This window comes from Stenotrophomonas sp. YJH_SMC_6 (genome assembly GCF_059371335.1).
In genome coordinates this window covers 1-56,569 of the sequence record NZ_JCAFUM010000003.1, presented here as the reverse complement: position 1 = coordinate 56,569, position 56,569 = coordinate 1, and the positions used below count along the sequence as shown (strand labels likewise).

53 protein-coding genes (1 of these 53 cut by a window edge) are annotated in these 56,569 nt (G+C 66.9%); 24 read left to right on the top strand and 29 right to left on the bottom strand.

Features of this window, described 5'->3' with window-relative positions; all coding sequences use genetic code 11:
• On the bottom strand, positions 1 to 417 hold the beginning of the coding sequence (locus AC5P9N_RS03720; protein WP_005413873.1) for a formimidoylglutamate deiminase. The gene continues 954 nt to the left of window position 1, outside the view; only the first 417 of its 1,371 coding nucleotides appear in the window; it begins with the start codon at positions 415 to 417; its stop codon lies off the left edge, out of view.
• Between the two features lie 67 nt (positions 418 to 484).
• Here AC5P9N_RS03720 and hutI point away from each other — a divergent pair, with 67 nt between their 5' ends.
• The 6 genes from hutI (at position 485) to AC5P9N_RS03690 (ending at position 9,652) form a co-directional block, all read left to right on the top strand.
• Positions 485 to 1,708: an imidazolonepropionase gene (gene hutI, locus AC5P9N_RS03715; RefSeq protein WP_099484045.1), complete on the top strand. Its 1,224-nt coding sequence runs from the start codon at positions 485 to 487 to the stop codon at positions 1,706 to 1,708.
• Entirely contained in the window at positions 1,705 to 3,246 is a 1,542-nt protein-coding gene (gene hutH / locus AC5P9N_RS03710; RefSeq protein ID WP_099484030.1) for a histidine ammonia-lyase, read from the top strand. Before hutI ends, hutH begins: the two co-directional genes overlap by 4 nt.
• Positions 3,243 to 4,097 carry an N-formylglutamate deformylase gene (hutG, locus tag AC5P9N_RS03705; protein ID WP_495223812.1) on the top strand — a complete coding sequence of 285 codons (855 nt, stop codon included), beginning with the start codon at positions 3,243 to 3,245 and terminating at the stop codon, positions 4,095 to 4,097. Before hutH ends, hutG begins: the two co-directional genes overlap by 4 nt.
• A complete protein-coding gene (gene hutU, locus AC5P9N_RS03700; RefSeq protein WP_099484028.1) occupies positions 4,094 to 5,761 on the top strand; it encodes a urocanate hydratase in 1,668 nt (555 codons plus the stop codon). The genes hutG and hutU overlap by 4 nt, the downstream gene beginning before the upstream one ends.
• Before the next feature lie 149 nt (positions 5,762 to 5,910).
• Positions 5,911 to 7,347 (top strand): serine hydrolase domain-containing protein, encoded by a 1,437-nt coding sequence (locus AC5P9N_RS03695; protein WP_099484027.1) that lies wholly within the window; start codon positions 5,911 to 5,913, stop codon positions 7,345 to 7,347.
• 193 nt (positions 7,348 to 7,540) lie between these two features.
• Entirely contained in the window at positions 7,541 to 9,652 is a 2,112-nt protein-coding gene (locus tag AC5P9N_RS03690) for a TonB-dependent receptor family protein (RefSeq protein WP_099484026.1), read from the top strand.
• 46 nt (positions 9,653 to 9,698) lie between these two features.
• Here AC5P9N_RS03690 and AC5P9N_RS03685 read toward each other — a convergent pair whose 3' ends face one another.
• From AC5P9N_RS03685 to AC5P9N_RS03670, 4 genes are read right to left on the bottom strand one after another with little or no spacing between them, the layout of a single operon-like run.
• Entirely contained in the window at positions 9,699 to 10,208 is a 510-nt protein-coding gene (locus tag AC5P9N_RS03685) for a hypothetical protein (protein WP_049397605.1), read from the bottom strand.
• A 13-nt stretch (positions 10,209 to 10,221) separates the two neighbouring features.
• Positions 10,222 to 11,094: a hypothetical protein gene (locus tag AC5P9N_RS03680; RefSeq protein WP_099595469.1), complete on the bottom strand. Its 873-nt coding sequence runs from the start codon at positions 11,092 to 11,094 to the stop codon at positions 10,222 to 10,224.
• Entirely contained in the window at positions 11,094 to 11,939 is an 846-nt protein-coding gene (locus AC5P9N_RS03675) for an energy transducer TonB (protein WP_099484307.1), read from the bottom strand. The genes AC5P9N_RS03680 and AC5P9N_RS03675 overlap by 1 nt, the downstream gene beginning before the upstream one ends.
• Before the next feature lie 51 nt (positions 11,940 to 11,990).
• The gene (locus tag AC5P9N_RS03670; protein ID WP_154329548.1) at positions 11,991 to 12,143 is read right to left on the bottom strand and encodes a hypothetical protein; all 153 of its coding nucleotides are present in this window, start codon (positions 12,141 to 12,143) and stop codon (positions 11,991 to 11,993) included.
• Positions 12,144 to 12,418: 275 nt separating this feature from the next.
• Between AC5P9N_RS03670 and AC5P9N_RS03665 the strand changes: the two genes are divergently transcribed.
• Complete coding sequence (locus AC5P9N_RS03665) at positions 12,419 to 12,730, top strand: hypothetical protein (protein ID WP_241898939.1); 312 nt, start codon at positions 12,419 to 12,421, stop codon at positions 12,728 to 12,730.
• 34 nt (positions 12,731 to 12,764) lie between these two features.
• Here the strand turns inward: AC5P9N_RS03665 and AC5P9N_RS03660 are convergent, their stop codons facing one another.
• A complete protein-coding gene (locus AC5P9N_RS03660; RefSeq protein WP_065183680.1) occupies positions 12,765 to 13,340 on the bottom strand; it encodes a TetR/AcrR family transcriptional regulator in 576 nt (191 codons plus the stop codon).
• Positions 13,341 to 13,409: 69 nt separating this feature from the next.
• On the opposite strand from AC5P9N_RS03660, the gene AC5P9N_RS03655 reads away from it, so the two are divergent.
• Complete coding sequence (locus AC5P9N_RS03655; RefSeq protein WP_049397600.1) at positions 13,410 to 13,955, top strand: thioesterase family protein; 546 nt, start codon at positions 13,410 to 13,412, stop codon at positions 13,953 to 13,955.
• Between the two features lie 6 nt (positions 13,956 to 13,961).
• On the opposite strand, the gene AC5P9N_RS03650 is transcribed toward AC5P9N_RS03655, so the two are convergent.
• On the bottom strand, positions 13,962 to 15,095 hold the full coding sequence (locus tag AC5P9N_RS03650; RefSeq protein WP_005413885.1) for an agmatine deiminase family protein: 1,134 nt from the start codon (positions 15,093 to 15,095) through the stop codon (positions 13,962 to 13,964).
• Between the two features lie 104 nt (positions 15,096 to 15,199).
• Here AC5P9N_RS03650 and AC5P9N_RS03645 point away from each other — a divergent pair, with 104 nt between their 5' ends.
• Positions 15,200 to 16,084 (top strand): LysR family transcriptional regulator, encoded by an 885-nt coding sequence (locus tag AC5P9N_RS03645; RefSeq protein WP_005413886.1) that lies wholly within the window; start codon positions 15,200 to 15,202, stop codon positions 16,082 to 16,084.
• On the opposite strand, the gene AC5P9N_RS03640 is transcribed toward AC5P9N_RS03645, so the two are convergent.
• Positions 16,059 to 16,847, bottom strand: a complete 789-nt coding sequence (locus AC5P9N_RS03640; RefSeq protein ID WP_049397598.1) for an SGNH/GDSL hydrolase family protein — start codon at positions 16,845 to 16,847, stop codon at positions 16,059 to 16,061. The two genes, AC5P9N_RS03645 and AC5P9N_RS03640, sit on opposite strands and share 26 nt — an antisense overlap.
• Positions 16,848 to 16,896: 49 nt before the next feature.
• Complete coding sequence (locus AC5P9N_RS03635; RefSeq protein ID WP_049397597.1) at positions 16,897 to 17,862, bottom strand: DUF2268 domain-containing putative Zn-dependent protease; 966 nt, start codon at positions 17,860 to 17,862, stop codon at positions 16,897 to 16,899.
• 138 nt (positions 17,863 to 18,000) lie between these two features.
• Here AC5P9N_RS03635 and AC5P9N_RS03630 point away from each other — a divergent pair, with 138 nt between their 5' ends.
• Entirely contained in the window at positions 18,001 to 18,984 is a 984-nt protein-coding gene (locus AC5P9N_RS03630; RefSeq protein ID WP_043034683.1) for a hypothetical protein, read from the top strand.
• Between the two features lie 10 nt (positions 18,985 to 18,994).
• Here AC5P9N_RS03630 and AC5P9N_RS03625 read toward each other — a convergent pair whose 3' ends face one another.
• The 3 genes from AC5P9N_RS03625 to AC5P9N_RS03615 all read right to left on the bottom strand — a co-directional run bounded on the left by AC5P9N_RS03625 (position 18,995) and on the right by AC5P9N_RS03615 (position 22,465).
• Entirely contained in the window at positions 18,995 to 19,315 is a 321-nt protein-coding gene (locus tag AC5P9N_RS03625) for a hypothetical protein (RefSeq protein WP_005410210.1), read from the bottom strand.
• A gap of 190 nt (positions 19,316 to 19,505) precedes the next feature.
• Positions 19,506 to 21,968 (bottom strand): S9 family peptidase, encoded by a 2,463-nt coding sequence (locus tag AC5P9N_RS03620; RefSeq protein WP_012480743.1) that lies wholly within the window; start codon positions 21,966 to 21,968, stop codon positions 19,506 to 19,508.
• Between the two features lie 167 nt (positions 21,969 to 22,135).
• Positions 22,136 to 22,465, bottom strand: coding sequence for a hypothetical protein (locus AC5P9N_RS03615; RefSeq protein ID WP_005413891.1), 330 nt, complete (start codon positions 22,463 to 22,465; stop codon positions 22,136 to 22,138).
• Between the two features lie 239 nt (positions 22,466 to 22,704).
• Between AC5P9N_RS03615 and AC5P9N_RS03610 the strand changes: the two genes are divergently transcribed.
• Together AC5P9N_RS03610 and AC5P9N_RS03605 are read left to right on the top strand one after the other, a co-directional pair.
• Entirely contained in the window at positions 22,705 to 23,481 is a 777-nt protein-coding gene (locus AC5P9N_RS03610; RefSeq protein WP_021202746.1) for a HipA family kinase, read from the top strand.
• Complete coding sequence (locus AC5P9N_RS03605; RefSeq protein ID WP_043034606.1) at positions 23,459 to 23,860, top strand: DUF3037 domain-containing protein; 402 nt, start codon at positions 23,459 to 23,461, stop codon at positions 23,858 to 23,860. Before AC5P9N_RS03610 ends, AC5P9N_RS03605 begins: the two co-directional genes overlap by 23 nt.
• Before the next feature lie 151 nt (positions 23,861 to 24,011).
• Here AC5P9N_RS03605 and AC5P9N_RS03600 read toward each other — a convergent pair whose 3' ends face one another.
• The 8 genes from AC5P9N_RS03600 to ligA all read right to left on the bottom strand — a co-directional run bounded on the left by AC5P9N_RS03600 (position 24,012) and on the right by ligA (position 36,340).
• Entirely contained in the window at positions 24,012 to 24,494 is a 483-nt protein-coding gene (locus AC5P9N_RS03600; protein ID WP_024957222.1) for an REP-associated tyrosine transposase, read from the bottom strand.
• A gap of 314 nt (positions 24,495 to 24,808) precedes the next feature.
• Complete coding sequence (locus AC5P9N_RS03595) at positions 24,809 to 27,337, bottom strand: membrane-bound PQQ-dependent dehydrogenase, glucose/quinate/shikimate family (protein ID WP_060380199.1); 2,529 nt, start codon at positions 27,335 to 27,337, stop codon at positions 24,809 to 24,811.
• A gap of 131 nt (positions 27,338 to 27,468) precedes the next feature.
• Positions 27,469 to 30,183, bottom strand: a complete 2,715-nt coding sequence (gyrA, locus tag AC5P9N_RS03590) for a DNA gyrase subunit A (protein ID WP_012480752.1) — start codon at positions 30,181 to 30,183, stop codon at positions 27,469 to 27,471.
• A gap of 218 nt (positions 30,184 to 30,401) precedes the next feature.
• Positions 30,402 to 31,466 carry an S-methyl-5-thioribose-1-phosphate isomerase gene (gene mtnA / locus AC5P9N_RS03585; protein WP_005413901.1) on the bottom strand — a complete coding sequence of 355 codons (1,065 nt, stop codon included), beginning with the start codon at positions 31,464 to 31,466 and terminating at the stop codon, positions 30,402 to 30,404.
• 47 nt (positions 31,467 to 31,513) lie between these two features.
• Entirely contained in the window at positions 31,514 to 32,242 is a 729-nt protein-coding gene (locus AC5P9N_RS03580) for a DUF3011 domain-containing protein (protein ID WP_005410220.1), read from the bottom strand.
• 138 nt (positions 32,243 to 32,380) lie between these two features.
• Entirely contained in the window at positions 32,381 to 33,337 is a 957-nt protein-coding gene (epmA, locus tag AC5P9N_RS03575; RefSeq protein ID WP_099484304.1) for an EF-P lysine aminoacylase EpmA, read from the bottom strand.
• Positions 33,334 to 33,819, bottom strand: a complete 486-nt coding sequence (locus AC5P9N_RS03570; protein WP_010480482.1) for a GNAT family N-acetyltransferase — start codon at positions 33,817 to 33,819, stop codon at positions 33,334 to 33,336. Before AC5P9N_RS03570 ends, epmA begins: the two co-directional genes overlap by 4 nt.
• A gap of 49 nt (positions 33,820 to 33,868) precedes the next feature.
• Positions 33,869 to 36,340 carry an NAD-dependent DNA ligase LigA gene (ligA, locus tag AC5P9N_RS03565; RefSeq protein WP_180863455.1) on the bottom strand — a complete coding sequence of 824 codons (2,472 nt, stop codon included), beginning with the start codon at positions 36,338 to 36,340 and terminating at the stop codon, positions 33,869 to 33,871.
• Between the two features lie 248 nt (positions 36,341 to 36,588).
• Here ligA and AC5P9N_RS03560 point away from each other — a divergent pair, with 248 nt between their 5' ends.
• The gene (locus tag AC5P9N_RS03560) at positions 36,589 to 37,713 is read left to right on the top strand and encodes a pyridoxal phosphate-dependent aminotransferase (RefSeq protein ID WP_099484303.1); all 1,125 of its coding nucleotides are present in this window, start codon (positions 36,589 to 36,591) and stop codon (positions 37,711 to 37,713) included.
• A gap of 95 nt (positions 37,714 to 37,808) precedes the next feature.
• Here the strand turns inward: AC5P9N_RS03560 and zipA are convergent, their stop codons facing one another.
• From zipA to AC5P9N_RS03525, 7 genes are all read right to left on the bottom strand, one after another.
• Positions 37,809 to 38,549 carry a cell division protein ZipA gene (gene zipA, locus AC5P9N_RS03555; protein ID WP_005410225.1) on the bottom strand — a complete coding sequence of 247 codons (741 nt, stop codon included), beginning with the start codon at positions 38,547 to 38,549 and terminating at the stop codon, positions 37,809 to 37,811.
• Between the two features lie 46 nt (positions 38,550 to 38,595).
• Positions 38,596 to 42,099, bottom strand: coding sequence for a chromosome segregation protein SMC (gene smc / locus AC5P9N_RS03550; RefSeq protein ID WP_060380549.1), 3,504 nt, complete (start codon positions 42,097 to 42,099; stop codon positions 38,596 to 38,598).
• 258 nt (positions 42,100 to 42,357) lie between these two features.
• Entirely contained in the window at positions 42,358 to 42,807 is a 450-nt protein-coding gene (rplI, locus tag AC5P9N_RS03545; RefSeq protein WP_005410227.1) for a 50S ribosomal protein L9, read from the bottom strand.
• A 104-nt stretch (positions 42,808 to 42,911) separates the two neighbouring features.
• On the bottom strand, positions 42,912 to 43,142 hold the full coding sequence (gene rpsR, locus AC5P9N_RS03540) for a 30S ribosomal protein S18 (RefSeq protein WP_002804494.1): 231 nt from the start codon (positions 43,140 to 43,142) through the stop codon (positions 42,912 to 42,914).
• Between the two features lie 11 nt (positions 43,143 to 43,153).
• Positions 43,154 to 43,591 (bottom strand): 30S ribosomal protein S6, encoded by a 438-nt coding sequence (gene rpsF / locus AC5P9N_RS03535; protein ID WP_005410228.1) that lies wholly within the window; start codon positions 43,589 to 43,591, stop codon positions 43,154 to 43,156.
• Between the two features lie 233 nt (positions 43,592 to 43,824).
• Positions 43,825 to 44,367: a CbrC family protein gene (locus AC5P9N_RS03530; RefSeq protein WP_049460352.1), complete on the bottom strand. Its 543-nt coding sequence runs from the start codon at positions 44,365 to 44,367 to the stop codon at positions 43,825 to 43,827.
• 66 nt (positions 44,368 to 44,433) lie between these two features.
• Complete coding sequence (locus AC5P9N_RS03525; protein WP_005410230.1) at positions 44,434 to 44,772, bottom strand: HesB/IscA family protein; 339 nt, start codon at positions 44,770 to 44,772, stop codon at positions 44,434 to 44,436.
• Between the two features lie 128 nt (positions 44,773 to 44,900).
• Here AC5P9N_RS03525 and asnS point away from each other — a divergent pair, with 128 nt between their 5' ends.
• The 11 genes from asnS (at position 44,901) to AC5P9N_RS03470 (ending at position 54,437) form a co-directional block, all read left to right on the top strand.
• Entirely contained in the window at positions 44,901 to 46,295 is a 1,395-nt protein-coding gene (asnS, locus tag AC5P9N_RS03520; RefSeq protein WP_005410231.1) for an asparagine--tRNA ligase, read from the top strand.
• Positions 46,296 to 46,325: 30 nt separating this feature from the next.
• Positions 46,326 to 46,625, top strand: a complete 300-nt coding sequence (locus AC5P9N_RS03515) for a hypothetical protein (RefSeq protein ID WP_005410232.1) — start codon at positions 46,326 to 46,328, stop codon at positions 46,623 to 46,625.
• Positions 46,626 to 46,632: 7 nt separating this feature from the next.
• A complete protein-coding gene (locus AC5P9N_RS03510; RefSeq protein ID WP_005410233.1) occupies positions 46,633 to 46,947 on the top strand; it encodes a hypothetical protein in 315 nt (104 codons plus the stop codon).
• 7 nt (positions 46,948 to 46,954) lie between these two features.
• Entirely contained in the window at positions 46,955 to 47,593 is a 639-nt protein-coding gene (locus AC5P9N_RS03505) for an FMN-binding negative transcriptional regulator (RefSeq protein WP_049448997.1), read from the top strand.
• A 74-nt stretch (positions 47,594 to 47,667) separates the two neighbouring features.
• Positions 47,668 to 48,330, top strand: coding sequence for a carbonate dehydratase (can, locus tag AC5P9N_RS03500; RefSeq protein ID WP_033835127.1), 663 nt, complete (start codon positions 47,668 to 47,670; stop codon positions 48,328 to 48,330).
• 20 nt (positions 48,331 to 48,350) lie between these two features.
• A complete protein-coding gene (locus AC5P9N_RS03495; RefSeq protein WP_005413911.1) occupies positions 48,351 to 48,872 on the top strand; it encodes a 3-hydroxyanthranilate 3,4-dioxygenase in 522 nt (173 codons plus the stop codon).
• Between the two features lie 162 nt (positions 48,873 to 49,034).
• A complete protein-coding gene (gene kynU / locus AC5P9N_RS03490) occupies positions 49,035 to 50,309 on the top strand; it encodes a kynureninase (RefSeq protein WP_049460353.1) in 1,275 nt (424 codons plus the stop codon).
• Between the two features lie 31 nt (positions 50,310 to 50,340).
• Positions 50,341 to 51,708: an FAD-dependent oxidoreductase gene (locus AC5P9N_RS03485; RefSeq protein ID WP_012480765.1), complete on the top strand. Its 1,368-nt coding sequence runs from the start codon at positions 50,341 to 50,343 to the stop codon at positions 51,706 to 51,708.
• Positions 51,708 to 53,147, top strand: coding sequence for an exodeoxyribonuclease I (gene sbcB / locus AC5P9N_RS03480; RefSeq protein WP_099484301.1), 1,440 nt, complete (start codon positions 51,708 to 51,710; stop codon positions 53,145 to 53,147). The genes AC5P9N_RS03485 and sbcB overlap by 1 nt, the downstream gene beginning before the upstream one ends.
• Positions 53,144 to 53,830 carry a DUF2461 domain-containing protein gene (locus tag AC5P9N_RS03475; protein WP_099484300.1) on the top strand — a complete coding sequence of 229 codons (687 nt, stop codon included), beginning with the start codon at positions 53,144 to 53,146 and terminating at the stop codon, positions 53,828 to 53,830. Before sbcB ends, AC5P9N_RS03475 begins: the two co-directional genes overlap by 4 nt.
• Positions 53,831 to 53,885: 55 nt before the next feature.
• Entirely contained in the window at positions 53,886 to 54,437 is a 552-nt protein-coding gene (locus AC5P9N_RS03470) for a DUF2939 domain-containing protein (RefSeq protein WP_099484299.1), read from the top strand.
• Between the two features lie 180 nt (positions 54,438 to 54,617).
• Here the strand turns inward: AC5P9N_RS03470 and AC5P9N_RS03465 are convergent, their stop codons facing one another.
• On the bottom strand, positions 54,618 to 55,562 hold the full coding sequence (locus tag AC5P9N_RS03465; RefSeq protein WP_099484298.1) for a 5'-nucleotidase: 945 nt from the start codon (positions 55,560 to 55,562) through the stop codon (positions 54,618 to 54,620).
• A gap of 47 nt (positions 55,563 to 55,609) precedes the next feature.
• A complete protein-coding gene (locus AC5P9N_RS03460; protein ID WP_049443314.1) occupies positions 55,610 to 56,383 on the bottom strand; it encodes an NAD kinase in 774 nt (257 codons plus the stop codon).
• Positions 56,384 to 56,569 lie beyond the last annotated feature (186 nt).

Below are 56,569 nucleotides of genomic sequence, written 5' to 3'. Positions count from 1 at the left end.
GCGGTTGGCATAGGCGCGACCATCGGCGTCGTGGTGCAGGTAATGGAATTCGCCGACGCGGGTGAAGCCGCTTTCCAGCATTTCCATGTAGGCCTGGGCGGCGATGGCCTGCACCGCGTCCGGGCGCAGATGGGCCAGGAAGCGGTACATCAGCTCACGCCAGCTCCAGAAGCTGTCACCGTCGCCGCCGCCGATCTCGGTCAGCCCAGCCATGCCGCGCTGGAAGGCGTGGCTGTGCAGGTTGGGCAGGCCCGGCACCAGGATGTCGACGCGGGTGTCGCCGTGCTGGGCGCCCTGCCCCATGTGGATCGCCGTGATGCGGCCGTCCTGCACCTGCAGGCGGACATCGCGGGCCCAGCCGTCGGCCAGAAGGGCGTGGGCGGCATGGAAACAGAGCGGGGAACGCGAATCGGACATGGCTGGACAACCCGAAATGGACGCCTATATTGTATAGACATATAAGCACAGCCGCGTTGTGGATGCCATGCACGTCGATACCTTCTGGTCCAACGTCCACCTGATGACCCTCGATGGCGAGGGGCTGGGTGTCATCCGCGATGGCGTACTGGCCTGCGCTGGCGGCCGCATCGTCCATGTTGGCCCGGCCGGCAGCGACGCCCACCTGCAGCCGACCACCCGCATCGATGGCGAAGGCCGCTGGATCTCGCCCGGCCTGATCGACTGCCACACCCACCTGGTCTACGCCGGCAACCGCGCCAACGAATTCGAGCAGCGCCTGCAGGGCGTCAGCTATGCCGAGATCGCCCGTGCCGGCGGCGGCATCGTCTCCACCGTGCGCGCCACCCGTGCTGCCACCCCGGAACAGCTGGCCAGCGAAAGCCGGCCGCGCCTGCTGGCGATGCGTGCCGAAGGCGTGACCACGATCGAGATCAAGTCCGGCTACGGCCTGACCCTGCCCGACGAACGCAAGCAGCTGCAGGTAGCGCGTGCGCTGGGCGAGGAGTGCCGGGTCAACGTGGTGACCACATTCCTCGGCGCACACGCGATTCCGCCAGGCCGCGAGGCGCAGGAATACACCGACGAGGTGTGCAACGTGATGATTCCGGCCATCGCCGCCGAAGGCCTGGCCGAAGCGGTGGACGTATTCTGCGAGAACATCGCCTTCTCGCCGGCGCAGGCGCGGCAGGTCTTCGAAGCGGCGCGCGCCAACGGGCTGGCGGTGAAGATTCATGCCGAGCAGCTGAGCAACCAGCATGGCGCCGAACTGGCCGCCAGCTTCGGTGCCCTCTCGGCCGACCATATCGAACATCTGGACGATGCCGGCATCGCCGCGATGGCCGCCGCCGGCACCGTCGCCGTGCTGTTGCCCGGTGCCTTCTATTTCACCCGCGATACCACCCTGCCGCCGATCGCTGCGCTGCGTGCGGCCGGCGTGCCGCTGGCGCTGGCCACCGACAGCAATCCGGGCACTTCGCCGCTGGCCAGCCCGCTGCTGGCGATGAACATGGGCGCCACCCTGTTCCGCCTGACCGTCGATGAGTGCATCGCCGGCTTCACCCGTGAAGCGGCGCGCGCGCTCGGACGCAGCGATCGCATCGGCCGCCTCGCCGTGGGCCTGGACTGCGACCTGGCGATCTGGGACATCGATGGCCCCGCCGACCTGGTCTATCGCATTGGATTCAACCCGCTGCACGCGCGCGTGGTGCGCGGACAGCCCGACCTGCCTGCCTCCTGGAGCAACACATGAGCAACACCCTGGTTCTTCGCCCCGGCCGTGTCACTCTCGCCCAGTGGCGGCAGGTCTATCGCGGTGCGCCGCTTGCACTGGACCCGGCCGCGCTGCCGGTGGTGCGCGCCAGTGCGGCGGCGGTGGCCGCCATCGTCGCCAAGGGCGCGCCGGTGTATGGCATCAATACCGGCTTCGGCAAGCTGGCCAGCGTGCGCATCGAGCGCGAAGATCTAGCCACCCTGCAGCGGAACATCGTGCTCTCGCATGCCGCTGGCGTGGGCGAGCCGATGCCGGCCAGCGTGGTGCGCCTGATGATGGCGCTGAAGCTGGTCAGCCTGGCGCAGGGGGCTTCGGGCATTCGCGAGGAAACCCTGCTACTGCTGGAAGCGATGCTGGTCAAGGGCGTGCTGCCGGTGGTGCCCGCACAGGGTTCGGTGGGTGCCTCGGGCGATCTGGCGCCGCTCTCGCACCTGGCCAGCGTGATGCTGGGCGTAGGCGAAGCCTTCATCGGCGGCGAACGCCTGCCGGCGGCCGATGCACTGGCACGTGCCGGCCTGCAGCCGATCGAACTGGGCGCGAAGGAAGGCCTGGCGCTGCTCAACGGCACCCAGTTCTCCACCGCCTATGCGCTGGCGGGCCTGTTCGAGATCGAGACCGTGTTCCAGGCCGCACTGGTCACCGGCGCGCTGTCAGTGGAAGCTGCCAAGGGTTCCGACACGCCCTTCGACCCGCGCATACACGCGATCCGCGGCCAGCGCGGGCAGATCGCCACCGCCGCCACCCTGCGCGCGCTGATGCAGGGCTCGGACATCCGCGAGTCGCATCGCGACAACGACGTGCGCGTGCAGGACCCGTACTGCCTGCGCTGCCAGCCGCAGGTGATGGGCGCGGCGCTGGACATCCTGCGCCAGGCCGCGACCACGCTGGAAATTGAAGCCAACGGCGTGTCCGACAATCCGCTGGTGTTCACCGACACCGGCGAAGCGCTGTCCGGTGGCAACTTCCACGCCGAGCCGGTGGCCTTCGCCGCCGACATGCTGGCGATGGCGGTGTGCGAGATCGGTTCGATCAGCGAGCGCCGCCTGGCGATGCTGGTGGACCCGGCCCTGTCCGGCCTGCCGGCGTTCCTGACCCCGCGCCCGGGCCTGAATTCCGGCTTCATGATTCCGCAGGTGACCGCCGCCGCGCTGGTCTCGGAAAACAAGCAGCGCGCCTACCCGGCCAGCGTTGATTCGATTCCGACCTCGGCCAACCAGGAAGACCATGTGTCGATGGCCGCGCATGGCGCGCGCCGGCTGATGCAGATGGCCGAGAACGCCGCCAACGTGATCGGCATCGAGCTGCTGGCCGCCGCGCAGGGCTGTGATTTCCATGCGCCGCTGCGCTCCAGCGCCGCGCTGGAAACGGTGCGCGCCACCCTGCGTGCGCAGGTGCCGACGCTGGAAGAAGACCGCTATTTCCACCCCGACATGGTGACCGCCACGAATCTTGTGCGCAGTGGCGCGCTGGCGCAGGGCCTGGGCGATCTGTTGCCGACTGTGGAACCGCAGGCATGACGACCCTTCCTGAATGGTTGACGGTGCACGAGGGCGATGCCCCCCTCATCGTCAGCTTCCCGCATACCGGCAGCGAGCTGCCGCACGACCTGATCGGCGACTACCACTCGCCGTGGCTGGCCCGCCGCGATGCCGACTGGTGGGTGCACGAGCTGTACGACTTCGTGCGCGGCATGGGCGCGACCACGGTGCGCTCGGCGATCTCGCGTTCGGTGATCGACCTCAACCGCGATCCCAGCGGCGTGTCGCTGTACCCGGGCCAGAACACCACCGGCCTGTGTCCGCTGACCACCTTCGACAACCAGCCGCTGTACCACGCCGGGCGCGAACCGGACGAAGCAGAAATCGCCCGTCGTCGCGACACGTATTTCCTGTCTTACCACGATGCGCTGGCTTCGCAGATCACGCGCCTGCGTGCACGCCACGGCACCGTGGTGGTGTACGACGCGCACTCGATCCGCTCGCATATCCCGCACCTGTTCGAGGGCGAACTGCCGCAGTTCAACCTGGGGACTGCCGGTCCGTCCGGCGCACCGGACACCTCCTGCGACAACGCCCTGAGCGACGTGGTGGAAAACCTGCTGAAGATCAGCGGCATGAGCCAGGTGCGCAACGGCCGCTTCAAGGGCGGCTGGATCACCCGCCACTACAGCAACATCGCCGGCGGCGTGCACAGCCTGCAGATGGAACTTGCCTGCCGCGGCTACATGCACGAACCCCTGCCGGACCAGGTGGACGAACACAGCTGGCCCACCCCGCTCGACCCCGACCTCGCCGCACCACTGCGCCACACCCTGGCGCAGGTGCTCAACGCCTGCCTTGAATTCGCTACGAACCGGAGCGCCGCATGACCCGCAACGACCCGTCCCGCACCATCGCCGCGCCGACCGGCACCACGCTGAACGCCAAGAGCTGGCTGACCGAAGCACCGCTGCGCATGCTGATGAACAACCTGCACCCGGACGTGGCCGAGCGCCCGCAGGAACTGGTGGTGTATGGCGGCATCGGTCGCGCCGCACGCGACTGGGAGAGCTTCGACGCCATCGTCGAAACGCTCAAGCGCCTGGACGATGACCAGACCCTGCTCGTGCAGTCCGGCAAGCCGGTGGGCGTGTTCCGCACCCACGCCGATGCACCGCGCGTGCTGATCGCCAATTCCAACCTGGTGCCGCGCTGGGCCAACTGGGACCACTTCAACGAGCTGGATAAGAAGGGCCTGGCCATGTACGGCCAGATGACCGCCGGCAGCTGGATCTACATCGGTGCGCAGGGCATCGTGCAGGGCACCTACGAGACCTTCGTGGAAATGGGGCGCCAGCATTTCGGCGGCGACCTGACCGGGAAGTGGCTGTTCACCGGTGGCCTCGGCGGCATGGGTGGTGCACAGCCGCTGGCTGCCGTGATGGCCGGTGCCTCCTGCCTGGCCGTCGAGTGCCGCAAGAGCAGCATCGACATGCGCCTGCGCACCGGATACCTGGATACCTGGACCGACAACCTGGACGAAGCGCTGCGCCTGATCGACGAGTCGTGCAAGGCCGGCACGCCGAAATCGGTGGGCCTGCTCGGCAACGTTGCCGACGTGCTGGCCGAACTGCTCAAGCGCGGCGTGAAGCCGGACCTGCTGACCGACCAGACCTCCGCGCACGACCCGGTGAACGGCTACCTGCCGCAGGGCTGGACGGTCGAGCAGTGGGACGAGAAGCGCGTTTCCGCCCCCAAGGAAGTGGAGAAGGCCGCGCGCGCATCGATGGCCAACCACATCCGCGCCATGCTCGGCTTCCATGCGCTGGGCGTGCCCACCGTGGATTACGGCAACAACCTGCGGCAGATGGCGCTGGAAGAAGGCGTGGCCAATGCCTTCGATTTCCCGGGTTTCGTGCCGGCCTACATCCGCCCGTTGTTCTGCCGCGGCATCGGCCCGTTCCGCTGGGCCGCACTGAGCGGCGACCCGGAAGACATCGCCAAGACCGATGCCAAGGTGAAGGAACTGATTCCGGACAACCCGCACCTGCACCGCTGGCTGGACATGGCCGCCGAGAAGATCAAGTTCCAGGGCCTGCCGGCGCGCATCTGCTGGGTCGGCCTGGGTGATCGTGATCGACTTGGCCTGGCGTTCAACGAGATGGTCGCCAACGGCGAACTGAAGGCGCCGGTGGTGATCGGTCGCGACCACCTGGACAGTGGCAGCGTCGCCTCGCCGAACCGCGAAACCGAAGCGATGGCCGACGGCTCCGATGCGGTATCCGACTGGCCGCTGCTGAACGCCCTGCTCAACACCGCCAGCGGCGCGACCTGGGTGTCGCTGCACCACGGCGGTGGCGTCGGCATGGGCTTCTCGCAGCACGCCGGCATGGTGATCGTCTGCGACGGCACCGAGGCCGCGGCCAAGCGGATTGGCCGCGTGCTGTGGAACGACCCGGCCACCGGCGTGATGCGCCATGCTGATGCGGGGTATGACATCGCGATCAACTGCGCGAAGGAAAAGGGACTGGATCTGCCGGGAATTCTCGGCTGATCGCAGGGGTGCCGGCCAGCGGCCGGCACTACCGGAAACGTATGGTAGTGCCGGCCGCTGGCCGGCTCTCCCTGATGCGGGAATCGGTGCCCTTGACCCGCTCTTCCGACGTGACCAACATGCGCCATCACCGCTGATGGATCACCGCGATGTACCGCACCCTGGCCGTTGCATTGCTCTGCACGCTGTTTGCGATCCCACCCGTTTCGGCGCTTGAAACTGCCGGCGATCTTTCCAAGCAGCTCAGCACCCAGCTGCAGACCAACCGCGAGCGCTACGGCATCGCCGGCCAGGCGGTACTGGTCGCCCACAACGGCCAGGTGCTGTACCAGGGCGCCAGCGGTGAACGTGATCCCGCTGCCCATGCGCCTGCCACTGTCGATACGATCTTCGCCGCCCAGTCGATGGCCAAGCTGCTGACCAGCACGCTGGTGATGCAATTGGTCGACCAGGGCAAGGTGGATCTGGATGCACCGGCCAGCCGCTATGTGCCGGACCTGCCTGCAGCATGGCAGGCAATCCACGTGCGCGATTTCCTCAACCACAGCTCGGGTATCGGCGAGTACTACGATCGTGTCGACAACCGTTGGGTCAGCAAGGGCTACCCTGGTGTAGCCCCTGTCCTTGGCGCTGCACTGAAGGTAGCCGGCGCGACACCGATGCAGTTCGCCACCGGCAGCCGCGTGCAGTACACCCAGGCCAACTACCTGGTGCTGACCGCCTTGCTGGAAGCGCATTACCGCAAGCCTTACCCAGCCATCGCGCACGAACGCATCCTGCAGCCACTGAAGATGGCCAGCACCTCGTGGGGCGTTACCCGCGTGCCAGCCACGCGCGCGGCGGTGCCTTACATCGGCAAGGATGGCCAACTGCAGCCGGCCAATGAAGATGCCTGGCCGGACTACGGCTGGGGCCATGCCGATCTGCAGACCACCGTGGGCGACATGAACCGTTTCCTGCAGGCGCTGGCGAGCGGCAAGCTGGTGCGCACGGCGACCCTGGAAAAGCTCTGGCAGCCGCAGAAGCTGGTCGGTGGCGGCAGCAATTTCTTCTCCACCGGTTGGGACACCACCCGAAGCGACGGCTACACCCAGGTAGGTCACGATGGTGGCACCCGTGTACGTGCGCGATTGGCCTACAAGGGCACGCTGGCCAACGGCTACTGGGTGTTCGTGTACCTGACCAACGGCAGCGCCCGCAATGTCTGGTCCAGCACGCTGGTGGAGAGCACGATGGCGGTGGTTGCGCCCGGGGAGTTTCCGCACGCTGTGCTGTCCGAGCGGCTGATCGGCTATGCGGTGGATGACAGCACCGATGCGAAACCGCGGATGCGTAGCTGGCTGCGCGACAGCAATGGCGTTCCCACCGATGAACTGGAACGTGCGATCAATGCCGATGGCTATGCCATCCGCGAGAGTCTGGGTGCCAGCAAGGCACTGAAAGTGTTCGCGCTCAACGCCGAGTTGTATCCGGATTCGGCCAACGCGTGGGACAGCCTGGCCGAGTTCCATGCGGCATTGGGCGATGCAGAGATTGCCAAGGCGCTGTACGCGAAGGCCAAGGCGCTGGCGAAGCCCTCGCCCTAAACCCTGCTGCAGAGCCGAGCCCATGCTCGGCTGCTCTTCGTTGCGATCTCAGGAGACCCGCGCTGCGCGCGATAGCCGAGCATGGACTCGGCTCTACATGGATGTTGCGGGCGGCCATACGCGAGCGATGGGTGACGTGACGCCGCCGACCTGTTAACTTGCGCGCCACTTTGGTGGTTTACAGCATTCCCGCATGTCGCTCTCGTCGTACCGCCCCACCCCCTCGCTGCTGTTCCTGGCCGTTTCCCTCGGCCTCTCTTCCACCGCCGCTGCCGCCCCACAGGCCACCACGCTGGATGCCGTGCAGGTCACCGCTGCCGCCGATGCCAGCGCGCAGGCGCGCGAGGCGCTGAAGCGCGTGCCCGGCGCCAGCAACCTGATCGACGTGGCCAGGGCCGGCAGCCGACTGTCCACCAGCGCCGATGTGCTGGCCTACCAGCCGGGTATCAGCGCGCAGTCGCCGGGTAATGAGGGCACCAAGATCTCGATCCGTGGCTCGGGCATCAACCGGGGCCCGGGCGCGCACGCCTCGGGTATTGCGGTGTCGATCGACGGCCTGCCACTGACCGGCCCGGGCGGCACGCCCTACGAGCTGCTGGAACCGCTGTGGCTGTCGCGCGTGGAAGTCCTGCGCGGCGCCAACGGCTTCGAGCGCGGGGCGCTGGCGCTGGGCGGTGCCATCGACTACGTCAGCCGCAGCGGTCGTGATTCGGCGGGCGTGCAGCTGCACTACGAAGCCGGCAGCCGTGGCTACCAGAAGCGCGGCATCAGCTGGGGCGGCGTCAGTGGTGATGTCGACTACTTCCTGGCCTACACCGATACCGAGTTCGACGGTTACCAGCGCCATTCGCGCGGCGACGGCAAGGGTGCGATGGCCAACATCGGCTGGCAGATCACGCCCGACCTGCAGACGCGCTTCTTCGTGCGCTATCGCGAAACCAACCACGAAACACCTGGGCGCCTGACCCGCGATCAGATCCGCAACGATCCGCGCGCCGCGAACGCGGCCAATCTGGCCATCGATGCGCGTCGCCCGCAGCCGGGCAGCACCTGGGTGGGCAACGTCACCACGCTGCAGATCGATGAAGACTCCTCGTTGCAGGCCGGACTGGTCTATCACAAGTACCCGATGGACTTGAACGAGAGCCTGTACCGGCAGCAGCTGGACTACGCCAACCTCAACGCCACGCTGGACTACCGCCGCCGCCACCGGCTGTTCGGCCTGGACAGCGAAACCACGGTCGGCCTGCGCGTCACCCACGATCTGGACGCCGATGTGCGCGAGTCGCTGCGCTTTGCCAGCAACGGCTATGCCGCCGGTACGCGCACGCGTGACTTCCGGCACCACGGCACCGACAGCACGCTGCACGTCGGCAATACCCTCACCTTCAATGACCGCCTGCGCATGCAGACCGGGCTGGCACTGATCAACACCCGTCGCGATGTGCAGGTGACCTGGCCGAGCAGCGGCGGCCGCCTGCGCGACCACGACTGGGACTATGCGCCGCGACTGGGCTTCACCTGGCAGCACAGCGCCCAGACCCAGTGGTTCGGCAACCTCAGCCGCTCGGTGGAGGCGCCGCACCCCTGGTCGATGATCTGGGGCTCGAACCAGTACTTCGGGCCAGGCAATGGCCCGTCCAGCGGCCGCCAGCGCGCGCCGGTGCCGATGCAGAACCAGACCGCCACCACGCTGGAACTGGGCGCGCGCGGTGACGCGGCGCTGGGCCGCTGGGAACTGACCGGCTACTACGCACACGTGAACCACGAACTGCTGAGCGTCGAACTGCAACCGGTGCCGAACCTGTTCATCGCCGAGAACAACGCCAGCCCCACCGTTCACCGCGGCATGGAGGCCGGATTGGACAGCACGCTGTGGCAGGCTGCACCGGGCCGCCTGTCGCTGCGCCAGGCGTATACCTTCAGCGATTTCCGCTATCGCCACGACGCGCGTTTCGGCAGCAACCGCCTGCCCGGCTTGCCGCGCCACGCCTACCAGGCCGAGCTGCGCTTCGATCATGCATCCGGCCTGTACGCCGCGCTCAATACCGAATACGCCTCGCGCATCGCCGTCGACTACGCCAACAGCTACTGGGCCGACAGCCACGTGATCTTCGGCAGCCGCATCGGCTACGACGCACCCGGTGGCCGCTGGCAGGCCTGGGCGGAGATGCGCAACCTCGGCAACCGCCACTACGCCGCCACGGTCACGCCGGGCTACGACGACGCAGGCAGGGATATTGCCCGCTCGACGCCGGGCGAAGGCCGTGGCATCTACGCTGGTGTGCGTTTGCGGTTTGACTGATGACCGCAGGCGGCGCCGGGTGTGATCCGGCGCCGTCGTTCCAGGATCAGCCGATACGCCAGGCTGGCAGGCGCTCGCTGCGCTTCCAGATGGAAGGTGCGAAACCAATCAACGCCAGCGCCGCCAGCCACTTCGGTGAGGTGTTGAGCAGTGTCGAGGTAAGCGAACCATCGACAGGGGCGGCCATTTCCTGCCACGGGTTGTAGCCCAGGTAGACGACGCTGCCAGCCCACCACAGCAATGCCACACCGACACCCACCAGCAACAGAGCCAGCGTGCGGCAGGTCCAGCGCTGCGAGGTGGTGCCCCACTCGCGGGACGCCGCTACCAGCAGGCCCACCACCAGCAGCGACACCAGTGCAACCAGCCCGATATCGACCTTGTGCCCGATACGCTCATAGCTGCAGGCGCGGCATCGCGCCTCTTCCGCGGCAGTGGCGGCTTCGGCCTGCCCGGCTGCGGGCTGCGCCAGTGCCGCAAACGGCATCAATACTGCCAGCAGCGTCACCATGATCCAACGAAACAACGTCCTGTTCCTGCGTGCAGCGACATCCATGCGCTCTTCCTCGTCAGTGGTTGTACGTCCAGGGCCGCAGTATGCGGCCGTCCCATACGCCGCCCAGACCCCGTTCCGGGGGTTCGGCCATCCAGCGTCCTTGTTCCCGATGCAGCACGACAAGCTCCCGGTAGACGAAATCGTCGGAACACGAATCCCAGGCGACCGCAATCATAGCCCACTGCCCATCGACGCTGAAAACAGGCCGGGTCAGATAGGCGACGTGGTCGTATGTCCGAGTCGGCCCATGCACCGTTGCCCCGCACCCTTGCTCCCGCAGCGCTCGAAGCCCCGCGCCGTCCATCCGCTGCGCACCGGCCAATGCGGCCGCAGGCACTGGCGTGGACCGGCGATTGACGGGAACCAGGTCCGCCTGCAGCTGCAACCGCAGCGCATGGATGTCCGGCGGCCACCAATCGTCCAGCGGCAGGACCAGGTCGTCCACCTCCTGGCAGATGGAGGCACTGCTGCCCGGCCAGCAATAGGGCAAGGTCTGCTCCATCACGTAGATGTCCTCCCCCACCGGGTCGGTCAACTGCGGCTGTTCCTGCGGGCGCCATTGATCAACGCGCGTGGACGGTGTCTGCGGTGCGCTGGGCACCTCGCTCAGCGACGATGGCAGAACTGGCGTTGGCTGCGGCACTGGCGGGGGTGGAGGGGGGAATGGGGGGCTCTGCCGGATCGCCAGCGCCATCGCCTCCGCCTGCATCTGCGCTGTTCCCAGGTTGATCGGTAGCCGACCGATCTCCTGCTGCCAACTCGGGCGCAGGCTGCAGATCCCGGCCATGAGCGCCAAGGCCGACAGCGCCGCCGCCAGCGATGCAATGCGTCGCCAGGCGATCCGTTGTTGGCAGTCACGGTTTGGCTTGAACGAGGTATCTATCATCACGACTCCGGCAACGCGGGCCACAGGCCCTGTCCAAAGCTCATATGGCGGACAGGCTCCACTCGAACACGCTCCCAGCCGCCCTTCCTGCGATGCAGAAGGTAGAGGACACGCATCGCCGTTCCTCCACTGCACAGATCCGAGGCGACCGATGCCATTGCCCAGTTCCCATCCAGGCTGAACACAGGACGCTGCAGATAGACAACGCCCAGATCCGGATTGCCCGGGCCACCCGTGCATCCCTCGATACCGCGCGCGCGCCGTTGCTGAAGCTCGTCCCACGTCATCCGTTGCGCCCGCACGTGTGCAAGCTCGAACGCGAGACCGGGTACCCGTGAAGCCCGGCGGTTCGCAACCTGCAGCATCGACTCCAGATGCTGCTGCAGTTGAAAGGACGCCGCACTGTCATCATCGCGCCACTCGACGACGCTGTGACGAACCTGGCAGACCGGGGCGGGATATCCTTCACCGCAGGAAGGCGCAGTCCATTCCATCACAGCGAATGGAATGTCGGGCTCCCAGCCGCGCGGCTCGAAGTGTGCTGGCGCGACGTCTTCCAACCGCACCGCTGCGGTCGCGAACCCACTGTTACCGGCCAGCATCGGGGAGGAGACTCCCTTCATTGGAGTCGGTGGAACCGGCGGCTTTCCTGGCGGTGTCGGTCGCAGGTCGATGAGCTCTGCCATCACTTCGGCCTGCATACGTGCCGTTCCCAGATTGATCGGAGGCGGGCCGACTTCCCGCCGCCACTGCGGGCGCACGCTGGCCATCACCGCTACGACCGCAACCATCGATAGAACGACCGTTGTGGCCAGGACGCGTTTCCGTGCAATGCGCTGTCGCATGAAGCTCCTGGAAAAAGTGAAGCACAGAGGAAATCGCCCGGAATTGCAGTACTACCCAGCCAGCACTACCGCAATCGGGTAGCGCAGCGGCATTGCATCGACAGCGGCCGCCCACCGCAGACCCGAGGCATGGAAAACGGTGGCGCCGGTCAACGCGACGATCATGGCCACCGCGTGCGCGGCCAGCCGCACGCACGACTTCACTGCCGCGGCTCCTGGGCAACTTCAATGCACTGATGGAAAAATGGCGCGAGTTCTTCATGCCGCCGCCAGCGGGCGCGTGGCATTGCGGCCAGGGACCTCAGAAACCTGATACTGCATGCGGACATCCTTGCCGGGCACGCGTAGGCGGTGGTGGACGGATTCTAGCGCGATGGGGCCGTGGGTCCATCACCCACAGGCCGCACTGGCGCCGGCCTTGTACCCGCGCGCCGACGGCTGGATTATGATTTTCCACCAGAAGAGCTATGCGCCACGGCATGCACGCCTCCCAGTTCACCCGCGCCACCGCGCTCGTGATGTTCGTTCCAATGATTGGCCTCGCCGGTTGGGGTTCGTGGTTTGGTAGCCGCTGCTTCAGCGATGGCTGCCTCGGCGTCCTGGTGGCATGGCTTGCCGCCGTAGCCACCTTTGCGGTGCAGGCGTTGCTGGTGCTCCCGACGCATGCCTGGGCCCTCAAGCGGCAGGGATCCCCCGCCTCCCGCAGCTACCTGCGTTGGCTTGGCGCGTCGGCCATCGCTGCCTTCCTGCCCATCGTGCTCGGCTGGGGCTACCTGATGATCTTCCGATGACCTGCTGCACGTCCTCCGCACACGTATAGCCGGATCAAGGAGGCGCGGCGGCCTTCAGCAACTGCGCGGCCACCTGGTCGAACGGGGCGATGTCCTGCAGTGCGCGGCACATCGCCACGGCGCCTTCCACGCTGGCGATCACCAGGCTGGCCAGTCCATCCGCCGCCGCAGGTTCGTGGCCGTCGGCAATGAAGGCTGCGGCCAGATGCCCCTGCCAGCGCACGAACACCTCTGCGGCGGCCACGCGCGGTTGGCTGGTAACCGCCTCGACCGGCTCTTCGACGGCAGCGGCCAGCACCGGACAACCCGCGCGGAACCCGGACCGCAGCAGGCGCTCGCGCCACATCGCCAGAAACTGCTGCAGGCCCTGCACGGCCCCGCCCTTCAACAACTCAACGAGGAGCGCCTCCACCTTGTCACCAGCCATGTGGGTGGCGCGCGCCAGCAGCTCCTGCTTGCCGCCGGGAAAGTGGTGATAGGTGGAACCCAGCGGCGCCTCGGCCAGCTTGGTCACCTCACGGATGCTGGTGGCATTGAGACCCACGCGCGCCAGCATCTGTGCCGCAGCATCAATCACGCGTTGTGGCGCATCAGAGGGGCGCGGGCTCACGGCAGGCTCCTTGCCAGGACAGTCGTCATAAATTAGCGTATCGGCGATTCTATAACAGTCGTCATAACCATGAATCTCTGGTTCCGCCTGCTCCACCTGCTGCTGTGCAGCCTGTTCCGGCCGAAGCTGGAGGCGCCGTTCGGGGTCTCGCGGCTGCAGTTCCGGGTGCTGCCCAACGATCTGGACAGCAACCTGCATATGACCAACGGCCGCTACTGGAACATCTTCGACCTGGGCCGGCTGGACCTGATCCTGCGCATGGGCCTGGGCCGGGTGGCACTGCGCGAGAAGTGGGCACCAATCGTCGGCGCCGGCACCATCCAGTTCCGCCGCGAGCTGAAGCCGTTCCAGCGCTTCACCCTGGAAACGCGCCTGGTCGGCTGGGTCGGCTCGCGCGGCATCATGGAGCAGCGCGTGCTGATCGGGCCCGAGCAGAAGATCGCCACCCGTGCGCTGCTGGTCACCGGCATCTACGACCGTCGCGCGCGCCAGTTCCTGGGCATGCCGAAGATGATGGAAGCGATCGGTGTGGTTGCCCCGCCGTCACCGCCGCTCAGTGCAGCCGCCGAGGCGCTGCTGGCTGCCGATGCCGCATTGAAGCAGGACGACGCCTGAGGCACCTCAGCCTACCTTCGGCATGTTCTTGGTCACGCAATGGATGCCGCCACCGCCACCGGCGATCGCATCGATGTCCACCTGTTCGATCACACGACCGGGATACATGTCTTCCAGTAGTTCACGGCAGTAGCCATCGGCTGCGTCGTCACCGAACTGCGGCGCGACCACCGCGCCGTTGATCGGCAGGTAGTTGATGTAGCCCATCGCCAGATCATCGTTGTCGCGGGTATGCACGTTGTCGCGTCCGTCCAGCGGCGGCGGCAGCGTGTGCACCTGCAGACGACGGCCATCGGCATCGGTGGCGCCGCGCAGAATCTCCAGGTGCTCGCGGGTCAGATCGTAGTCGTAGGACTCCGGATCGTCGTCCAGATTGGCGATCACCACGCCCGGACGCACGAAGCGCGCATAGAAATCCACGTGTGCGTCAGTGATGTCCTCGCCGGCGATGCCGGGCAGCCAGATCACCTTGCGCAGGCCGAGGTGGTGCATCAGCTCGGCCTCGATATCCGCGCGCGACCAGCCGGGATTGCGATTGCGGTTCACCCAGCAGCTTTCGGTGAGGATGGCCGTGCCATGGCCATCGACTTCGATGCCGCCACCCTCGCCCACCAGATCGCTTTCCAGCAGCGTGGCACCGGTCACCTGCGCCAGCCACGGCGCCACCGCACCATCGTTCCGTGCGCTCTGCTTGCCGCCCCAGCCGTTGAAGTTGAAATCAACCAGGCCCAGCCCGCCCTTGCCATCGGTGACGAAACATCCGCCGTAGTCGCGCACCCAGATGTCATCCAGCGGCACCTCGAGGAACTCGATGTTGTCGCGGCCGCAGCGATCCTGCGCCAGCTTCCGCTGCGCCGGGCGGCACAGCACACTAACGGGCTGGTGGCGGGCGATGGTGCGGGCCAGGCGTGCCACGGCGGTGTTCACCGCATCGGCCTGCGCGCCCCACACCCGCGGTTGCGCGGCGAAGGCCAGGAAAACGCGTTCCTGCGGCCCGTGCTCGTCCGGCATGCGCCAGATACCCGCACCCGGCCCCGCTGCGGATACGCGCGTCGGCAGCCCTGTCAGGCCGAGGGCGGCCAGGCCGCCAAGGCCAGCGGCGCCCGCCAGCTGGGTGAGGAAGTGACGACGGCTGCTCATGACGGGCTTCAGGGCCGGTGTGGGATGGACCTATGCTGCGCTTGCGTATCGATAAGCACAAACGATAGATTCAGCCACCAATTGAACAGTTTTACTTATCTGAAATGCTGAAGCATTGGCCACCGCTGAACGCGCTGCGTGGTTTCGAGGCCGCCGCCCGCCTGGGTAGTTTCCACAGGGCGGCCGAGGAACTGCACCTGACCCAGTCGGCCATCAGCCAGCAGATCCGGGGTCTGGAAGCCTCGCTGCAGCAGCCGTTGTTCTTCCGGCAGGGCCGCAGCGTCACCCTCACCGACGCCGGCATCGACCTGCTGGAAACCACCCAGTCCCTGCTGCGGCAGCTGGCCAGCGGCATCCGCCGGCTCGATCAGTACCGCAAGCCGAATCAACTGATCGTCAACACCAGTCCAGCCTTTGCCCGGCATTGGCTGGTGCCGCGCCTGGCCAGCTTCCACCGCCTGCATCCCGACGCCGACCTGTGGCTGCTGACCAGCGAGGAGGCACCGGATATGACCACGCAGACGCTGGACGTGGCGGTACGCGATGACCTCGACTCACAGGCGCAGTGCCAGCATCGCGTGCTGCTGCAGGATCGCCTCTTTCCGGCCTGCCATCCGGCCCTGCTCGCCACGCCGGTGCACGAACGCCTCACCCTGCATGGCGAGCGCGAAATGGACTGGAGCCAGTGGCAGGTACAGGGCGGCGCCGATGTCGGCCAGCGCCGCGAAGGCATGAACTTCTCCGAACCCGGGCAGCTGCTGGATGCTGCCTGCCAAGGGCTGGGTATCGCCCTGGTCAGCGAGCTGCTGGCGGCCCGCGCCTGCGATCAGGGGCTGCTGCAGCCGCTGGATGAGGCACGCGTGCGCGGCCCGCGCTGGAGCTGGCTGGTGCATGAGGACAGCGCGGCCGATCCGCTGGTGATCAGTTTCTGTGAGTGGTTGCTGGCGAGTCTGCCCGCAGAAGCTACTTCTGCTGCAGCGCGCGCTTGACCGCCGCCTCGGCCAACGGCGCCATCACCGCATAGCCCTTCGCCGTGGGATGCACGCCATCCTCGGCCAGCTGCGGATCGAGTCCTCCGGCGGCATTGGTCATCGGCGTGTAGTAGTCCAGATAGACCAGCTGCTGCGCATCGGCATAGCGCTTCAATGCCGTGTTCAATGCACGCACCTTCGGCGCTGGCGCTGTTCCCGGCAGCCACGGGTAATCGCTGACCGGCAGCACCGATGCCAGCACCACGGCGATGCCATGTGCACGGGCCAGGTCCACCATCGCATGCAGGTTGTCTTCAATCATCGCCTGCGTGGACGGGCCGGTGTTGCCGGCAATGTCGTTGGTGCCGGCCAGGATCACCACCACCTGTGGCTTCAGTGCCAGCACGTCCTGCGGGAAGCGCACCAGCATCTGCGCCGTGGTCTGGCCGCTGATGCCGCGGTTGAGCCAGCCCTTGCCGGGGAAGAATCCGGCGCTGCCTTCCGCACCCCAGCCTTCGGTGATCGAGTCGCCGAAGAACACCACGCGCGGCTGGCCCGGCACGGCCGCAGGCAGTCGCGCGTTGGCATCACGATAGCGCTGCAACTCCGGAAAATCGGCCAGGCGCTGCTGCATGAAACGAACCTCGTCGGGGCGCAACTGGTCGATGGGCGTCTGCAGCAGCGGATTGACTGCGACGACTTCGGCGGCACCCAGCGGAGAAGCCAACGCGAGGCCCAACGTCACGACGGTTGCAGCGGCAAGCTCAACAGGTCCACGCATGCGGGTACTCCTGAAATCATCTTGCGCAGTCTAACGCCCTGCCCTGTGCTCAGCGTGCAGCCGTACGCGCCGCTACACCCGTGACTTTCGCCGGCATCCACATGCCCGGCGTCCAGCCGCTGGCGGCGAGGATCGTTTTCGGGTTGTCCTGCTGGATCAGCGCACGCACCGCATCACGCTTGTCCTTGGCCTGCAGGTAATAGGCCTTGGCGATGCGGTAACCCACCCAGTACCCCAGGTCGTAGGGTTCCTGCGAGCCCGGCTTGTAGTTGTACAGCCACGGCGACAGATCGGTGCTGTCCAGATCCAGCGCGAACGCGCTTTCGATATGCACTTCCCGGCCACGGGTCCAGGCCGCGTGACGCCCATTGCCGACGTTGCCGGAAATCAGCTCGGTGATGAATTCGGCGATGCCCTCGCCCAGCGAAACACGCAGCACTGTCGCGCGCGGGTCACCCGGCTCGAAGTCGATCAGGCCGGTCTGCTGGATGTGCACGTATTCGTGTGCGATCACATGCACGAAGCGATCCTGCACATTGGCATTCATGAAGTCGGCCGCGCACAGCGCTTCCAGACCAATGATCACGCCGCTTTTAGAGGTCAGCCCGACCGGCCGGCCGCGGCCCACCGCGATGGTCACCGGCGGGAACCGGGTCTGCGGGTAGATCGCCTGCAGGTTGGAAAACACCTGCGTCAGGCGTTGCTTCACCGCGGGCAGTTCGGCCAGGCAGTTTCGTCCCTGTGCATACAGCTCGGGCTGGCTGGCGATGGACTCGGCAATGCCTTCGGGAGTGACCCGGCGCGCCTTGGCCAGTTCGGCCAGGCCGGCCGAACCCTCGGCCAGGTATCCACGCAGCTGCGCAACGCTGGGCTTGCCGCCAGCGCTGTCATAAAGTGCATAGAAACGGCTGACATCCTCGGTGAGGATCTGCGGCCCTGCCGGTACCGCTGCGGTGGCCACGCCTACCGCCCCGGCATAGGCCAGGGCCAACAGGCCGCGCAGGATCATGAACATCGCTCCGTCCTTGGTGGAGTGCATGCGAAGCGCGCAATCTATCACTCCGCCCGGCCCACTGCAGCAGGCGGATGCGGGCGCACCGGCGCTGTGCCAGACTCGCTTCGGCACCTGCCATGGAAGATGGAGCACCGCACGATGATGATCGTTCCCGCGTATTGGGCCGAAGCCCGCCTGCAGGCCCGTTTCCGTGGCCGGCCGGTGGTCGTGCGCCGCTTCGGCTGGTCCGACGAAGGCCCTGCCGAGGCGCAGGTGCACGCCGATCGCCGCGCCAACGAAGCCCTCAATGCCATCCTCGCCGGGCAGGCGCTTCCTCGACGCGAAGTGCGCAGCAACTACGGCGTGGAGGGTGTGCCGATCCGCGAGCAGATCGTGCAGCGCGACGGCGACGTCATCATTACACGCAACAGCTACGGTGCGCTGTGCCTGAACACCCCGGACGTGCTGTTCGCCGACATCGATCATGCGCAGCCACCTGCCGGTTGCGTGATGCCTGCAATCATCGCCGCAGTGCTGCTGTTCGCTGGCGCCGTCATCGGCACTCTGATCTGGCACTGGCTGGTGGGACTGGTGCTGGGGGTGGCAGCGGTGCTGCTGGTCAACACGGCGATGCTGATGCAGCGCAAGCGGCGCCTGGCCGCGGCCGGTGGCGCCGAAGGCGTAGCCCTGCAGCGGGTCGCGGCCTTCAGCGAACAGCATCCGGACTGGCATCTGCGTACGTACCGCACGCCGGCTGGATTGCGCGTGCTGGCCATGCACGCCACGTTCCTGCCCGAAGACGAGCAGCTTCAGGCGTTCTTCAGAACGCTGGGCGCCGACACCCTGTACGCGCGCATGTGCCGGCTGCAGCACTGCTTCCGTGCGCGCCTGACACCAAAGCCGTGGCGCGTTGGCCTGAGGTACCGCATCCGTCCGCCGGTGGCCGCGTGGTCAGCCGAGCAGGCCAACAACCCGGATCGCCTGGCCTGGATTGCCGAGTACGAAAAGAAGAGTGCCGGCTTCGCCGCGTGCGCCTACCTGCGCAGTTTCGGTGATACCACGCGCATCCATGCCAAGGCCGAGCACGTGCGCGAACTGCACGACCGGTTGGCGCATGCGCAGGACCGCCTGCCGTTGGCGTGAGCTCGGGTGCTCAATCAGCGCTCTGCACGAACGGCTGCCCTGCCAGGGTAGTGCCCAGCCGCACCGCAATCTGCTGTTCACCCTTCTCGAAGGTCGTCGCGCACTGCTTCCCGCCCTTCTGGCACCCCACTTCCGGAAAGCCCTCCAGCGATTCCGGCGCGCCCTGCGCCGGCTTCACCTGCCATCCCGCAGCATCCAGCAGGCGCTTGGCCTTGGCGTAGGGCATGCCGGCGATGATCCCCAGCTGCGCCAGCTCGGTGGGCAGCGACTGGGCATGGGCGTTTGAAACCAGGACCAACGACAACGTTGCAGCAAGAACGATGGCTTTCATTGCACCGACCCGGGACGAACTCACAGGGCCAGCCTAGCCCATCTGCGTGGCACGCGAATGTGCCGGTAACACGTCGTTACCGAGTCTCCACAGTTGATTGCAGAGCACGTGCGGCTGGTTACAGCCGAGCGTGGGCTCGGCGCTACAGCAGGATGCAGGAAGGCCACCCGGAGGTGGCCTTCCTGTTCCTTCACTTGGCGTTCTTCACGTAGGTGTCGAACCAGTTCAGCATTTCCGACACCAGCTGCTCGTTCGACTCCAGCGCGGTGTACCAGTGCGGTTCGTTCGGCAGCATCACCAGGCGGGTGGTGCCGCCGTTGCCACGAATGGCCTGGTACAGCTTGCGCGACTGGAACGGCTCGGTGCCCGGGTTGGCGTCGTCCTCGCCGTGGACCAGCAGCAGCGGCAGCTTGATCTTGTCGGCATAGAAGAACGGCGAGGCCTTCAGGTACACGTCCTGCGCCTGCCAGACCGAGCGGCGTTCGTTCTGGAAGCCGAACGGGGTGAAGGTCTTGTTGTACGAACCACTGGTCGCCACGCCGGCCTTGAACAGCTTGGTGTGCGCGATCAGGTTGGCGGTCATCAGGCCACCGTGGCTGTGACCGGTCACGCCGATGCGGTTGCGGTCGACCACGCCCATGTCCACGGCCTTGTCCACCGCCGCCTTGGCGTCGGCTTCCAGCTGCTCCAGATAAGTGTCGTACGCGTTCTTCGGGTCCCCGACGATCGGGAACGAGGCGTTGTCGATGATCGCGTAGCCGGCCAGCAGCATCAGGCGGTACGGCTGCAGACGGGTGAAGGTCTGCTGCGAACCGGACACCTGGCCGGCCTGCGCGGCATTGGCGAAGTCGGCCGGGTACGCATACAGGATCGCCGGCACGCGCTGGCCTTCCTTGTAGCCCGGCGGCGTGTACAGGGTGAACGACAGGTCCACGCCGTCGGCACGCTTGTAGGTCACCAGCTGCTTCTTGATCTGGCGCACCTCCGGGGTCGGGTCGACCAGCTTGGTCAGCGCGGTCGCGGTGGACGCGAACTGCGCCTCGCCGGTCTTCGCATCAGCCACTGCCTCACCCTGCTGGCGGATGAAGGCGTTCGGAGGATCGATCACCGACTGGTGCCAGGTCAGGTAGCGCCCCGGCGTGCTGCTGAAACCGAGGAACTGTTCGTAGGCGTCGGCACTGCTGCGGAACAGGCGCTCGCTCTTCAGGGTGCCCAGGTCCAGGCGGTCCAGGAACGGACGGTCGCCCTGCGGCGACGCGCCACGGCCGCTGAGGAACACATGGTTGCCCTCACGGCGCACCACCTGCGCGCCATTCGGCAAGCGGGTAAAGACCAGGTTGCCGGGGTTGCCATACAGCTCGTCGCTGGACATGTCCCACAGCAGGCGGCCTTCCTTCTTCGGCTGGTCCACATCGACGATGCGGGTCTGCATCCAGTGGCGGTTCTCGTCGTTCTCGTACTGGAACGCCACGGCCGGATCGGCGGTCCACGCGAAGCCCTCAAATCGCTGCGCGGTACGGGTGATTTCGGTCGGCTTGCCGTTGAACGGGGCCTTCAGCATCAGCACGCGGTCGCGGTGCGGCACGTTGACCTTCCAGTCGCCCTTGTCCAGTGCCTCGGCATAGACCAGAGTGGCCGGATCGGTGGCACGCCAGTCGAAGCCACGCGGGCCTTCCGGCACGCCATGCACCGGTACGCGGTCGGCCAGCGGCAGGCTGGCAATCGGCGTGGATTTGCCGCTGGCGATGTCCAGCACGGCCACGTCGTTGGCGAAGCGCTGGTAGGTCACCGCATGCGAGTACGGCGCCTTGATCGATTCGGTCAGCACGTGCACGCCATCGGGTGCGGCGCTGACTTCGTTGAACAGCGCCGGCTGCCCGACCGGACGCACGCTGTTGGCGGCGGTATCGACCACGGCCAGCTGCGAGGCACCGTAATAAGCGAACAGCTTCTCGTCATGCACGCTGGTCAGCGTGTCGCGGGCTTCGTAGGTGCTGCTCTCGCCACTGCTGCCCAGCGACTCCTGTGCATCCGGGCCGGTCGGTACGCCGCCGTTGGAAGGTGCCGGGCCCTGGTTGGCCGGTACGAGTTTCACCAGCAGGTTCTGGCTGCCGCCCAGCCACTGCACGGTGTAGCCGAAGATCGGGTTCAGCTGCACATTCGGCACCTGCTTCACCTGCCCGGTGGCCGCATCGCCCACCCACAGCTGCACGCTGGTATCAACCGCATTCTGGAAGGCGAAATGGCTGCCATCGGCCGACCACAGCGCGCCGGTGGCGCAGCCCTGCGGCAGGTTGACCTTGGTTTCCTTGCCGCTGCCGATGTCGACCAGGGTGAAGTCGGCCACGCAGGCCGGAATGCCGTAGCCACCGGGCGTGTCATGGCGGCTGCGGTTCTTCGGCTCCAGGCGCACGCCGGCCAGCTTCAGGTACGGCTGGGCGACGCGGCTGATCGACGGGTAGGTTTGCGCGGTGGTCAGCAGCAGGCGCTGGCCGCCCGGGGCCACGTTCGGCGCCGGCGGCGGCGGTGCCTTCAACACCTTGAGCAGGTGTTCCGGCGGCTTCGCGTAATCGGCAAGCGCCGGGCCAGCGGCCAGCAGGCCGACGGTGGCAACGGCAACCGCCGCTGCCAGAGAGGTTCGACGGATGAGCATCCTTATCCCCTGAGGTGTGAATGGGCGCCCGGAATCGGGCATGGACCCGAATCTAGCACCGCAGGGGTTGTCGTGAATGGGCCGGAAGGACTAGTGGCCGGATGGGGCAAAGTGCGGCTCCGGGAGGTGCCGGGGCACTGCCGGCACCTGCCAGGCATGGCCTGGCACTACTGCTGCGCGTGCAGGTCCCAGGTGGCCAGGTAGTCGGGGTCGACCACGATCATGCCGCTGGTGCGCATGCGGTACTCGCCGGGTTCGGCTGGTTGGTACTGGTCCAGCATCGGTGGCAGGTAGCGCTCGTGGCCATCATTCTCGTCGGCCAGCACCACGCCCTCGTCGGCGCTGATGCGCAACACCGTGCCGGCGTACTGCTCCAGCCCCTTTACCTGACCGTCGCCGCCATAGCGGGTAACCCCGACCAGTACGACCTTGCCGATCATTTCTTCCGCCTTGGCATCGTCCAAGGTCGGCAGAATGGGAGTGAATTCGTCGCTCATCGGTGCACCTCCGTAGCCTGCAGGACATCGTGGATGAGGTTTCCGCTTCGCAGTGCGCGTCGCTGGCAGCCGAGCAGGTACCCAGCCTGGAGCCTCTGCATCGAGAGTGCCAGTACGCCCATGAACCCAAGGGTTCCTGTAGCAGGATGCTGCCATCGCAGGCGGAAGGGACAGGTGAAGGCCGAAATCGGTCCTCGCCGGTCAGAGGGTTGCGCCTGCACCCACGCTAGAATGCACGCATGCGCACCGTACATGCCCTCCGCTACATCACGCCCTTGCGGGAAGGTGGCTCCCTGCCGGCCGTGGTCGAGACCGACGACGACGGCATGGCCGTGCTGAAGTTCCGTGGCGCCGGCCAGGGCCCGAAAGCGTTGATCGCCGAGCTGATCGCCGGCGAGATGGCACGCACGCTGGGCCTGCCGATTCCGGAAATCCTGTTCGTCGAGCTGGACCGCGAGTTCGCCCGCACCGAGCCCGACCCGGAAATCCAGGAGCTGATCCGCGCCAGCGAAGGCCTGAACCTGGGCCTGGACTACCTGCCCGGTGCGATCAATTACGATCCGGCGGCAATGCCGGTGGATGCCGACCTGGCCTCGCGCATCGTCTGGTTCGATGCGTTCACCAGCAATGTCGATCGCACCACGCGCAACCCGAACCTGATGGTGTGGCATCGAAAGCTGTACCTGATCGATCACGGTGCGGCCATGTACTTCCATCACGACTGGGCCAACGCCGGCGATGCCTGCGAAAAGCCGTTCGTGTTGATCCGCGACCATGTGCTGCTGTCGTTCGCCAGTCGCATCGCCGAGGTGGATGCCGAGCTGGCCGCGCGCCTGACCGATGCCGAGATCGAACGCATCGTCGGCCTGGTGCCGGACAGCTGGCTGGTCAACGAGCCGGCGTTCGACAGCCCCCAAGCCTACCGCCAGGGTTACATCGATTATCTCAAGCACCGCCTGAAAGTGCGTGCGGTGTTCGTGCAGGAGGCCATCCGTGCCCACGCTGCACACGTATGACTATGCGGTCATCCGCGTGGTACCGCGGGTGGAACGCGAGGAGTTCATCAACGTCGGGGTGATCGTCTCCTGCCCTGGCGCGCGCCATCTGGAAGCGGCCATCGAGATCGATCCTGCGCGCCTGCGTGCCTTCGCGCCGGCGCTGGACCAGGAGGCGCTGCAACCGTGGCTGGATGCGATCGTGGCCATCTGCCGTGGCGACGCCAACGCCGGGCCGATCGCGCAACTGCCCGCGCGTGCCCGCTTCCACTTCCTTACCGCCAAGCGCAGTTCGGTCGTGCAGATGTCGAGCACGCATGTGGGCCGCACGACCGACCCGGCGGGTGTGGTGGAACACTTGATGACGAAGATGGTGCGGGTGCCGGCACCTAACGCGTAGCGGCGACTGGTAGAGTCGACTGTTAGTCGATTAACGCACGCAGTGCGGGCTCTTCGGCGGCATTGATTAAGGCAGTCGACTAACAGTCGACTCTACCGGGTCGACTCTACCCGGTCGACTCTGCCCGGCCGACTCTGCCCGGTCGGTTCCATCACCAAGCACGTTCGCCTGCCGACTCAAGCTCGCTCAACGGCCAGCGGCACCATCCGTACGGATGGTCACCGATCTGCGCGGCAAGACCGGCTCGAACGGGATTTGCCAGAATGTAGCAAGCGTGCCTGTGCAGCGACGCGTCACTGCGGATCGCATGATCGTGATAACCCGCCTGCCAGATTGCACCCTGGCTCCCTCGCCGCCGGTTGATTAGAAAGCTGCTGCGCGCCTTGAAGCGCTGCACGCAGTAGCCCAGCGAATGGCCACGTAGTTGAGCCAGCCAGTGGATGTGATCCGGCATGATCACCCAGGCAAACGATGCAGTCAGGCCTTCCCGATCCATCGATCCGAGGAGCTGCATGGCAAGGTCGGCATTGGCAGGGCTATCGAAAACACGATGGCGGTTCCGGCACACCATGGTGATGGTGTAGACGTTGCCGACTATGGATCGGCGGCCGGCAAGCAGTTGAGGGCTGGGCATGAGTTCGAGAATGCCCGCCAGGATGGATGCTCGACATCGGTTCACTGCCAACGTCAGGATCAGGGATCATCTTGATGCAGCGTCCGGGGATGTGGAGTCGCCTGGGTAGAGTCGACTGTTAGTCGACTATCGCGCGAAGCGCGGGCTTTCCAGCATGGGAGAGAAGAGCAGTCGACTAACAGTCGACTCTACCCAGTCGGCTCTATCCAGTCGACTCTACCCAGTCGGCTCTATCCAGTCGACTCTACCCAGTCGGCTCTATCCAGTCGGCTCTATCCAGTCGGCTCTACCCAGCCGGTTCTACCCCGTCGGCCCTACCTGGGCAACGCAAACGCAATCACGTAATCGCCGTTCGGGGTTTCCATGAAATGGTGGCCGCCGGCCATGATCACCACGTACTGGCGCCCGCCCTGCTCGTACACCATCGGGTTGGCCTGGCCGCCGGCAGGCAGCTTGGCATGCCAAAGCTCCTTGCCGGTCTTCAGATCGATGGCACGCAGCAGGTCATCGGTGGCGGCGGCGATGAAGATCAGGCCGCTGGCGGTCACTACCGAACCGCCGTTGTTCGGCGTGCCGATCTCGATCGGCAGGCCGGAACGGATGCCGAACGGTCCGTTGCCGCGCGCACTGCCAAACGGACGGTCCCACAGCAGTTTGCCGGTGCGCAGGTCGATGGCACGGATACCGCCATAGGGCGGCTGCTTGCACAGCAGGCCGGTGAACGGCAGCCGCCAGCCGGCGTTGACCTGGATGGCGTAGGGCGTACCCACCTGCGGGTCGCCCGCGCCTTCGGCACCGCCCTGGTCGAACCGGACCTTCTCGCGTGGCAGCCAGCCCAGCCGGTCGGCCTCCGCGCGTGGCACCAGCCGGTTGTAGTTGGGCATGTCGTTGTAGTTGGCCACGATCACGCCGCGGCGCGTATCGATGGACACGCTGCCCCAGTCCGAGCCGCCGTTGTAGCCGGGGTACTCGATGGAATGGCGCTCGCTGCTCGGCGGCGTGTAGAACCCTTCGTAGTACGCCTTGCGGAACTGGATGCGGCAGACCAGCTGGTCAATCGGGGTGATGCCCCACATGTCACGCTCGGTCAGGTCATGTTCGCGGCGCAGCGTGTGGTACAGCGAAAACAGCTGGGTGGGAGAACGCTGCTCGGGTTCGACGCCGCCGACCGGCACCTTGCGCTCTTCGGCGGCAGTCAGGAGCTGGCCGTTGCGGCGATCGAGGATGTACATGTCGCCCTGCTTGGTCGGCAGCAGGATCGCCGGCACCTTGCCCGCCGCCGTCGGGTAGTCGATCAGGCTGGCCTGTGAACCCAGGTCGTAGTCCCACACATCCTTGCGCACCGCCTGGAAATGCCAGACCGGCTTGCCGGTGGCCACGTCGATCGCCACCAGCGAGGTCGCATAGCGATTCTGGTTCTCCGTGCGCGAACCACTCCAGTAATCGCCCGCGGCATTGCCCAGCGGCAGGTAGACCAGGCCCAGCGCCTCATCACCGGTGGCCGTGGTCCACATGTTGGGGGTGCCGCGCGTATAGGTCTGCTCGCGCGGAGGCAGACCGCTGCGCTCGGGCTGGTCCATGTCCCACGCCCAGCGCAGCTTGCCGGTGATGGCGTCGTACGCCTGGATCACGCCTGAGGGCGCATCGCGGCGCTGCCCGTCCAGCACCTGATGACCGGTCACGATCACGCCGCGCACGATGGCCGGCGGCGAGTTGATCGACACGTAACCCGGTGGCACCTCGCCCATGCCCAGGGTGATGTCGACCTGGCCGTTGTTGCCGAAGTTGGCGCAGGGGCGGCCGCTGTCCGCATCCACCGCGATGATGCGACCGTCCAGCGTGCCTTCAATGATGCGCGCCCAGCACGCCGGTCGACTGCCCGGTGCAGCACTGCGGGTGACACTGGGCGGCGGCTCCGGCAGGGCCAGATCGGCAGCGACATCGGCCAATGCCGCGTCGGCAAGGGTCGGCGTGCTGGGCTGCTCGTAATAGCTCACACCACGACAAGCAGCGGTATAGGGAATCGAGGCATCCTTCACCTTTGGATCGAACCGCCACAGTTCCTTGCCGCTGGCAGCATCAAGCGCGATCAGGCGGTTGCGTGCGGTGCACAGGTACAGGCGGTCGCCGATCTTCAGCGGCGTGGTTTCGGCACCCCAGCGCTTCTTCGGCATATCCCCGGTACGGAACTGCCAGGCCGGTTGCAACGTGGCCACATTGGCCGGGGTGATCTGCTGCAGCGGCGAATAGCGGGTGCCCGCATTGCTGCGGCCCCACGCCGGCCAGTCGCCCTCGGCGGGCTGGTCAGCCGGCTGCAGGCCCGTGGTATCGCGCGTAGGTTCCAGCCCGGCGCTGACTGCGCCTTCCGGGAACGGCAGGTGCCCGTCCACTTCCCCATGCGGCGCAAAGGCCAGGCCGAAGGCGGCCACGAACACCAGCATCAGCACGCCCGCCACGCTGCGCGACAGGCGTTTTGAAACCGGCTCGCGCAGCGTCGGCGCCAGCAGCGCCAGCACGATGCCGAGCGCGGTCACCAGCCCGAGCCGCGGTACCCAGCGCCAGTAGTCGCTGCCTGACTCCCACCAGGTCCACAGCAGCGTGCCGATGAACACCAGCGCATACAGCAGCGCGCCGCTGCGGCGGTTGCCGAACAACAGGATTCCGCTGGCCAGCAGGCCGAGTCCGGCGATGGCGTAGTACGCCGAGCCGCCAAGGCTGAGCAGCCACGCGCCGAGCCCGCCGATGACCAGGCCGAGCACGACCAGCAGCAGCGACAGCACGGTGACGAGGGGATGCCGGGAGGCGCGGACGGGAGCAGGAGCGGACTGCGGCGTGGCGGACATCGTCGATCTCCGGGGGCAGCATGCGCCGTTATCCCACCGCCTGCGTGAAGCGCGCGCGTATGCGTGGCACCCGGATACGACGACGCCGGCACAGGGCCGGCGTCGTCGGGTACCTCAGGCTCGCGGCAGGATCACTCCTGCGCGGCGTCCTCGCTGCTGGCAGCAGCCGGTGCGCCGTCGGTCGTGGCCGGGGCGGCGGCAGCCACCTCGTCCTCGTCCTCGTCGATCGAGGCATCCATGCGCTCCACCGCCTGCAGCTTCTCGTCCTTGGAGAGGCGGATCAGGGTCACGCCCTGGGTGTTGCGGCCGACGCGGCTGATTTCCGAGCCACGCGTACGCACCAGGGTGCCACCATCGGAGATCAGCAGGACTTCGTCGCTGGAGCCCATCAGCACCGCGGCGACCAGCTTGCCATTGCGCTCGGTGGTCTGGATGCCGATCACGCCTTGCGTGCCACGGCCCTTGCGCGGATAGTCCGGCAGCGGGGTGCGCTTGCCATAGCCGTTCTCGGTCGCGGTCAGGATGTACTGAACGCTGGCGTCGTCGGCGCCTTCGATCACCGCATCGCCATTGGCGGCGGCTTCCTCGACACCGCTGTCGTCCTCGTTCTCGTCCTCGATGCCACCGGCACTTTCGGCCACGATCAGGCTGACCACTTCCTCGCCGGCCGGCATCTTGATGCCCCGCACGCCGGTGGCGGTACGGCCCATCGAGCGGACCTTGTCCTCGCCGAAGCGCACGGTCTTGCCGTTGGAGGCGAACAGCAGGATGTCGCGCTGGCCGTCGGTCAGGCCGACGCCGACCAGCGCGTCGCCCTCATCGAGGTTGATCGCGATCTTGCCGCGCGCCAGACGGAAGGCGAACTCACCCAGCGGGGTCTTCTTGACCGTACCGTTCTTGGTGGCGAAGAACACGAACTGGCCATCGGCGTAATCGCGCACCGGCAGTACGGCCTGCACGCGTTCACCCGGTTCCAGCGGGATCCAGTTGATGATCGGACGGCCGCGGGCGTTGGAGCCCGCTTCCGGCAGCTGGTAGACCGGCAGCCAGAACACCTTGCCCGAACTGGTGAAGGTCAGCAGCGTGTCATGCGTGTTGACCAGCCACAGCTGTTCGATGAAATCCTCTTCCTTGGTCGCCGCCGCACTACGGCCACGACCACCACGGCGCTGCGCGCGGTACACGCTCACCGGCTGGCGCTTCACGTAACCGGCATGCGACACGGTGACCACCACGTCTTCCGGCGCGATCAGGTCGAGGATGTCCAGGTCTTCTTCGCTGTGGCGGATCTCGGTACGACGCTCGTCGCCGAATTCGGCCTTCACACTGACCAGCTCTTCGCGGATCACCTGCAGCAGGCGGTCGGGATCTTCCAGGATGTGGATCAGCCCGGCGATCACTTCCAGCAGCTGCTTGTACTCATCGGTCAGGCGGTCCTGCTCCAGCCCGGTCAGGCGGTGCAGGCGCATTTCCAGGATCTGGGTGGCCTGGATCTCGGTCAGCTGGTAGCCGCCCTCGATCAGGCCCACGCCCTTGGGCAGGTCTTCCGGGCGCGAGGCTTCGGCGCCGGCGGCACCCAGCATCGCACCGACCAGGCCCGGCTCCCACACGCGGGCCAGCATGCGCTCGCGTGCTTCGTTCGGGTTCGGCGAGGTCTTGATCAGTTCGATCATCTCGTCGATGTTGGCCAGCGCGACGGTCAGGCCTTCCAGCACGTGGGCACGGGCGCGCGCCTTGCGCAGCTCGAACACGGTACGGCGGGTGACCACTTCGCGACGGTGGCGGACGAACGCCTCCAGCATCTGCTTGAGGTTCATCAACTGCGGGCGGCCATCGACCAGCGCCACCATGTTGATGCCGAACACCGATTCCATCTGCGTCTGCTGGTACAGGTTGTTCAGCACAACCTCGGCAGATTCACCGCGCTTGATCTCGATGTAGATGCGCATGCCGTCCTTGTCGGACTCATCGCGCAGCTCGCTGATGCCTTCGATCTTCTTTTCCTTGACCAGCTCGGCGATCTTCTCGATCAGACGCGCCTTGTTCACCTGGTAAGGAATTTCGGTGACGATGATCGACTCACGGCCGTTGTCGGCCACTTCGATATCGGCCTTGGCACGGATGCGCACGCGGCCACGGCCGGTGCGGTAGCCGGCGACGATGCCGGCGGTGCCGTTGATGATGCCGGCGGTCGGGAAATCCGGGCCCGGGATGTACTCCATCAGGCCGTCGACGTCGATTTCCGGGTTGTCGATCAGCGCGATGCAGGCGTTGATCGATTCGCTCAGGTTGTGCGGCGGGATGTTGGTCGCCATGCCCACCGCGATACCGGCCGAACCGTTGACCAGCAGGTTCGGGAACCGGGTCGGCATGACCGTCGGCTCCAGTTCCTTTTCGTCGTAGTTGGGCTGGAAATCGACGGTTTCCTTGTCGATGTCCGCCATCAGCTCATGCGCCAGGCGCGACATGCGCGCTTCGGTGTATCGCATTGCCGCGGCGGAGTCGCCATCGATGGAGCCGAAGTTACCCTGGCCATCGACCAGCATGTAACGCAGCGAGAACGGCTGTGCCAGGCGCACCAGCGTGTCGTATACCGACTGATCGCCATGCGGGTGGTACTTACCGATGACGTCACCGACGATACGCGCCGACTTGAAGTAGGGCTTGTTGCTGTGCGCGTTGAGTTCATTCATCGCGAACAGCACGCGGCGATGCACCGGCTTGAGGCCGTCGCGCGCATCCGGGAGCGCGCGGCCCACGATCACGCTCATGGCGTAATCGAGGTAGCTCTTGCGCATCTCGTCTTCCAGGTTGACCTGGATGATTTCCTTGGCGGTTTCTGCCATTCGGGTTCCGTTGTCTGGTAGCGGTCCAGTCCGGCGCAGCCCCCTGCGGGAGGGGGTCGTGCCGGAACCTCGATTCAACCTGCGGATATTACCACAACAGGCCGTTTTCCGCCTCCCTTTACGGGTATTTTACCTGCACAAATCAGGAACTTAGGGGGTTGCCGGCCCGCGGCCGGCACCACCGGGGGCGGAGGTCACGCGGCCCCTCCCCCCGCGCGTCAGCCGCCGAAGGCGGCGCGCATGTTCTCCGGGGTCGGGTTCAGGATCACGCCGCGCTCGGTCACGATGGCGTCGATCAGCTCACCCGGGGTGACGTCGAATACCGGGTTCCAGGCAGCGATGCCCTCTGCCACCGTGCGGGTGCCGCCCACGCCGTACAGCTCGCCCGGATCGCGCTGCTCGATCTCGATCTGGCTGCCGTCCACGGTCTCCATGTCCACCGTCGAGGACGGCGCCACGACCATGAACTTCACGCCGTGATGGCGGGCGGCGATGGCCAGCTGGTAGGTCCCGATCTTGTTGGCGGTATCGCCGTTGGCGCAGATGCGGTCGGCACCGACGATCACCCACTGCACAGCGCCGGTCTTCATCAGGTGCGAGGCGGCTGAATCGGCGATCAGCGTGGCGTCAATGCCATCCTGCTGCAGCTCCCACACGGTCAGGCGCGCGCCCTGCAGCCACGGACGGGTCTCGCCAGCGAACACGCGGGCAATGCGGTGCTGGGCCATGCCGGCGCGGATCACGCCCAGCGCGGTGCCGAAGCCGGCGGTGGCCAGCGAGCCGGTGTTGCAGTGGGTCAGCACGCCGCTGCCGGCTTCGATCAGGCCTGCGCCCAGCGCGCCCATGTGGCGATTGGCGGCCAGGTCTTCCTCCGCGATGGCCTGCGCTTCGGCCTCCAGCTTCGCCTTCCAGTCAGCACCGGCGGCATTCAGGCAACGGCGCATGCGCGCCAGCGCCCAGGCCAGATTGACAGCGGTCGGACGCGAAGCGTTCAGACGCTGCAGCGCCGGTTCCAGCTGCTGCAGCGCGTGCGCACCGTCTGCGGCCTGCACGTCACGTGCGGCCAGCACCACGCCCCAGGCGGCGGCGATGCCGATGGCCGGCGCACCGCGCACGGTCAACGCGTGGATGGCCGCAGCCACTTCGTCACTGTCATGGCAGACCACATGCTCGACCACGAACGGCAGCTTGCGCTGGTCCAGCAGTTGCAGGGCATCGCCGGTCCACAGGATCGGGCGGATATGGTCGTAACGGGCGTAGTCGATGTCGGAGGCAGTGTTCATGGGCCCATTGTAGGGCCACGCCCCCCGGGGTTGGAGCCCGCCCGGGCTCAATTCACCGAGAACTCGGCGCGGCAGCCACCGTCCACCCAGATGCCGTTGCGGCTCCAGCCCCAGGTACTGCCTTCCTCGCACGGCGTGCTGGACAGCTGCTCGGAGACGGCGGCACCGACCGAGATGCTGGCGCCGCAGAAACGGCGCTTCTTCGACTTCGATTCACAGGTCAGCCGGCGTGGTACGTCAACGAATCGGCCGTCCTCGTCAGCCACTTCGAAATCCCCCTGGCAACCGCGGCTGGTCCAGACTTCATTGCGCTTGTAGCCCCAGCCCTGCCCTTCGCGGCATGGCAGCGCCGACAGCTGGCGCAGCAGGCGCACTGGCGCGCCATCCAGGCGCACCGGGCAGCTCTGCGGGCGACCATTGGATTCACAACGCACCACGCGACGGACCAGGCGCTTGCCCTCGCTGGCTACCGGCACGGCACCCGCAGCGCGGCGTGCGCGGAACTCGGCGCGGCAGCCCAGCGTGACCCACACGCCACTGCGGTCGGTGCCCCATTCGCTGCCACGGATGCAGCTGCTGTTGGAAAGCTGGCGCACCAGGTCGACGCCGTTGCTGACATCGATATCGCAATGCACCCAGCCCATGTCGCGTGATTCGCAGGTCACCACTTCACCGTCGTAGCCGGCCTGCTGGGCAGATGCCGATGACGGCAGCCAGGCACCCCAGAGCGCGATGGAGTAAACCGGTGCAGCGACAACCGCAAACCACTTGACCAAAGCCTTCCCCAGCAGGAATGGATGAACTGCGTGCCAGTGTCCGGCATCTGCCGTGATAAGAGCATCATCCTGCTTACCGAAGCAAGCGCGGAATCGCGGAATTCCGTTCAGTCTTTGACGTTCAGGAACGCACGTCGCTCATGCGTGGGCAAAGTCGTAGGCCAGCACGTCGGCAATGCGCGGCGTGCGGTTCATCGCCATCAGGAGGCGATCGACCCCCACCGCCACGCCCGCGCACGCCGGCATCGATGGCAGTGCGGCCAGCAGCGCCTCGTCCAGCGCCGGCTGCACCTGGCCACGTTCATGGCGTCGCTGCAGGTCACGCTGGAAGCGCGCGCGCTGCTCGTGGGCGTCGTTCAGTTCGTGATAGCCGTTGGCCAGCTCCACCGCGCCCAGATACAACTCGAAACGCTCGGCCAGGGGCGGTTTACCGGCACGGATGCGCGCAAGCGCCGCCTGGCTGGCCGGCCAGTCATGGACCACGGTCATCACCGCGTCATCGAAGTGCGGCTGGATGCGATGGGTCATCAACAGGTCCAGCCAGTCGTCGCGGGTCAACCCGACCGGATCGATGTGCACATCACCCAGCGCGGCCCGCAATGCAGCCTCATCGGCCTCGAACGGGTCCACACCCACGTACTGCCGGAACAGCTCGCGGTAGCTCAGCACGCGCAGCGTCGCACTGCGCCCGACCAGCGCCAGCGCCTGGGCAACCAGCTCGGCGGTCTCCTGCACCAGGCGATGATGATCCCAGCCAACCCGGTACCACTCCAGCATGGTGAACTCCGGGTTGTGGCGGCCGCCCGCCTCGCCATTGCGGAACACCCGGCCCAGTTCGTAACAGTCACCCACGCCCGCCGCCAACAGGCGCTTGAGCGGATACTCCGGCGAGGTGCGAAGCCAGCGGCGGCGTCCGCCGGCATCGACATGGCCGGTGAAATCGGTATGGAAGCTGTCGATGTTCGGCTCGGTGTTGCCGGCCACCGACAGGATCGGCGTTTCCACTTCCAGCACATCGCGTTCGGCGAAGAAGCGGCGGACCAGCGCATTGAGCGCGGCGCGCTGCTGCAGCGCGCGCAGCAGGGCCTCGCTCACAGGATGCCCTCCGGGCGCGGGTGGTCCAGCGGCAGGGTCAGCAGATCGCGGGTGTCATCGATGTAACCGCTCGCCAGATAGAGGCGACGGGCCAGCTCGTTGTGGTGGTTCACTTCCAGGCGCAGGCGGCTTACGCCACGGCCCCGTGCCCGCTGTTCGCAGATGGCCAGCGCCTGCTTGCCGCGGCCGCGACCACGCGCACGATGGCTCAGGTACAGCTCGTCCAGCAGCATGAAGTGGCCGCCCTGCTCCAGGCTGAAGCCCATCGCGATCACTGCGTAACCGACCACCTCGCCCGCCTCGTCCAGCCACAACAGCACTTCGCCGTTGCGTGGGTCGGCCAGCAGCGCATCCACGCCGCGACGCACGCGCGCGTCGTCGAAGTCGATCCTGTCTTCGGCATAGAACTCGCGCATCAACGCGATCAACAGTTCTTCGTCGGCACGGGTGGCCAGGCGGAAATCCAGTGGGGCAGTCTGCATCGGTATTCCTTTGTGCTTCATGCCGGGTGCCGGGCACCCGGCGGCGTCATCATTCGTGTTCGGCAAGATAGGCCAGCAGGCGGTCCTCATCCCACACCGGCACGCCCAGCGACTGTGCCTTGTCCAGCTTGGAGCCGGCCTCGGTACCGGCCACCACGAAGCTGGTCTTCTTCGACACACTGCCGGAGACCTTGGCACCCAGCGCTTCCAGGCGTTCCTTGGCGGCATCGCGGGTGAGCTGGGCCAGGGTGCCGGTCAGCACCACGGTCTGCCCATCCAGCGGACCCGCCACGATCTCGGCCAGCGCCGGCGCCTTGGCCAGGATCTCCCGCATCGCGTTCTCGGCGGCCAACAGCATCGCACCGTGGCCATCAGCGTCCAGCCATTCGGCCAGACCGCGCGCGGTGTCATCGGGCAGACCGGCGTTGACGAACTGGCCATGCTCGGCATCGAGCACCGCCTGTGCGCCGGGAAGCGCAGCCACCAGCTTTTCGGCGCGCAGGCGGGTGATGCCTGGGATCTCCGACTCGACCAGCAACTGCGCCAGATCCAGCCCTTCGCGCAGCTTGGCACTGGGCGCATGCACATCGGCGATGCGCACCTGGCCGACCTGCAGCAGGTCATCGATGGCCTGCTGGTTGCCCTGCTGCTCGAAGAAGTGGCCAAGCGAACGCGCCACTTCGCCACCGATGTCCGGCACACGCTTGAACAACGGAAACGGCAGGTGGCGGATCAGCTCCAGGTCACCGAACCACTGCGCCAGCGCCTTGGCCGTGCTCTCGCCCACATGCTCGATGCCGAGCGCGAACAGCAGGCGCTCCAGCGTGGCCGCACGACTGGCGTCGATCGCTGCGATCAGGTTGTCGGCCCACTTGGTGGCGATCTTCTTCGTGTTCCATTCGAAGCTGGCCGGCTGCGCCAGCGCCTGCGCGCGCCAGCCCGGATCGTTGCCGTCCAGCTTGAGCACCGCATTGAGCACCGCACCACTGCCCTCGGCGGGAAGGTGCAGCTTCAGCGCCGCTGCCAGCGCCGACGGCTCCTCGGCGTCCAGCACCAGCTTCAAGTGCAGCAGCGTATCGCGGCTGAGCCGGTACAGGTCGGCCACGCTCTTGACGATGCCCGCGTCGACCAGGGTTTCGATGTACTTGTCGCCGAGACCGTCGATGTCCATGGCACGGCGCGAAGCGAAATGGGCAATGGCTTCCTTGCGCTGCGCCGGGCAGGACAGTTCGCCCGAACAACGCCACGCCGCCGCCCCCTCCTCACGCACGATCTCCGAGCCGCACACCGGGCAGCGCGTCGGCATCTGCCACGGCGTGGTGCCCTGCGGGCGGCGGTCGAGAATGACGCTGACCACCTCGGGAATCACGTCGCCAGCGCGGCGCACGATCACGCTGTCGCCAACGCGCACATCGAGGCGCGCGATCTGGTCGGCGTTGTGCAGGGTGGCGTTGGACACGATCACGCCAGCCACAGCCACCGGCGCCAGTCGCGCGACCGGCGTGGCAGCACCGGTGCGGCCGATCTGGATCTCGATCGCCTCCACCGTGGTGCTCTGTTCCTGCGCAGGGAACTTGTGCGCGATGGCCCAGCGCGGCGCACGGGAGACGAAGCCCATCGCCTGCTGACCCGCCCGGTCATCCAGCTTGTAGACCACGCCATCGATATCAAACGGCAGGCCGTCGCGGCGTTCACCGATAGTGCGGTAGTAACCGAGCAGGCCGTCGGTGCCCTCCACCACTTTGCACAGCTCACTGACCGGGAAGCCCCAGGCGCCGAGCTGGGCCAGGGTGCCCGAATGGGTGTCCGGCAGCTCGCCGCCCTGCACTTCGCCGGTGCCGTAGGCGAAGAAACTCAGCCTGCGCTGCGCACTGATCTTCGGGTCGAGCTGGCGCAGCGAACCGGCCGCCGCGTTGCGCGGATTGGCCAGCACCTTGCCGCCCTGCAGGCGCGCACGTTCGTTGTAGGCCTCGAAGTCGGCGCGGGCCATGTAGACCTCGCCGCGCACCTCCAGCACATCCGGCCAGTCCTTGCCGTGCAGGCGCTTGGGAATGTCACCGATTTCGCGCAGGTTGGCGGTCACGTCCTCGCCGGTACTGCCATCGCCACGGGTCGCGCCAAGCACGAAATGACCATCCTCGTAGCGCAGGCTGATCGCCAGGCCGTCCATCTTCGGCTCGGCCGAGAACCGCAGGCTGCGACGCCCCAGGCGCTCATCGATGCGACGCACGAAATCGGCCACTTCCTCGTCGCTGAAGGCATTGGACAGCGACAACATCGGTACCGCGTGGCGCACTTCCGGGAAGCGGCCAGAGGGGCGCGCACCGACCTGCTGGGTCGGGCTGTCGGCACGGGCCAGTTCCGGGTGCTCGCGCTCCAGCGCTTCCAGCTCGCGCACCATCCGGTCGTAGTCGACGTCGGGGATCTCCGGCGCGTCCAGCTCGTGATAGGCGCGGTTGGCCTGGGCGATCTGCCGGCGAAGGTCTTCGGCGCGTTCGGCGGGGCTGGGGCTCATCGGAATCCGGTGGTTCTGGGATGGCCGGGGATTCTACCGCGCCCAGCCGTCAGGCCCTGTAACGCCTCCGCCTTTGCAGCGTCGAGCGTGCTCGACGGGCACTCCCCGCTCCGGCAGGTGCCAACCTTCTCCCTCGTTCCGGCAGGTGCCAACCTTGGTTGGCACATCTGCATGGCGCGACGCCACAAAAAGCAGCTTGCCGCCCACCCTCGCCGGCGCTAGCGTGCGACGGTCTGCCCTTCGGAATCCTGCCCGTGACCCCGCCCGCTTCCCGTCGACGCTTCCTGCAACTGGCCGGAGCCGGCCTCGCCGTCGCCGGCAGCGGGCTGCCGCGGCCCGGCCATGCCCAACCCGCGACAGCCGTCGCCCCGGGCCCCGCCGAAGGTGCGGTGCTGCTGAATTTCAACGAATGCCCCTACGGCCCCTCGCCCGCAGCCCAGCAGGCGGCACGCGACAGCATCGCCGGTTGCGGCCGCTACCGTTTCGCACTGGCCGGTCAGGTGCGCGACGCCTTCATCGAACAGGCGCGCATTCCGGCCGATCACGTGCGGCTCTATCCGGGTTCCAGCGAACCGCTGAACCGTGCCGCCGTGCTGTGGACCGGCCCGCAGGCGGGACTGGTAGTCGCCGATCCGACCTTCGAGACGCTGGGCGAGGTCGCGGCCGCACACGGTGCGCACGTGCAGAAAGTGCCATTGCACGACGACGGCGCACATGACCTGCGCGCGATGGTGGCCGCCGCACACGCGCGCTCGACCGGCCTGCTGTATGTGTGCAACCCGAACAACCCGACCGGCTCGATCAGCCCGCCGGATGAGCTCGCCTGGCTGCTGGCCCACAAGCCTGCGTCCACCCGCGTACTGGTCGACGAGGCCTACCTGCAGTACAGCGAGCAGCCGAGCCTGATCGCGCAGGTGGCGCAGCGCGATGACCTGATCGTGTTGCGCACGTTCTCCAAGCTTTATGGCATGGCCGGCCTGCGCCTGGGCGTGGCGGCCGCGCATCCCGACCGCCTGCGCGAACTGGCCAGCCTGGGCGACAACCCGCTACCCGTGCCAGCACTGGCCGCGGCACTGGCCAGCCTGCAGGATCCTCAGTTGATCGCGCAGCGGCGCCTGCAGAATGCCAAGGTGCGGCAGGCCACCATCGCGTGGCTGGGCAAGCGTGGTTTCAGCTGCGTGCCGTCGGAAGCGAACTGCTTCGTGGTGGATGTGCAGCGCGACGGTGCCGCCTTTGCCAAGGCGATGGCAGACAACGGCGTGATCATCGGCCGCAGCTGGCCGATCTGGCCGCAGCGCGTGCGCGTGACCGTCGGCACCGAGGACGAGATGGCCGCGTTCCGCGGGGCATTTGCCAAGGTCGCCGGCGTACCGGCCTGACCCTGTTGGTGGGGGCGAACCTTGGTTCGCCCCATCCACGCATGGCGTGGATCTACTGTTGTGGGTGCCGACCGCTGGTCGGCACACCAGGGCGCTCACCAGCGCGGGGTCTTGGTCAGCGGCGGCGCCTGGTGCTGGCGATCATAGGCACGCAGTTCGTCACGGATGTGCGCGATGCGCTGCCGGCCGAGAGCGTTGCGGCTGTCGTCCAGCACCACGCCGTCGAGCAGCTCGGCCATGCGCTGCACGGTGGGCAGCATCTTCTCCCAGGCATCCAGCGCGGTCAGCGGCGCCGGCAGGGTCAGGAAGAAGGCGATGGCCGGGGTCTCCATGGCGCGGATGTTGGCCATGTCGAAGCTGCCCGGCTTCATGATGCTGGCCATCGAGAAGATCGGGCCGCGCTCGGGGTGGCCTTCCACCAGGCGGTGGAACACGTTCATGTGGCCGAACACCAGGCCGGTCTTCTCCGCCGCCACCACGATGTCTTCGCCACGCAGCTGTTCGCCGGCGCGAGCGGCCACGAACAGCGACACGATCTTGTCGAAGTCCTGGGTGGCGCGCTTGCCAAGGTCGCTGGCCGCGCCGGCGTCGGTGTCGGCCAGGCCAAGCTCGGCCTGCTCGCCTTCCGAGCCCATGCCCGGCTCTACGCGGCCATCGGCCACAGTGACGCCATCATCGCCCAGCACCGGCTCGCGACGCTCGCCGCCGGTCGGTTCCGCGCTTTCCACGCGACGCCCCTGGGGCTTCTTCTTCGGACGGCCAAACAGGAAGATCGCAGCGATCAACAGCAGGCCGGCGGCCAGGATGCCGATGCGCAACAGTGCCGTGTCGGACATTCGATAGGTTCTCCGGCTAGTTCATTCAGGTAACTAGGATGGCACGTCAGGCCGCGCCCGCCAATCGTGCGGCTTCTTCCAGGTCCACGCTGACCAGGCGGCTGACGCCCGGTTCGCGCATGGTCACGCCCGACAGCTGGTGCGCAGCCTCCATCGTCGCCTTGTTGTGGCTGACGAACAGGAACTGCACCTTCTCGCTCATTTCCTTGACCATGTTGGCCAGGCGACCGACGTTGGCTTCATCCAGCGGTGCGTCCACCTCGTCCAGCAGGCAGAACGGTGCCGGATTCAACTGGAAGATGGCGAACACCAGCGCAACTGCGGTCATCGCCTTTTCGCCGCCGGACAGCAGCGAGATGCTGGACACGCGCTTGCCCGGTGGGCGCGCCATGATGGTCACGCCGGTGTCCAGCAGGTCTTCACCGGTCAATTCCAGGTAGGCGTGGCCGCCACCGAACAGGCGCGGGTACAGCGCCTGCACGCCGGCGTTGACACGGTCGAAAGTGTCCTTGAAGCGGCCGCGGGTCTCGCGGTCGATCTTGCGGATGGCATCTTCCAGGGTTTCCAGCGCTGTGGTGAGGTCGGCGTGCTGCGAATCCAGGTAGTCCGAGCGCTGCGAGGCCTCGCCATACTCGTGAATCGCAGCCAGGTTGACCGGCTCCAGCCGGCGCATGCGGCCATCGATCTGGTGCACGGCCTGCTCCCAGTCGCCCAGGCGGGCGTCCTCGGGCAGTGCATTGAGCACGTCCTGCAGCACGAAACCGGCCTTTTCCACCGCCGCCTGCAGGGTATCCGCGCTGAGCACCAGCGCCTGCTGGTCAAGCTTGCGCTGCGAAATACGCTCACGCTGGGCCAATGCCTGTTCGTCGCGCTGGTGGCGGGTCTGTTCGTAGTTGCGCAGCTCGGCGTCGATGCCGTCCAGCAGCGTGCGCGCCTCGGTCAGCACGCGATCGGCCCGAACGCGCTCTTCCAGCGCATTCTGGTGCTCGGCCTGCAGCGCTTCGACCGGCGAATCACCTTCGTCCAGCTGCGAATGCAGCTCGCCCAGTCGCGAATCCAGCTGCCCGCGCTGGGTGCCCATGCGCTCCAGCGCCTGGCTCAATGAGGCCAGCTGCGCACGCTGCGATTCCAGGGTCAGGGCCAGCGAGTGCGCGCGCTCGCGTACCGCACGGGCGGCGTCGCGGGCCAGGTCACGGGCCTCTGTCAGCTGGCGGCGCTCGCCCTCCAGCCGCTGCCGGGTCGATTCCAGGTCGCCCATGCTGCTGACCGCGTTCTCCAACCGCGAGCGCGCTTCACGCGCTTGTTCGTTGTTGGCTTCAATGGTTTCCTGCAGCTGCTTCAGCTCGCCTTCGATGCGATCGATGCGCGTGCGCGCTGCCTCCACCTTGCCCTGCTGGCCCTGCAGCTGGCCGGCCAGTTCGGACACCGCGCGATGGGCCTGGTACAGCGCACGCTGCGCATCTTCGCGCTGCTGTTCGGCAGCCTGCAGCTGCTCTCGGAAGCCGGCCAGCTGTTCTTCCAGTTCGGCCTCGCGGTCCTGCAGCTGCTCGATCTGCTCACGCAGCTCCTGGATCTCACGTTCGCGCAGCAGCGCGCCCTGCGCGGCGGCACCGGAGCGCGATACGCGCAGCCAGCCCTGGCCCAGGCGCTCGCCACTCTGGGTGATGATCGAATCGCCTTCCGGAAGGCTGGCCTGCAGCACCTTGGCCTCGGACAGATCCCTGGCACCGTGCAGGTGCGCCAGCAGGCGCCGGATCGCTGCCGGGCCACGCACGCGTGCAGCCAGCGAGGTCGGCGCGACCTTCAGGTCCGCGCCATCGTTGGCGACCAGCGCAATGTGGCCCTCGCCCAGTTCGCCCAGCGCGTCGACCAGGCTGGCCGGGTCATCGACCAGCACGCCTTCGATCAACTGGCCGAGCGCGCTTTCCACCGCGTTTTCCCAACCGGCATCGACATCCAGGCGTTCGCCGACACGCGCCGCCGAGTCCAGCCCACGCGCCTTCAGCCAGGCCACGGCAGCACCCTGCTCCTGGCCCAGCGCGGCCTGCTGCAGGGTTTCCAGCGAAGCCAGGCGACCGCGCAGGCCATTGGCCTGCTTGCGCAGTTCGGCCAGTTCGTTCTGGCCATTGCGCTGCTGTTCCTGCACCGCCGCCACGCCCTGCTTGCGCAGCTCGACGTCTTCGCTCAGTTCATCCAGCGCGGTCTTCTGCGTGTCGTGCCGCAGGTGCAGCTGCTCGAAGGCTTCTTCCAGCGCATCCACGTCCAGCCCGGCGCGCTCGGCGGCCAGGGCTTCACGACGCCGGTCGGCATCGAGGATCTGTTTGTCCAGGTAGTCCACGCGCGTGCGCTCGACGTCGCCGGCGCGCGAGGCTTCCGAACTCTGCGAGGTGTGCTGTTCCCAACGCTGCTGCCAGCTGGACAGCCGGTCTTCAGCCTCGCGCAGGCTTTCCTGCTTTATCTCGTTTTCTTCCTGCAGTTCTTCCAGCTGCGGGGTCGCGGCCTCTACCGCCTCCCGCAGCACCCTCAGCTTGGCCTCGTCGCCACTGATGTGCTGCCCCAGCTCGGCCAGGGCCTGCTGGGTTTCGTCGCGCGCCTTGTGCAGGCGCTGCGACAGCTCGCGCTGGTGCTGGATCTGCTGCTCCAGGCGGGCCAGCGTGCTGCCGACCTGATAGACCGCCGCCTGCGCGGTGTTGAGCGCATCGGCGGCCTCTTCGCGACGCACTCGCGAGGTTTCGATGCGGGCCTCTGCGTCGCGCTGATCGGCGATCAGCTGCTGCAGCTTGGTCTCTTCCTGCGACAGGCCTTCGCGCAGCTTCGACAGGCGCCCATCGAGGCCACGGAATTCCAGCGCCTTCCACTCGGCATCCTTGATCCGGCGCTCTTCCTGCAGGGCCTGGTACTGCTCGGCCTGCTTGGCCTGGCGCTTGAGGTGTTCGAGCTGCTTGCTGATCTCGTCGCGCAGGTCACCCAGCCGGTCCAGATTCTCACGGGTGTGGCGGATGCGGGTCTCGGTCTCCTTGCGACGCTCCTTGTACTTGGAGATGCCGGCTGCCTCTTCCAGGTACACGCGCAGGTCTTCCGGGCGCGCCTCGATGATCTGGCTGATCATGCCCTGCTCGATGATCGAGTAGCTGCGCGGGCCCAGGCCGGTGCCGAGGAACAGGTCGGTGATGTCGCGGCGACGGCACTTGGTGCCGTTGAGGTAATAGTTGCTGGTGCCGTCGCGGCTGACCGTGCGCTTGACCGAGATTTCGTTGAACGAGGCGTACTCGCCGGAAATCGTGTGGTCGGAGTTGTCGAAGATCAGCTCGACCGTGGCCTGCGACACCGGCTTGCGGGCATTGGATCCGGAGAAGATCACGTCGGTCAGCGAGTCGCCACGCAGGCGGCTGGCCGAACTCTCGCCCATGACCCAGCGCACGGCGTCGATGATGTTCGACTTGCCGCAGCCATTGGGCCCCACCACGCCGGTCATGTTGGTCGGCAGGTGCAGGGTGGTCGGATCGACGAACGACTTGAAGCCGGACAGCTTGATCGTGGAAAGACGCATAGGGGTTCCGGACTGGGGCCGGCAAGCGGCCTGCGTTTACCCTCCAAGCCATTGATCCTGTTGGGATCGATGCCCGTGGAACGGGTGTGACGCCCTGAGTATACCGATGTGGACGTGTTCTACGAATGGGCGTGGAACATTGCCCACCCCCACCCCGTCGGACGGACCTGGCCCGACACCGCGGAACGGCGCCAAAAACAAAACGGGCACCCTTGCGGGCGCCCGTTCTGCGGTGATGCCAAGCCTTGCGGCGTGGGATCAGGCTTCGGCGACGACGACGACCTTGACGGTGGTCTCGACGTCGGCGTGCAGGTGGACCAGCACGTCGTATTCGCCGATGTTGCGGAAGGCGCCTTCGCCCAGGATGACTTCGCTCTTTTCCAGCGGCAGGCCGGCGGCGGTGAAGGCCTCGGCGATGTCGCGCGGGCCAACCGAGCCGTACAGCTTGCCTTCGGTCGAAGCGTTGGCGGCGATGGTCACGCTCGCGCCTTCCAGCTTGGCCTTGCGGCCTTCAGCGTCGGCGTGGATGGCCTGGGCCTTGGCTTCGTATTCGGCGCGCTTGGCTTCGAACTCGGCCTTGTTGCTCTCGGTGGCCGGCACGGCCTTGCCCTGCGGCACGAGGAAGTTACGGCCGTAGCCCGGCTTCACGTCGACCAGGTCGCCCAGGTTGCCGAGGTTGGTGACTTTCTGCAGGAGGATCAGCTGCATGGTATTGCTCCAGATAAGTTATTCGTTAGCGAGGCGATGCCCCGCAACAAAGGCTGTCCGAATAGCTGGCACAGCGGGGGCGGCGCCGGGCCGCCCCGCCGGCATCAGACGTCGTGGTTGTCGGTGTACGGGATCAGGGCCAGGAAGCGAGCGCGCTTGACGGCGGTCGCCAGCTGGCGCTGGTACTTCGACTTGGTACCGGTGACGCGGCTCGGCACGATCTTGCCGTTCTCGGTCAGGTACTGGCGCAGGGTGTTGAGATCCTTGTAGTCGATCTCCTTCACACCTTCAGCAGTGAACTTGCAGAACTTGCGGCGACGGAAGAACTTGGACATGGGAAGGCTCCTTAGGCGGCGGAAGCGGCGTCGTCGCCGGCTTCGTTGTCAGCGGTGTTGTTGGACTCGCCTTCTTCGTCGTCACGACGACGGCGCTCACCGCGCTCCGGCTTGTCACCCTTCTCGTCCTTGCTCTTCATGATCAGCGACTGCTCGGTGTCAGCCTCGTCACGCTTGATGACCAGGTTGCGCAGCACGGCGTCGTTGAAGCGGAAGCTCTCGGTCAGTTCGTTCAGAACGGCCTGGTCGGCTTCGATGTTCATCAGCACGTAGTGGGCCTTCACCAGGTTCTGGATCGGGTACGCCAGCTGGCGGCGGCCCCAGTCTTCCAGACGGTGGATGGTGCCGTTGCCGTTCTCGACCAGCGACTTGTAGCGCTCGATCATGGCCGGGACCTGCTCGCTCTGGTCCGGGTGGACCATGAACACGATTTCGTAATGACGACTCATGTTTTTTTTCTACCTTTCGGATGTGGCCTTGCGGCCGGACAGCCCCCCGCCGTTGATACCGCGGTGGGGCAAGGATTCCCGCCGGGGAGGCAGGAAGCCGCGCATTATGGCGCAGATGGGGGGTGCCGGGCAACCGGCGGGTCACAGGGCAACCTGAACCGGGGGCGCAGCCCCCATGCCGACCCAGGCTGGCCGCTACCGGAGCCCCGCACAGCCCAAGAATCCGCCTGGATTCACCCCAGGTCGACGTGAAGGCGGTGCTGGCCGCATTCCAGGCACTGGAACAGGCAGCCGACCATCATCCCGTCCCGGCTCAGGTGCGCCAGCACCCAGTCGGCGTCGCGCGGATTGACCTCCGCCACATCGGGCCGGACTTGGTCGAGGATGGGCAGCAGATCGTCTCTGCCGGCGAAACCGAGGAAGGCGCAGGGCCGTTCACAATGGCTCAGCCAGACCGATTGCTGCCAGGACGGGTAGCCCGGCGTGCGCTCGCAGATCTCCAGCAGCAGCTCACGAGCGATGCTCGGCGGCGGGTCGGCCGGGCCTGGCGAGACCCCTTCGATATCACTCCAGCCGGTGAATTCACCCTCGTAGCTGGCCGCCGCCCTGCCGTCGGCGATACACCAGGGGCAAAGGTAATCCGGACGCAGACGGGTGTAGAACGGCCCGCGGTAGCGCAGTGTGCGCGGCTGGCCGCAGCAGTCACAGATTCCGTCGACCTCTTCGAAGGAGAGGGCGTAGGCGTTGGGATGATAGGTAAAAGCCGGTCGTTCCATCCGCGGGGTCCCTGCCGAGCCCCGCGTGCCGACCAAGGTCGGCAGCTACCGGGACGCGCCGGGCCGTCAGGCCTTGTCGGCGTCGGTGGTGAAGCTCTCGCCGCAGCCACACTCGGCGGTGGCATTGGGGTTGCTGAACGTGAAGGTCTCGCTCAGGCCGTGCTTGCCGAAGTCGATCACGGTGCCGTCCACCAGCGCCAGGCTCTTGGCGTCGACATAGATCTTCACGCCGTCCTGCTCGAACACGGTATCGCCCTCGCGCTCGTCGCGTGCCAGGTCGGTGATGTGGCCCCAGCCGGAGCAACCGGTCTTGGTCACGCCGAAACGCAGGCCCAGCGCACCGGGGGTCTGGGCGACAAAGCGCTGCACGCGCTCGAAGGCAATGGGGGTCAGGCTGACGGCCATGGGGCTACTCCAGAGGTACGGGGACATTATAAGGAGCCGTTGCCGCGAAAAATGCCTCGCAAGCAGAACGCTGCAACCGGTAAACTCCCGTGTTCACAGATCGAGTCGATCAGCAGAGGATTCAAGTCATGACGGTGGTCAGCGTTGAACATGCGCTTGCCGGGAAGATCCCGGAAGGCGGCGAAGTCACGGTACGCGGATGGGTGCGCACGGTGCGCGGTTCAGCGAATCTGGCCTTCGTGAATGTGAGCGACGGCTCCTGCTTCGCCCCGATCCAGGTCGTGGCCGGCGACAGCCTGGCCAACTTCGACGAGATCAAGCGCCTGACCAGCGGCTGCTCGGTCATCGCCACCGGCACCCTGGTGAAGTCGCAGGGCAAGGGCCAGTCGTTCGAGATCCAGGCCAGTGCAGTGGAAGTGGTCGGCTGGGTCGAAGACCCGCTCACCTACCCGATCCAGCCCAAGCCGATGTCGCCGGAGTTCCTGCGCGAAGTGGCGCACCTGCGCCCGCGCACCAACCTGTTCGGCGCGGTCACCCGCATCCGCAACTGCCTGGCCCAGGCCGTGCACCGTTTCTTCCACGAGAACGGCTTCAACTGGATCAGCACCCCGATCATCACCACCTCCGACGCCGAAGGCGCCGGCCAGATGTTCCGCGTGTCCACCCTGGACATGGTGAACCTGCCGCGCGATGAGAAGGGCGCGATCGATTTCAGCCGCGACTTCTTCGGCAAGGAAACCTTCCTGACCGTGTCCGGCCAGCTGAACGTCGAGGCCTACTGCCTGGCGCTGAGCAAGGTCTACACCTTCGGCCCGACCTTCCGCGCCGAGAACAGCCACACCACCCGCCACCTGGCGGAGTTCTGGATGATCGAGCCGGAAATCGCCTTCGCCGACCTGGCCGAAGACGCACGCCTGGCCGAAGAGTTCCTGAAGTACCTGTTCCGTGCGGTGCTGAACGAGCGCAGCGACGACCTGGCCTTCATCGCCGAGCGCGTGGACAAGAACGCGATCACCAAGCTGGAAGACTTCATCAACGCACCGTTCGAGCGCATCGACTACACCGACGCGGTCAGCCTGCTGCAGAAGTCCGGCAGGAAGTTCGACTTCCCGGTCGAATGGGGCCTGGACCTGCAGACCGAGCACGAGCGCTGGCTGACCGAGGAACACGTCGGCCGCCCGGTGGTGGTGACCAACTATCCGGAGCACATCAAGGCCTTCTACATGCGCCTGAACGACGACGGCAAGACCGTTGCCGCGATGGACGTGCTGGCCCCGGGCATCGGCGAGATCATCGGCGGCAGCCAGCGCGAAGAGCGCCTGGACGTGCTGGACGCGCGAATGGCCCAGTTCGGCCTGGATCGCGAACACTACAGCTGGTACCGCGATTTCCGCCGCTATGGCTCGGTGCCGCACGCCGGCTTCGGCCTGGGCTTCGAGCGCCTGGTGGTGTACGTCTGCGGGCTGTCCAACATCCGCGATGCGATCCCCTACCCGCGCGCCCCGGGCAGCGCGGACTTCTAAGCCCCATACGACCACGGAGGTACTGCCCCCATGACCCTGTTCTTCGCCCTCTGTTTCGTCGGCGTTGCAGTGGCCGGGTTCAGTGCCTTCGTGATCTTCTGGCCGCTGACCCTGGTGCACGTGCGCGACCGCCATCCGGCGCTCGCCGCGCGCTTCGGCAGCGGCGCCTTCCTCAAGCCCGATGCCCTGGCCTGGCTGCTGCGCCGCGACTATCGGCAGCAACCGGACCGCTCGCTGTCCGGGCTGGCGACACCGGCCTGGGTATCGCTGCTGACCCTGCTGGCCGGACTGGGCATGGCCGCCCTGCTCTGGCTGGCCTCGCTCTGGTAACACACCCATGAATGACATCACCGCCTCGCGCGACAGCTGGTGGCTGGCCAGCCTCGGCAACACCCTGATCTGGGCGCGCCTGCGCGTTCGCCCGGCCGGCACCGCCGAAGTGCTCGACAGCGATGGCAACACGCTGAGCTACGACAGCGAAGACACCGCCCGTTCGCAGTTGTTCGACGCCGAGTTCGTCGAGTACGACGGCCTGGACGAGGAGGACGCACTGGTGCGCGGCTTCAGCCTGCACGAAGTGCAGCCGCCGCAGGCCGACAGCGACGAGGGTCTGCGTGGCCGCATGGTCCAGTCGCTGGGCGGGCGCGCCTGACCCCTGCATGTTCACCCCGCGCGCCTTCGCCGAGACCGACCTGCTCTGGCTGGACCGCCTGCTGGCGCGCGACCCGTTCGTCACCGTGCTCACCCCCGGCAGCGATGGCCTGCCGGAGCTGACCCGGATGCCGGTGCTGTACCGGCGTGACGGCGACCAGATCGAACTGCGCGGCCACTGGGCCCGCGCCAACCCGCAGTCGCGCCACAGCGGCGCGGCCAAGGTACTGGTCGATGGCCCACACGGCTACGTCTCGGCCAGCTGGTATCCGGACAAGGAGCCCGCCGCGCGGGTGCCCACCTGGAACTACGCCGCTGCCGAGCTGCGTGGCCAGCTGCAGACCTTCGACGACGCTGATGCGCTGGCCGAACTGGTCGGCGCGATCAGCGACCGCTTCGAAGCCAGTGTCGGCCAGGCCTGGCGGTTCGATGCCGCGCGCGCCGAACACGGCCCGGAGCTGCGCGCCATCGTCGGCTTCCGCTTCCAGGTGGAACACGTGCAGCTGAAGCTGAAACTCAGCCAGAACCATCCCGACGCCAACCAGCAGGCCGTGATCGCCGCACTGGAAGCGCTCGCCTCCCCGTCCTCCCATGAGCTGGCGCAGTGGATGCGCTGGCACCGTGAACAGTCCGCCTCCAGCGGCTGATCACCCCAGCTTCCCGCGACGGCGCGACCAGAACGGCCGCGCCTTGCCCCCACCCGACGCCAGGGATACCGCACATGAAAGACATCCACCGCCTGCTGCAGAACAACCGCGACTGGGCCGACCGCATCGCCAAGGAAGACCCTGGGTTCTTCCAGCAGCTGTCCAAGCAGCAGCATCCGGAATACCTGTGGATCGGCTGCTCCGACTCGCGGGTGCCGGCCAACCAGATCATCGGCATGGCCCCGGGTGAAGTGTTCGTGCACCGCAACGTCGCCAACGTGGTCGCACACACCGACCTGAACTGCCTGAGCGTGGTGCAGTACGCGGTGGACCAGTTGAAGGTGAAGCACATCCTGATCGTCGGCCACTACGGCTGCGGCGGCGTGCACGCCTGCCTGCACAATACCCGCGTCGGCCTGGCCGACAACTGGCTGCGCCATGTCGGCGACGTGGTGCAGAAGCACCAGGGCATCCTCGATGCGATCGAGGATGACGAGCTGAAGCACGCGCGCCTGTGCGAACTGAACGTGATCGAGCAGGTCGCCAACCTGTGCCGTTCGACCATCGTCGAGGACGCCTGGGCGCGCGGGCAGAAGCTGATGGTGCACGGCTGGGTCTACAGCCTGAAGAACGGCCGGGTCAGCGAAATGGGCATCGATGTCGGTGGACCGGAGGAGCTGAAGCCGGCCTATGAAAAGGCACTGTCCTACGTGCCCCGCCAGGGCCGGCGCGACTGACCTCACTACGGACCACGACCATGCTCGCCTCGCCGATCAACCTGCACGCCTGGATCGAAGAAAACCGCCACCTGCTGAAGCCGCCGGTGGGCAACAAGATGATCGACAACGGCGACTTCATCGTGATGGTCGTGGGCGGGCCGAATTCGCGCACCGACTATCACTACGACGAAGGCCCGGAGTGGTTCTACCAGCTCGAGGGCGAGATGGTGCTGAAGGTGCAGGAGGACGGCGCGGTGCGCGACATCCCGATCCGCGCCGGCGAGATCTTCCTGTTGCCGGCCAGGGTGCCGCACTCGCCGCGGCGCCCGCCCGGCGGCATCGGCCTGGTGGTCGAGCGCAAGCGCCTGCCGCACGAAAAGGACGGCGTGATCTGGCACTGCGAACGCTGCAACCACAAGCTGCACGAAGAGTTCTTCCCGCTGCAGAACATCGAGACCGACCTGCCCAAGGTGTTTGCGCGCTATCACGCCAGCCTGGAGCTGCGTACCTGCAGCCAGTGCGGGCACGTGGATCCGCTGCCGGTGCCGGCGGCGGGCTGACGCCCACACCGGTAGGCGCCCACCCTGGTGGGCGCATGGATCTACGCGCGCCAACCAAGGTGGGCAACTACCAGAAGACGCGGCGCTCGAAGCGTGGCCGCGTCTACCGGGCCATGCCCCAGGCGCTACACTGGCGGTCCCGTTGCAGCCTGTTGCCCGACCATGTCCGACCTGCTCAGCCGCACCCACGCCATTGCCCTGGACGCCGCCGATCCGCTGCGCCCGCTGCGTAACGAATTCCTGATTCCGCGCCATGGCGGTGGCGAGCAGACCTACTTCGTCGGCAACTCGCTGGGCCTGCAGCCGCGTGGCGCCCAAGCCGCGGTGCAGGAAGTGATGAAGCAATGGGGCGAGCTGGCGGTGGAAGGCCACTTCACCGGCCCGACGCAGTGGCTGTCCTACCACCGCCTGGTGAGCGCGCAGCTGGCCCGCGTGGTCGGTGCACTGCCCAGCGAAGTGGTGGCGATGAACACGCTGAGCGTGAACCTGCACCTGATGATGGTCAGCTTCTACCGACCGACCGCGCAGCGCCCGGTGATCCTGATGGAAGCCGGTGCATTCCCGACCGACCGACACGCGGTGGAAGCGCAGATCCGTTTCCACGGGTTCGACCCGGCCGAGTGCCTGGTGGAAGTGCAACCGGACGAAGCCAACGGAACGATCACGCTCACCGCGATCGAGCGCGCCATCGCCGAACACGGTCCGCGCCTTGCACTGGTGCTGTGGCCCGGCGTGCAGTACCGCACCGGCCAGGCCTTCGACCTCGATGCAATCACCCGTGCTGCCCGCCTGCAGGGCGCGCGCATCGGCTTCGACCTGGCGCACTCGGTCGGCAACCTGCCGCTGCGCCTGCATGACGTCGCACCCGATTTCGCCGTGTGGTGCCACTACAAATACCTCAACAGCGGCCCGGGTGCGGTGGCCGGCGCGTTCGTGCACGAGCGCCATCACCGCGACACCACGCTGCCGCGCTTTGCCGGCTGGTGGGGCCATGAGGAAGCCACCCGCTTCCAGATGGCACCGCAGTTCACCCCCGCCATCGGTGCCGAAGGCTGGCAGCTCAGCAATCCGCCGATCCTCGGCCTGGCGCCGCTGCGCGCGTCGCTGGACCTGTTCGAGCGCGCCGGCATGGAGGCACTGCGCAACAAGTCGCTGGCGTTGACCGGCATGCTCGAAGCGCTTGTACGTGCACGCCTTTCCGGCGTGCTCGACATCATCACCCCGGCCGAGCCACAGCGCCGTGGCTGCCAGCTGTCATTGCGCGTGATCGGTGGGCGCGAGCGCGGCCGTGCGCTGTTCGAGCACCTGCGCGGCATCGGCGTGCTCGGCGACTGGCGCGAGCCGGACGTGATCCGCATCTCGCCCACCCCGCTCTACAACCGCTACCTGGACGTGCACCACTTCGTCGAGGAAGTGGAAGCCTGGGCCGGCCTCTGAGCCGGTCCCTCCCCTACTGCTGGACAGTTCGTTGATCGCACATGCTTCCCGCTCGTTGAGCATTATCGGTGCCGGCCTCGCCGGGTCGCTGCTGGCCATCCTGCTGTCACGCCAGGGCTGGCGCATCACCCTGTACGAACGCCGTGGCGATCCACGCGTGGCCGACTATGAGAGCGGCCGCTCGATCAACCTGGCGCTGGCCGAGCGTGGGCGCAATGCGCTGCGCCAGGCCGGTGTGGAAGACGAGGTCATGGCGCGCGCGGTGATGATGCGCGGACGCATGGTGCATCCGCGCGAAGGCGAACCGCAGCTGCAGCGCTATGGCCGCGACGACAGCGAAGTGATCTGGTCGATCCATCGCAGCGACCTCAACACCACGCTGCTGGAACTGGCCGAACAGGCTGGCGCGACCGTACACTTCCACCGCCGCCTGCACACCGTCGATTTCGACGCCGGCTACGCACGCTTCATCGACGACCGCGACGACAGCCCGCATGACATCCGCTTCGACACCCTGATCGGTGCCGATGGTGCAGGCTCGGCCCTGCGCGCGGCGATGAACCGGCGGGCGCCGCTGGGCGAGGACATCGCGTTCCTCGATCACTCCTACAAGGAGCTGGAAATTCCGCCGGCCGACGATGGCAGCTTCCGCATCGAGCGCAACGCGCTGCATATCTGGCCGCGCGGCCATTACATGTGCATCGCCCTGCCCAATCACGAAGGCACCTTCACCGTCACTTTGTTCCTGCCCAACCAGGGCGATCCCAGCTTCGCCACGATCAATACCGGCGCGCAGGCCGAGGCGCTGTTCGCGCGCGAGTTCGCCGACACCCTGCCGCTGATCCCGAACCTGCGCGCAGACTGGGAACAGCACCCGCCGGGCCTGCTTGGCACGCTGACGCTCGATCGCTGGCACCAGCAGGGCCGTGCCGTGCTGATCGGCGACGCCGCGCATGCGATGGTGCCGTTCCACGGCCAGGGCATGAACTGCGCGTTCGAGGACTGCGTTGCGCTGGCCCGCCACCTGATGGAGGCCGATGATCTGGAAGGTGCGTTCGCCGCGTTCGAAGCCGAGCGCAAGCCGAATGCGCGTGCCATCCAGCAGATGGCGCTGGAGAACTACCTGGAAATGCGCGACCGCGTCGCCGACCCTGCATTCCTGCTGCAGCGCGAACTGGAACAGGAACTGCAGCGGCGCTGGCCGACCCGCTTCGTGCCGCACTACACCATGGTCACCTTCCTGCACACGCCGTACGCCGAGGCGCTGCGCCGCACCGAACTGCAACGCGACATGCTGGTGGCCGCCACCACCGGCCATGATTCACTGGACAACATCGACTGGGCCGCGCTGGAAGCGCAGATTCATGCGCAGCTGCCGGTCCTGGAGGGCGCGCACTGATGGCTGACAGCTTCCTGTTCTACGATCTGGAAACCTTCGGCCAGGACCCGCGGCGCACGCGCATCTCGCAGTTCGCCGCCATCCGCACCGACGCCGATCTCAACGAAATCGACACCCCGGTCAGCTTCTTTGTGCGCCCGGCCGATGACCTGCTGCCCTCGCCGATGGCCACCCTGGTTACCGGCATCACCCCGCAGCAGGCACTGGCCGAGGGCATCAGCGAGGCCGAGGCCTTCGACCGCATCAACGAGCAGCTGTCGCGCCCCGGCACCTGCACGCTGGGCTACAACACGCTGCGCTTCGACGATGAGTTCGTCCGCTACGGGCTGTTCCGCAACTTCCACGACCCGTACGAACGCGAGTGGCGCAACGGCAATTCGCGCTGGGACCTGCTGGACATGCTGCGGCTGATGCGCGCGATGCGCCCGGACGGCATCCAGTGGCCGCTGCGCGAGGATGGCGCCACCTCGTTCAAGCTTGAGCACCTGGCCGAGGCCAACCACGTGCGCGAAGGCGATGCACACGAAGCACTGTCCGACGTGCGCGCCACCATCGGCATGGCGCGGCTGTTCAAGCAGTCGCAACCACGCCTGTGGGACTACGCCCTGAAGCTGCGCGACAAGCGTTTCGTCGGCGGCCTGCTGGACGTGGCCGCGATGAAGCCGGTGCTGCACATTTCCATGCGCTACCCGGCCAGCCACCTGTGCGCGGCACCGGTGCTGCCGTTGGCCGTGCACCCGACCATCAACAACCGGGTGATCGTGTTCGACCTGGAAGGCGAGATCGACGATCTGCTGGAGCTGCCGGCGGAGGTGATCGCACAGCGCCTGTACATGCGCGCCAGCGAGCTGCCCGAAGGCGTGGCACGGGTACCTCTGAAGGAAGTGCATCTGAACAAGGTGCCGGCGCTGATCGCCTGGAACCACCTGCGTGCCGATGACCACGCGCGCCTCGGCCTGGATGTGGCTGCGATCGAAGCCAAGGTGGAGCGCCTGCGCGCGTTCGCCCCGCAGCTGGCCGAAAAAGCCCGGCAGGTCTACAACCAGCCCCGCGCCGCCACCGTGGCCGACGTCGATGCCTCGCTGTACGACGGCTTCCTCGGCAACGGTGACAAGCCGCTGCTTGCGCTTGCACGCACCACCGCGCCCGAGCAGCTGGCCGCGCTGGAAGGTCGCTTCCGCGACCCGCGCCTGCCGGAGCTGCTGTTCCGCTACCGCGCGCGCAATCATCCCGACAGCCTCGCGCCGCCTGAACGCCAGCGCTGGCAGGATTACCGCCGCCAGCGCCTGCTCGGAGACGGCGGCCTGGGCGAACTCAACCTGCCCCAGTACCAGCAGCAGCTGGATGCACTGGCCGCCGAAGCGCCCGATGACACCCGGCGCCAGGCCCTGCTGCAATCGCTGCGCGACTGGGGCCAGCACCTGCAGGAGACGCTGTGAGCACTTATTTCTCGGACGCCAGCTTCAAGTTCCTGCGCAGCCTTGCGCGGCACAACGACAAGGCCTGGTTCAACGATCACCGCCAGCAGTACGAAGACCACGTGCGGCAGCCGTTCCTGCGCCTGCTGGGCGACCTGCAGCCGGCGCTGGCCGAGGTCAGCGAGCACTTCCGCGCCGATACCCGTGGCGTCGGTGGCTCGCTGTTCCGCATCCATCGTGACGCGCGTTTTTCCAACGACAAGTCGCCGTACAAGACCTGGCAGGGTGCACGCCTGTTCCATGAGCGCCGCCGCGAAGTGGCCGCGCCCTCGTTCTACGTGCACCTGCAGCCGGGCGAGAGCTTCGTCGGCGCTGGCCTGTGGCATCCGGAACCGGAAACCCAGCGCCGCGTACGCCACTTCATCCTCGACAATCCGGGCAGCTGGAAGGCCGCCGCGCATGCACCGGCCCTGCGCAAACGCTTCGATTTCGAGGAGAGCGAAAAGCTGGTGCGGCCCCCGCGTGGCTTCCCGGCCGACTTCGAGTTCATCGACGACCTCAAGCACCGCAACTGGGTGATGCGGCGCTCGCTGGACGATGCCACCATGACCGGCCCGCGCCTGCTGTCCACGCTGGGCAAGGACCTGGCTGGGCTCGGCCCGTTCGTTGACTACCTGTGCGCGGCGCTGGACCTGGAGTTCTGAGCCGCATCACCTGCCGTTCACCACTGGCTGCCTCACTTGCGGCAGTCTGGACAGCATGAAGAAGCTCACTGCACTGGCTGTGCTGCTGGTCCTGGCCTTGGCTGCGTGGTGGTTCGGCGGCCCGTACATGGCCGTGCACGGCCTGTCCAAGGCCATCGAAGAACGCGACACGGCGCGACTGGAACGCTATGTCGATTTCCCTCGCGTGCGCAGCAGCCTGCGCGCCCAGCTCAACGACTATCTGGTACGCCAGGCCGGCCCGGATGTAGCGGCCAGCCCGTTCGGCGCCCTGCTGTACGGCCTCGGCGACCAGCTCGGCGGTGCAGCGGTGGAAACCATGGTGACCCCGACCGGGATCGGCGCAATGCTGCAGGGCCACGTGCTGTGGAAGCGCGGCCGCAATGAACTGCAGGGCGGTGATGCCTTCGGCGCGACCGAGCCGGCACGGCCATTGAAGAACGCCGAGCATCACTTCGAAGCGCTGGACCGCTTCGTGATCGACGTCGATCGCGGCCCCGACCAGCCGCCGATGAAAGTGGTGCTGGAACCGCAGGGCCTGCGCTGGAAGGTGGTGGATCTGCAGTTGGGGATGTCGGCCACCCCGTGACGGGTCATGCCCTTCGACGGTGCTGCTTTCGGTAGATGCCCACCTTGGTGGGCATGGATCCAGGACGGCGCCAACCAAGGTTGGCGACTACCGCGGTACAGCGCTCTGGTAGATGCCCACCTTGGTGGGCGTCGATGCATGGCAGTGCCAACCAACGGTTGGCACCCACCCGGCATGGTCTCACCCCTCGTTGGCGACACCGTGCGGTACGTGGCCGGCGGCCACATGCTCTCGCGCACTGTCGATGTTGTGCTGCGAATCATCGAAGAAGATGTCGGCACCGAACGCCTGCAGGAACGGCCCCTTGTGGCGGCCGCCGAGGAACAGCGCTTCGTCCAGGCGCACTCCCCACTCGCGCAGGGTGCGGATTACGCGCTCATGCGCCGGTGCCGAGCGTGCGGTCACCAGCGCAGTGCGGATCGGCGCGCTCTCGCCGGCCGGGAACACTTCCTGCAGCGTATGCAGGGCCGACAGGAAACCGCGGAACGGGCCGCCGCTGAGGGGTTCGCGGGCCCGTTCACGCTCGTGCCGGCCAAACGCCTCCACGCCCTGCTCGCGTGAGATGCGCTCGCTCTCGTCACCGAAGATCACCGCGTCACCGTCGAAGGCGATGCGCAACTGGCCGGCCGGGCGCCCGGTATCGATCTGGTCGGCCGCCGCTGCCGCGGTCTCGCCGGGCGGCTTGGGCAGGATGGTTGCCGCGGCGATGCCGTGGCGCAGCGCGCTGCGCACCGATTCCGGGTTGGCCGACAGGAACAGGTCGGTGCCGAACGGCTTCACATACGGCCAGGTCGGCTCGCCGGCAGTGAACGTGGCGCGGATGATGCCCAGGCCGTAGTGCTGGATCGAATTGAAGATGCGCAGGCCGGTATCGGCCGAGTTGCGCGACAGCAGGATCACCTCGACGCGAGGATTCTCCGGGCTGGCGCCCTGGTTCAAAGCCAGCAGCTTGCGTACCACCGGAAACGCCACGCCGGGGCCGAGGATATCGTCCTCGTGCTGGCGCTGGAATTCGGCATAGGCCGCCACGCCATCGCTCTCGAACAGCGCGTGGCTTTCCTCGAGGTCGAACAGCGCGCGCGAGGTCACCGCGACGGTCAGCAAACGGGGGGTGTTGTCGCCCATCGGTGGGGGTCCTTCAAGCGGTCGGCACGGCCGGCTGCCCATTGTCCTCAAAAAACGAACTGTTCGCTCAGGATCCGGTCTTCCAGGTTGTGCTCCGGGTCGAACAGCAGGGTCACGCGGCGGTCCTTCGACTCACGGATGGTCACCTCGACCACGTCGCGGGTCTCGTGCGAGTCGGCAGTCACGCTGACCGGGCGCTTGTACGGATCGAGCACGCGGAAGCGCACTTCGGTATCGGCCTTCAGGATCGCGCCGCGCCAGCGCCGCGGCCGGTACGGGGCCAACGGCGTCAGCGCGATGGTGTGCGAGCCCAGCGGCAGCACCGGACCATGCGCGGAATAGTTGTAGGCGGTACTGCCGGCCGGGGTGGCCACCAGCACGCCGTCGCCGATCAGTTCGGCCACGCGCTCCTGGCCGTTGAGGTCGATGCCGATATGCGCGGCCTGCCGGGTCTGGCGCAGGAGCGAAACGTCGTTGTAGGCCAGCGAGCCGGTACTGGTGCCGGACTCGGTCAGCGCCACCATTTCCAGCGGGCGCAGGTTGGCCGGTTCTGCGCGTGCGATGCGGGCCTGCACGTCGTCATCTCCACGGTACTGGTTCATCAGGAAGCCGACCGTGCCCAGCTTCATGCCGAACACCGGCTTGCCCAGGTGCCCATGCCGATGCAGGGTCTGCAGCATGAAGCCGTCGCCCCCCAGCGGGCACAGCACGTCGGCCTGCTCGGGCGTGTAGTCGCCATAGCGCGACACCATGGCCGCGCGCGCCATCTGCGCGGGCTCGGTGGTGCTGGCCAGGAAAGCGATGCGGGGGGTGTCGCTCATCGGTGGATCCGGGTGGGTGTGCCTGCAAGAGCATACCCGGTAGTACCGGCCGCTGGCCGGCAGCTGCACCCGGTTGCGGTTCATGCGGCTGCCGGCCAGCGGCCGGCACTACCGTGCAATGCAGAACGGCCCCGCTTTCGCGGGGCCGTTCCGGTTCACGCATGCCAGGCATGGCCTGGCACTACT

Excerpts from the sequence above, each read along its gene's own strand:
- AC5P9N_RS03470 (WP_099484299.1), top strand. The coding sequence starts at position 53,886 with ATGAAGAAGCTCACTGCACTGGCTGTGCTGCTGGTCCTGGCCTTGGCT.
- AC5P9N_RS03460 (WP_049443314.1), bottom strand. The coding sequence starts at position 56,383 with ATGAGCGACACCCCCCGCATCGCTTTCCTGGCCAGCACCACCGAGCCC.
- AC5P9N_RS03570 (WP_010480482.1), bottom strand. The coding sequence starts at position 33,819 with ATGCAGACTGCCCCACTGGATTTCCGCCTGGCCACCCGTGCCGACGAA.
- AC5P9N_RS03640 (WP_049397598.1), bottom strand. The coding sequence starts at position 16,847 with ATGCGTGGACCTGTTGAGCTTGCCGCTGCAACCGTCGTGACGTTGGGC.
- AC5P9N_RS03650 (WP_005413885.1), bottom strand. The coding sequence starts at position 15,095 with ATGAGCAGCCGTCGTCACTTCCTCACCCAGCTGGCGGGCGCCGCTGGC.
- kynU (WP_049460353.1), top strand. The coding sequence starts at position 49,035 with ATGTCCGACCTGCTCAGCCGCACCCACGCCATTGCCCTGGACGCCGCC.
- rpsR (WP_002804494.1), bottom strand. The coding sequence starts at position 43,142 with ATGTCCAAGTTCTTCCGTCGCCGCAAGTTCTGCAAGTTCACTGCTGAA.
- AC5P9N_RS03625 (WP_005410210.1), bottom strand. The coding sequence starts at position 19,315 with ATGAAAGCCATCGTTCTTGCTGCAACGTTGTCGTTGGTCCTGGTTTCA.
- AC5P9N_RS03610 (WP_021202746.1), top strand. The coding sequence starts at position 22,705 with ATGCGCACCGTACATGCCCTCCGCTACATCACGCCCTTGCGGGAAGGT.
- AC5P9N_RS03675 (WP_099484307.1), bottom strand. The coding sequence starts at position 11,939 with ATGCGACAGCGCATTGCACGGAAACGCGTCCTGGCCACAACGGTCGTT.
- AC5P9N_RS03685 (WP_049397605.1), bottom strand. The coding sequence starts at position 10,208 with ATGGATGTCGCTGCACGCAGGAACAGGACGTTGTTTCGTTGGATCATG.
- AC5P9N_RS03645 (WP_005413886.1), top strand. The coding sequence starts at position 15,200 with ATGCTGAAGCATTGGCCACCGCTGAACGCGCTGCGTGGTTTCGAGGCC.
- mtnA (WP_005413901.1), bottom strand. The coding sequence starts at position 31,466 with ATGAACACTGCCTCCGACATCGACTACGCCCGTTACGACCATATCCGC.
- can (WP_033835127.1), top strand. The coding sequence starts at position 47,668 with ATGAAAGACATCCACCGCCTGCTGCAGAACAACCGCGACTGGGCCGAC.
- AC5P9N_RS03615 (WP_005413891.1), bottom strand. The coding sequence starts at position 22,465 with ATGAGCGACGAATTCACTCCCATTCTGCCGACCTTGGACGATGCCAAG.
- asnS (WP_005410231.1), top strand. The coding sequence starts at position 44,901 with ATGACGGTGGTCAGCGTTGAACATGCGCTTGCCGGGAAGATCCCGGAA.
- hutI (WP_099484045.1), top strand. The coding sequence starts at position 485 with ATGCACGTCGATACCTTCTGGTCCAACGTCCACCTGATGACCCTCGAT.
- AC5P9N_RS03530 (WP_049460352.1), bottom strand. The coding sequence starts at position 44,367 with ATGGAACGACCGGCTTTTACCTATCATCCCAACGCCTACGCCCTCTCC.
- AC5P9N_RS03655 (WP_049397600.1), top strand. The coding sequence starts at position 13,410 with ATGAATCTCTGGTTCCGCCTGCTCCACCTGCTGCTGTGCAGCCTGTTC.
- AC5P9N_RS03600 (WP_024957222.1), bottom strand. The coding sequence starts at position 24,494 with ATGCCCAGCCCTCAACTGCTTGCCGGCCGCCGATCCATAGTCGGCAAC.
- rpsF (WP_005410228.1), bottom strand. The coding sequence starts at position 43,591 with ATGAGTCGTCATTACGAAATCGTGTTCATGGTCCACCCGGACCAGAGC.
- hutU (WP_099484028.1), top strand. The coding sequence starts at position 4,094 with ATGACCCGCAACGACCCGTCCCGCACCATCGCCGCGCCGACCGGCACC.
- AC5P9N_RS03515 (WP_005410232.1), top strand. The coding sequence starts at position 46,326 with ATGACCCTGTTCTTCGCCCTCTGTTTCGTCGGCGTTGCAGTGGCCGGG.
- AC5P9N_RS03495 (WP_005413911.1), top strand. The coding sequence starts at position 48,351 with ATGCTCGCCTCGCCGATCAACCTGCACGCCTGGATCGAAGAAAACCGC.
- AC5P9N_RS03505 (WP_049448997.1), top strand. The coding sequence starts at position 46,955 with ATGTTCACCCCGCGCGCCTTCGCCGAGACCGACCTGCTCTGGCTGGAC.
- zipA (WP_005410225.1), bottom strand. The coding sequence starts at position 38,549 with ATGTCCGACACGGCACTGTTGCGCATCGGCATCCTGGCCGCCGGCCTG.
- AC5P9N_RS03635 (WP_049397597.1), bottom strand. The coding sequence starts at position 17,862 with ATGTTCATGATCCTGCGCGGCCTGTTGGCCCTGGCCTATGCCGGGGCG.
- AC5P9N_RS03680 (WP_099595469.1), bottom strand. The coding sequence starts at position 11,094 with ATGATAGATACCTCGTTCAAGCCAAACCGTGACTGCCAACAACGGATC.
- AC5P9N_RS03465 (WP_099484298.1), bottom strand. The coding sequence starts at position 55,562 with ATGGGCGACAACACCCCCCGTTTGCTGACCGTCGCGGTGACCTCGCGC.
- AC5P9N_RS03690 (WP_099484026.1), top strand. The coding sequence starts at position 7,541 with ATGTCGCTCTCGTCGTACCGCCCCACCCCCTCGCTGCTGTTCCTGGCC.
- AC5P9N_RS03595 (WP_060380199.1), bottom strand. The coding sequence starts at position 27,337 with ATGTCCGCCACGCCGCAGTCCGCTCCTGCTCCCGTCCGCGCCTCCCGG.
- hutH (WP_099484030.1), top strand. The coding sequence starts at position 1,705 with ATGAGCAACACCCTGGTTCTTCGCCCCGGCCGTGTCACTCTCGCCCAG.
- hutG (WP_495223812.1), top strand. The coding sequence starts at position 3,243 with ATGACGACCCTTCCTGAATGGTTGACGGTGCACGAGGGCGATGCCCCC.
- sbcB (WP_099484301.1), top strand. The coding sequence starts at position 51,708 with ATGGCTGACAGCTTCCTGTTCTACGATCTGGAAACCTTCGGCCAGGAC.
- rplI (WP_005410227.1), bottom strand. The coding sequence starts at position 42,807 with ATGCAGCTGATCCTCCTGCAGAAAGTCACCAACCTCGGCAACCTGGGC.
- AC5P9N_RS03630 (WP_043034683.1), top strand. The coding sequence starts at position 18,001 with ATGATGATCGTTCCCGCGTATTGGGCCGAAGCCCGCCTGCAGGCCCGT.
- smc (WP_060380549.1), bottom strand. The coding sequence starts at position 42,099 with ATGCGTCTTTCCACGATCAAGCTGTCCGGCTTCAAGTCGTTCGTCGAT.
- AC5P9N_RS03665 (WP_241898939.1), top strand. The coding sequence starts at position 12,419 with ATGCACGCCTCCCAGTTCACCCGCGCCACCGCGCTCGTGATGTTCGTT.
- AC5P9N_RS03525 (WP_005410230.1), bottom strand. The coding sequence starts at position 44,772 with ATGGCCGTCAGCCTGACCCCCATTGCCTTCGAGCGCGTGCAGCGCTTT.
- gyrA (WP_012480752.1), bottom strand. The coding sequence starts at position 30,183 with ATGGCAGAAACCGCCAAGGAAATCATCCAGGTCAACCTGGAAGACGAG.
- AC5P9N_RS03620 (WP_012480743.1), bottom strand. The coding sequence starts at position 21,968 with ATGCTCATCCGTCGAACCTCTCTGGCAGCGGCGGTTGCCGTTGCCACC.
- AC5P9N_RS03695 (WP_099484027.1), top strand. The coding sequence starts at position 5,911 with ATGTACCGCACCCTGGCCGTTGCATTGCTCTGCACGCTGTTTGCGATC.
- AC5P9N_RS03510 (WP_005410233.1), top strand. The coding sequence starts at position 46,633 with ATGAATGACATCACCGCCTCGCGCGACAGCTGGTGGCTGGCCAGCCTC.